Origin of the sequence: Chryseobacterium sp. SC28 (assembly GCF_003932955.1) — a bacterium.
Taxonomy (GTDB): domain Bacteria; phylum Bacteroidota; class Bacteroidia; order Flavobacteriales; family Weeksellaceae; genus Epilithonimonas.
Map to the genome: position 1 here is coordinate 1 of NZ_QOVY01000015.1, position 57,671 is coordinate 57,671.

Below are 57,671 nucleotides of genomic sequence, written 5' to 3' on the forward strand. Positions count from 1 at the left end.
GAATTACCTCCAAAATCACATCTTTTACAATGATTCAATATCTCAATTTCTTTGTTTTCAAAAGAAGTTTGAACAAAATTAAAATGAATTTATCCTAAATGCACAACAGGTTTCTATTAATTCATTTTGCTTCAGAATCTTATAGACGGGATGAAATTCAGAATGTGGCGGCCTCGTAATATTATATTTTTTGATCCAAGCGCTTATGCTGACGTGCGAAACACCGATTATTCTTTCGATTTCCCGATAGCTTAAGCCTTCCAGATAAAGTTGCAAAGCCTTGGTGACGTAATAATCGTCAATTTGTTTCCCCATTTTTTTAACGGTGAAATTATAGTTGCAATTTTTGCAGTAGAACCGTTGTTTGCCCTTTATAATTCCGCTTTTTGTAACATTCTGGTTGTTGCATTTTGGACATTGATTTTCCATATCTATACCTTTTTTGCAAAGATATAATAACTTAGCAATATTTGATTTTTACTCCTAAGATAAAATATTGAAAAAGTTTATTTTTCAGATAAAATTATCTTTATAATTTGTCTATTTAAGATAATTATACTTATTTTTGCAACTTAATTAGATAAAAAAGATGAAAATAGAGGTTTCGTCAGAGAAACATTTGATCTACGTAGAGGACATCCGACAGGAAATGGAAGACTCTGCAAAAAAGCGCGGAACGGGCATCGCAAAACGGTCTGCCGCCTATCTTAGTCAGAAGATTGCGGAAGGCAATTCTGTGATTGCAATGGACGACAATGCAGCCTGGGCGGGCTTCTGCTACATAGAAACCTGGACAAACGGGGAATATGTCGCCAATTCCGGGTTAATCGTTTCACCTCCGTTCAGGAATGTCGGTTTGGCAACTCAGATCAAGAAAAGAATTTTCCAGCTGTCCCAAGAGAAATACCCCGAGGCCAAGATTTTTGGTTTGACCACCGGAATGGCCGTGATGAAAATCAATAGCAGCTTGGGCTACAAACCGGTGATATATTCTGAACTTACTCCAGACGAACAGTTCTGGAACGGTTGCAAAAATTGTGTAAACTATGATATTCTGATGATGAAGAACCGCAAAAATTGCCTCTGCACCGCCATGCTTTTTGTGCCAGAAAATCTGAATAAAGGAAAAAAGGAGAATTTTGAATCCATAAATAACAACAATGAGTAAGAAAGTGCTTTTGGCGTTTAGCGGCGGTCTGGACACGTCTTACTGCGCCAAATATCTGAGCCAAATTTTGGATTACGAAGTTCACGCCGTCACAATCAATACCGGTGGTTTTGACGAGAATGACAAAATTTCTTTAGAAGAAAAAGCAGAAAAATTAGGCGTTGCTTCCTATAGATTTGTAGATGCCTCGGAAAAATATTATAACGATTGCGTGAAATATTTGATTTTCGGTAATGTGCTGAAAAACAATACTTATCCGCTCTCTGTCAGCGCAGAAAGAACCATTCAGGCACAGACGATTGCGCAAGTTGCTCTGGAAATCGGAGCAGATGCCATTGCGCACGGAAGCACGGGCGCAGGAAATGACCAAGTTCGTTTCGATTTGATTTTCAGCGTAATATGCCCCAAAATCGAAATCATAACACCCATTCGGGATTTGAGTTTGTCGCGCGAAGCCGAAATTCAGTTTCTCAAAGATCACCATTACGAAATGGATTTTGACAAGGCAAAATATTCCATCAACAAAGGACTGTGGGGAACTTCCGTCGGCGGAAAAGAAACTTTGACGTCTAGATTTTCTCTTCCAGAAGATGCCTATCCTTCAAAAGTTGAGAAAACCGAACCATCAAATCTTGAAATCGAATTCAAAAATGGAGAACTAATTTCCGTCAACAGCGAGGCGGTTTCTCATCCCGTTTTAGCCATTCAGAAGATTGAACAATTGGCCTCGCCATACGGAATTGGCCGCGATATTCATGTTGGAGACACCATTGTCGGCATCAAAGGCCGTGTCGGTTTCGAGGCTGCTGCCGCTGCAATTATCATCAAAGCGCATCATCTTTTGGAGAAACATACCCTTTCCAAATACCAGCAGACCATCAAATCACAATTGTCCGATTGGTACGGAAACTGGCTGCACGAAGCACTTTTTCTCGATCCTGTGATGCGGAATATCGAATCTTTTTTGCAGGATTCTCAGAAGATGGTCAATGGAAAAGTCTTTGTCACGCTTCATCCCTATCGTTTTGTTCTGAATGGAATTGAATCCGAAAATGACTTAATGTCCTCAAAATTCGGAAGTTACGGCGAAGAAAATCTCGCTTGGACGGGCGACGATGTCAAAGGGTTTACCAAAATCCTTAGCAACGCGCTCAATATTTATCATCAGGTCAATAAATTAAATTAAAATAATTGGACGAAGTCAATCTTTTTTGCTCACGATTTCACTTAAAAAGAACATGAAGACAAGCAAATAAGAATTTCCGCTCCTTTAGATTTGCATCAATAAAAAGGGGATCAAGGTCATAGCAAACTTAAAAAAAATCAACTTAAAATAAAACTTTGCGCTCTTTGCGTCTAAAATAAAAAATGAAAGAATCAGTCGGAATCATCGGAGCCAACGGATATACAGGCAGCGAACTCGTTCGTTTACTCGCATTCCACCCGAAGGTAGAAATCAAATTTCTGTTCAGCCGTTCCAATTTCGGCCGGAAGATTTCTGATTTATATCCGGATTTGGATTCGATATGTGATTTGACTTTGACCAACGAAGTTGATGAGGCAGACATCCTTTTCCTTTGCCTTCCCCACAAAGAAAGTCAAAACTGGTTGAGGGAAAATCCGGTTCCAGATGGAACTTTGATCATTGATTTAGGAAATGATTTCCGCCTCGATGGCAAATTTGGAAATAGAAATTTCGTTTACGGTTTGCCTGAGATTTATTTTGATGAAATCCAGGATTCAAAAAGCATTTCCAATCCCGGCTGTTTTGCGACCGCAATTCAGCTGGCGTTATTGCCTTTGGCCAAGGAAAATGTGCTGAAAGATGTTTACACCACGGGAATTACCGGTTCGACCGGCGCAGGACAATCTTTGCAAGCTACCACGCATTTCACGTGGCGAAATGACAATATTTCCGCTTACAAAACTTTGAATCATCAGCACGTCGATGAGATTATTAAGCAAATAAATAGGCTTAATGAAGAAAAAGTCGAACTCCATTTTGTGCCTTGGCGTGGCGATTTTGCCAGGGGGATTTTTACAAGTTCAATTATTGGATGTGATTTGGAATTAGAAAAAATTTATTCCTTATATAAAAACTTCTACAAAGATTCGCCTTTTGTAAAAATTTCAGCGAAACCGATTGATATGAAACAAGTTGTGAATACTAATTTCTGCGTCATCCAAATCGAAAAACAAGGAAATAAAATAGCCGTTCATTCCGCCATCGATAATCTGCTGAAAGGCGCATCTGGACAAGCAATTCAAAATATGAACATCGCAAATGGCTGGGAGCAACATCTTGGATTAAACTTAAAATCATTGGCGTTTTAGATCAATCAACTATCAACCCAAAACCATCAACCAAAATGAATTTATTCAACGTATATCAACTTTTCAATATCAATCCTGTGAAGGCTGAAGCTTCTTTCCTTTGGGATGAAAACGGACAAAAATACCTCGATTTTTATGGCGGCCACGCCGTGATTTCCATCGGTCACAACCATCCACATTACGTTGAAAAACTGAAAAATCAATTGGATAAAATCAGCTTTTATTCCAATTCGGTTCAGAATAATTTGCAAATCGAGTTGGCCGAAAAATTGGGAAAATTATCAGGTTACGAAGATTATTCCCTTTTTCTTTGCAACTCGGGAGCGGAAGCCAACGAAAATGCATTGAAATTGGCTTCATTTCATAACGGAAAAAAGAAAGTGATTTATTTTTCGGAAGCCTTCCACGGGCGAACTTCGGCTGCAGTTGCCGCGACGGACAACCCAAAAATTGTAGCGCCAATCAACAAATCTGACAATTTTATCAAATGCGAATTCAATAATTCTGAAGAATTGGAAAAGATTTTTGCGGAAAATCGAGAAGAAGTTTCTGCGGTCATTGTAGAAGGAATTCAAGGCGTTGGCGGCATCAATTTGTTGGAAAAAGAATTCATTTTAACAGTTGAAAAATTATGCAGAGAAAATGATGCAGTTTTGATCTTGGACGAGGTGCAGTCGGGCTATGGCCGTTCCGGGAAATTCTTTGCCCATCAGGAATTCGACATTCAGCCGGATTTGATTACCGTTGCAAAAGGAATGGGAAATGGTTTCCCGATGGGCGGCGTTCTGATTCATCCAAAATTCGAAGCGAGTTACGGATTGCTCGGGACCACTTTTGGAGGCAATCATCTCGCTTGCGCTGCTGGAATAGCCGTTTTGGACGTGATTGAAAATGAAAATTTAATTCAAAATTCAGAGAAAATCGGAGCTTATATCGAAGAAAAAATTAAAGATTTTCCTCACATCAAAAGCATCAAAAGACGCGGTCTTATGATTGGAATCGAGCTGGATCAGGCTTGTGCCGATGTCAGGAAAGCATTGCTGTTTGAACATTTTATTTTCACCGGAAATGCCAATGACAGGAATGTTCTGCGGATTTTACCGGCGCTCAATATTTCGGAAGAAGAATCCGATTTGTTCATCACTGCTTTGGAAAGTGTCTTAAAAATAATGAACCACAAAATCGACAAAAATCTTATTGAAAACTAATTTAATCACATCCAAATTAATTTTCTGGATTAAGATTAAAAGTAAAATATAGACTTTTCTGGTTAAAATCTTTGATGAGTTTGTACTTTATACTGAGCTTGTCGAAGTGTCTTTGCGAACAAAAAAAACAGCGAATCACATAAAAAAATCTTTGCGCTTTGCATTCAAAATAATAATCAACATGAAAAATTTCACTTCGGTTTACGATATAGATCATTTGCGGGATCTCATTGCAAAAGCCTTAAAAATAAAAAAAAATCCATTAGGAAATCCGACTAAAGGCAAAGGAAAAACGATTGGTTTGGTGTTCCTCAATTCCAGCTTGCGAACCAGATTGAGTTCTCAAATTGCCGCTCAAAATTTAGGATTAAATGTCCTAACGCTCAACGCTGCACAAGAAGCCTGGAATCTAGAATTTGCAGACGGAACGGTGATGAACGGCGATACCGTAGAACATATCAAAGACGCCATCGAGGTTCTGAATCAGTATTGCGATATCATTGCCGTAAGATGTTTCGCCGGACTGAAAAGTAAAGAAGACGATGTGAAGGAAAGCATCTTGAGCCAGTTTTTGAAACACGCCAAAGTTCCCGTTATTTCTTTGGAATCTGCGACGCGTCATCCGCTGCAAAGTCTGGCAGATTGCCTCACAATCACAGAAAATTGGCCTTTCGACAAGTTCGGAATTAACAGAAAACCTAAAGTCGTTTTGACTTGGGCGCCTCACATCAAACCGATTGCGCAAGCTGTTGGGAACTCGTTTGCAGAATGGATGCAACAAATGGACGTCGATTTTTTGATTGCAAATCCGGAAGCTTACGATTTGGATAAAAATTTCACAAAAGACACAAAAGTAGTTCATAATCAGGACGAAGCGTTGAAAAATGCCGATTTCGTTTATGTGAAGAACTGGTCGTCTTTTGAGGATTATGCCGCGATGCCGCAAGTTGAAGAAAACTGGATGTTGACCACCGAAAAATTAAAATCGACCAACAATGCAAAGGTGATGCATTGCCTTCCTGTACGTAGAAATCTGGAATTGAGCGATGAAGTGATCGATGGCGAAAACTCAATCATATATCAGCAGGCGAAAAACAGAATCTTCTCTGCACAAGTGGTTTTTTCTGAAATCTTAGATGAATTAAAATAAAAGCAAGATTTAATCTTTGCTGAGCGTAAGCGCCTTTGCGAACCTTAAAATATTTTCAATAATAGATAAAAAATCTTAGCGCACTTTGCGTTCAAAACAAAATGCTAAAACTAAAAATCATAAAAATAGGAGGCGCTTTAATCGATGACGAAAAAGCATTGAACGTTTTTCTTGAGCAATTTTCAAACATTCAGGGGGCTAAAATTTTGATTCACGGTGGCGGAAAATTAGCTAGTAAGCTCGCCGAAAAACTGGATGTTCCGCAACAAATGATAGAGGGCAGAAGGATTACCGACAAAGCTACTTTGGACATCGTGACAATGGTTTACGCTGGAAATATTAACAAAAATATGGTGGCAAAACTGCAGAGTTTTGGTTGCAATGCGATGGGATTTTCCGGAGCTGACGGCAATTTAATTCAAGCGGAAAAAAGACAACATCCAAGCATCGATTTTGGATTTGTTGGCGATATTAGCGAAAAAAGTATCAATAAGGAATTGATGATCAATATGATGAATCTGGGTTTGGTTCCGGTGTTTTCTGCAATCACCCACGATAAAAAAGGAGATCTTCTAAATACCAATGCAGACACGATTGCCGGAACGATTGCGATGGCTTTATCAAAGATATTTGAAACCGAATTGCTGTTCTGCTTCGATAAAAATGGGGTTTTGGAAAATATAGATGATGAAGATTCAAATCTTAAAACCATCAATAAAAAAGAATTTTCCAAGCTTAAAAATGAGGAAAAACTTAGCAAAGGAATTCTTCCAAAACTCGAAAATGCTTTCCAAGCCAAAGAAAATGGCGTTCAGAAAGTAGTTCTCATCAATGAAAAAAAACTGTCAGACCAAATCAAGAAAGGAAATGAAGGAACTGAAATCTGTCTTTAGCAGAGAGGAATTGACGGAAAACGCCGTCAAATTGTTGAAAAAAATCATTGCAACCCCATCTATGAGTCGCGATGAATACAACGTTTCGCTCATTATTGAAGGCTTTTTCACTGAAAATCAACTGAAGGTGAACCGATTCAAAAATAACATTTGGGCCGCCAATAAATATTATGATCCTGCCAAACCATCGATTCTTCTCAATACGCATCACGACACGGTAAAACCTAACAAAGCTTACACTTTGGACCCTTTTATTCCGGTTGAAAGAGATGGAAAAATATTTGGTTTGGGAAGCAACGATGCAGGCGCCTCTTTGGTGGCGATGGCGCAGACTTTTCTTTATTTTTATGAAGCGCAAGACTTGTCGCACAATCTCGTCATTGCTTTGACGGCGGAGGAAGAAATCTCAGGTTTGGACGGCATCGAAGCTTTGTTTCCGCAACTTCCAAACGTAGAATTAGCCATCGTCGGCGAGCCTACAAAAATGAATCTGGCACTCGCAGAAAAAGGTTTGCTCGTCATCGATGGCGAAATGCTGGGAACGCCTTCTCACGCCGCACATCCGAACAATGACAATGCGATTGTAAAATGTATGAAGGATCTGCAAAATATCCTCGGTTTCAAATTCCCAAAAGTTTCCGATTATTTGGGCGAAGTGAAAGTCACATTGTCAGTTATCAACGCAGGAACGCAGCACAACGTGGTTCCTGAAAAATGTAATTTTACTTTGGATGTCCGCGTGACAGACGAATACACGAATCGAGAAGTTTTCGAAATCGTCCAATCGCAGATGAAATCCAAACTGACACCGAGGTCTTTCCGCTTAAAATCCTCAAAAATCGACGTCAACCATCCGGTTGTTCAGGCGGGATTGGCGTTGGGCAGGACAACTTATGGTTCGCAGACATCCTCGGATCAAGCGATTATTCCGTGCCCATCGGTCAAGTTGGGACCCGGCGACAGCTTGCGTTCCCACACCGCCGACGAATTTATCTACATCGACGAAATCCGAGAAGGCATCGATGTTTACATCAAAATATTAGAGAAAATATTGTAATAAATTTTAAGGATTTGGGCAGCTTTTCCGCCTTCCGCTCCCAATCTTTTTTGCCGACGATTCCAGTTTAAATAGAACTTGAGTATACGCAAAAAAGGATTTCCGCTCAAGTCGGGCTGCAGATTCAGTATAAAACAAGAGAAGGTTAATAACCACAAAGTTTGTCATTCCGTAGGAATCTCAACCGTTTAGATTCCTCAGAATGAAAAAAGAACTTTAAAATTTAGTCTTAGCTGAGCGTAAGCGCCTTTGCGAACCTTAAAAATGTTTTCAATAAAAATCAAAAAAAACTTTGCGCGCTTTGCGTTCAAAACATCAAAATATTACAAAATGAAAAAAATCTGGCAAAAAGACAATACGACAACCAATGATTTGGTTACAAAATTCACCGTCGGAAAAGACCTGAATTTTGACGAAAAATTAGCAAAATACGATGTCTTGGGTTCTATCGCTCACGCAAAAATGCTGGCAGAAGTTGGATTGATTCGTCTTGATGAAGAGCAGGCAATCGTGGCAGTTTTGGAAGAAGTTCTCTCAGAAATCGAAAAAGAAAGTTTCGAAATCGATAAAACTGCAGAAGACATCCATTCTCAAATCGAAAATATCCTCATCGAAAAATTGGGCGAAACCGGAAAGAAAATCCACACGGCAAGATCCAGAAACGACCAGGTTTTGACCGATATAAAACTTTATCTAATTGATGAAATCCGAGAAATCACGGAACTCACCGATTCCTTTTTTCAGATCTTAAAGGACAAAGCCAACCTTCATAAGGAGGTATTGCTGCCTGGATACACGCATTTTCAGATTGCGATGCCATCGTCTTTCGGCTTGTGGTTTGGAGCGTATGCAGAATCTTTGGTTGACGATTTGGAATTGCTGTTTGCGACTAAGAATATCATTAATAAAAATCCCCTCGGTTCGGCCGCCGGCTATGGATCATCTTTCCCGATTGACAGAGAAAGTACGACGTACAAGCTCGGCTTCAGAACCCTGAATTACAACGCAGTTTATGCGCAAATGACGCGCGGTAAATCGGAAAAACTACTGGCCAGTTCGTTGTCGGTTTTAGCAGGAACTCTCAGCAAATTCTCTTACGATGTTTGTCTTTATTTAAGCCAAAATTTCGATTTCATAAGCTTTCCGAAAGAATTTACGACCGGAAGCAGTATTATGCCACACAAGAAAAATCCGGATATATTCGAATTGGTAAGAGCAAGATGCAACCGGATTCAGGCTTTGCCAAACGAGTTGATTTTGGTAACGAATAATCTGCCTTCAGGTTATCACCGAGATTTACAAATGACGAAAGAAATCCTTTTTCCAGCCATCGATTCTTTGAAAGAATGTCTGGAAATCCTGATTTATACACTTCCGAATATCGAAGTGAAAGAAAATATTCTCGACGACGAAAAGTATAAGTACATTTTCAGCGTCGAGAAAATCAATGAAGAAGTGCAGAACGGGAAATCATTCCGGGAGGCCTATGTGAAAGTCGGTCAGGAAATAGAAAATGGCGTATTTGAGTATGATTACAAAGAACTCACTCACACACATCAAGGCAGTTTGGGAAACCTTTGCCTCGACGAAATCGAATATCAATTTAATAAAATAAGAGATAAATTGTTGGGCTAAATTAAGTCTTTGTTTTCTTTGCTAAGTTTTACGCCTTTGCGAACTTAAAAACGTTGAATTGCTTAAAAAAACTTTGCGTTCTTTGCATTTAAAAATTTTAATCAAGCTTAAATTTCGTAGATTTCTTAATTTCGGCCAAAACGATAGAACTGTGATATTGCCCGATGTGCGGGCTGTTTGAGATCACATTGACGGCAAAATGGTTATAGGAATTAATATCTATTGCCAGGATTTTTAGCTGATAGTCATATTCACCAGAAAGGCTGATGATTTCTTGCACTTCATCATATTTTGAGATATAATTTTCAAAATCTTTTAATGTGGTTTGAGATTGCTCTTTGAGCCGCACGTTGCAATAGACCACGATGTTGATTCCCAGTTTTTCTCGGTTGAGGAGCGCAACATATTTCTCTATAACGCCATTTTTTTCAAGATTTTTGATGCGCTCATAAGTCGGCGTGAAAGTAAGACCGATTTTTTCGGAGATTTCCTTCACAGAGAGCGTAGAATCGTCCTGAAGAAGGGAAAGTATCAATTTGTCTTTTTTGTCCAAACTCATAGTAAGATCATTCTTTCAAATGTAAAGAAAATATTTGATTGACAAAATTATACACGCAGAAGTTGATTGATTTTACATAAAAAAATGATTGATAAGATTTCGTAATCTCGAAAATATTGGTACATTTGCAGCTAATGAATCTGGAACAGAATTTAGCGACAAAAATATTTGGCAGTATTGCCGACAACAACAATATTTTTTATATTTAGCGGAGTCTTTTAGGCTTCGTTTTTTTTATTTATAAATTTGAAATATGATCAAGCTGTCCCGCGTCTCTACAGAGAGCATAGAAAAAATTTTACAAGAATCACAGGAATTTGCCGACGGTAAAGTCAGCACAATTAAAGGCGATGTGTTCGCTGCCAACCTGTTTTTTGAGAATAGCACCAGAACCAAAACAAGCTTCGAAATGGCCGAGAAGAAACTCGGATTGCAAGTCATCGATTTCGAAGCCGAAAACAGCTCGATTGCCAAAGGCGAAACGCTTTCGGATACCGTCAAAACCTTGGAAGCCATCGGCGTAGAACTGGCCGTCATCAGACATCCGGAAAAAAGATATTATGACCAGCTTCAGGATGTTAACCTTTGCATCGTCAATGCCGGCGATGGTGTTGGAAGTCATCCGACACAGGCTATTTTGGATGCGCTGACGATCATTCAGGAATTTGGCAAGATCGAAGGTCTCAACATCGGAATCGTGGGCGATGTCAAGCACAGCCGTGTGGCGAACTCGGCTTCCGGACTGTTCCGGAGATTGGGTGCTAAAGTCTATTTCTCGGGACCCGAATTCTGGTTTGACGAAGGAATGCTGGTCAACGGAACGTATATGCAGTTCGACAGCCTCGTGAAAGGTGTGGATGTTTTGATGTTGTTAAGAATCCAACACGAGCGTCACGAGCGGCATTTCAACTTCAAACCCGAAGATTATCTCAAGAAATTCGGTTTGACAAAAGAAAGAGAAAAGAAAATGAAACCCAATGCCATCATTATGCATCCGGCGCCCATCAATAGAGGCGTGGAAATAGATTCGGATTTGGTGGAATGTGAAAGATCGAGAATTTTCAAGCAAATGCGGAATAGTGTTTTTGCAAGGATGGCGATTCTCAAATATGATCTGGAGGAAAGAGGTTTCGAGTTTATCGATTCCAAAAATTAATATTAATTCACGCTTTTCGGGCGTGTTTTTTTTGAGTAAAAATGAAATAAAGAAAAAAGAAACAAGAAACAAGAAATCTCGATTCTTAAATCTATAAAAAGTAAATGAAAAAGAAATTAATATTAGAATCCGGAGAAGTATTCAATGGGATAGGATTTGGCGCAGAACAGGATACTGCCGGCGAAGTGGTTTTCAACACCGGGATGACGGGTTACCAGGAATTGATTTCTGACCCCAGCTATTGCGGACAAATCGTTTGTATGACCTATCCTTTGATCGGAAATTACGGTATCAACCGCGACGATTACGAAAGCATCGAACCGGCCATCAAAGGTTTAATCGTGAAAGAATTGTGCGATTTGCCTTCCAATTTCCGAACTCAAATGACTTTGGACGAGTTTTTTATCAAGAAAAATCTCTCGGGAATTTCAGGAATCGACACCAGAAGACTGACCAGAATCCTTCGTAATAAAGGTGTTGTAAAGGGAAAAGTCGTGAATGCTGAAACGGACGAAAATTCCGTGATTGAAGAATTGAAAGTGACCAATTTCCCAATCAACCAAGTAGAACAGGTTTCCACAAAAACAGCTTATGCAAGTCCGGGAAGAGGCTTCAAAGTCGTGTTGGTAGATTTCGGTTCCAAGTTGGGAATCATTCGCGAATTGTCTCAAAGAAATTGCGACATCATCGTGGTTTCTCAGGACACAACAGCAGAAGAAATTTTATTGATGGATCCGGACGGAATAATGCTTTCCAACGGTCCCGGCGACCCGGAAGATGTAAAAGGTGCTTCAGAAATGATCAATGGATTGCTTGGAAAAGTGCCGATTTTTGGGATTTGTTTGGGGCATCAATTGATTGGTTTGGCTTGTGGCGCAAAAACTTATAAACTGAAATTCGGTCACAGAGGTGGCAATCATCCGGTTTTGGATTTAGAAAAAAATAAAGTGGCCATCACTTCTCAGAATCACGGTTACGCAATTGACCGGGAATCTTTGAAAGACACAGACTTAATCGAAACACACATCGCACTGAACGACAGAACCAACGAAGGTTTGAAGCACAAAATCCATCCTTGTTTCTCAGTTCAATACCACCCGGAAGCAAGTCCAGGACCTGAAGATGCGAATTATCTATTTGATGATTTTATAGATTTAATGTATCAATTTAAGAATGTAACAGTCTAACAATTCATCAAATAATCCAATGATAAATTTTGAGAATAATCCTTTAATCACAAAAACAGTAAAATTTTCATTAGATATTATTGATTATTGTGAACTTTTGGAAGAGAAAAAGAAATACGTGATTGCCAAACAATTGTTACGTGCAGGAACTAGTATTGGTGCTAATTCATTTGAAGCACAAAATCCGTACAGCAAAAAAGATTTTATTCATAAAATAAAAATTGCTGCGAAAGAACTTGAAGAAACAAAATATTGGCTGTATCTCTGTAAACATTCTCCTAATTATCCTTTTGATGAAAATTTAGAATTACAGCTAATAGAAATAGGAAAAATAATTTATAAAATATTAAGTACAAGTCTATCAAAAGAAAAAGGCTCGTAACATTGTTACACTGTTAAATTTATACATTGTTATATTAATTAAAATGAAAAGAACAGACATAAAAACAATTTTAGTAATCGGCTCAGGTCCCATCATCATTGGCCAGGCTGCGGAATTTGATTATTCGGGAACACAGGCTTGCCTTTCCCTGAGAGAGGAAGGTTACAGCGTGATTCTAATCAATTCCAATCCGGCAACGATTATGACCGACAAGGAGATTGCCGATAAAGTTTATATCGAACCGATTTCTCTGGAATTCGTTTCCAGAATTATCAGAAAAGAACGTCCGGACGCCTTGTTGCCGACTTTAGGTGGACAAACCGGACTTAATATGGCCGTGGAATTACAGAAATCCGGAATCCTGGAGGAATGTAAAGTGGAAGTTTTAGGAACCAAATTAGACGCCATCAACCAAGCCGAAGACAGAGACCTTTTCCGCGAATTGATGCACGAATTGAACGAGCCCGTTCCAGATTCCGACATCGTAACAACCGTGGAAGGCGCGATTAACTTTGCCAATAGAATCGGTTATCCGGTCATCGTTCGTCCCGCTTTTACAATGGGCGGAACAGGTGGTGGAATTGCGTCAACAGAAAGCGAACTTCGCGAAATTGCTGAATTGGGATTGAAATATTCACCCGTGACGCAGTGTTTGATAGAGAAATCCATCGCAGGTTTTAAAGAGATTGAATACGAAGTGATGCGTGACAAAAACGACAACGCCATCGTAGTTTGTAATATGGAAAACATCGACCCGGTTGGCGTTCACACGGGAGATTCCATCGTGGTTGCGCCTTCGCAAACGCTTTCCGATAGAGAATATCAGATGCTGCGAAATGCATCTCTCAAAATCATCCGAGCTTTAGGAATCGAAGGCGGCTGCAACGTTCAGTTGGCTCTCGACCCAAATTCTTTTGATTATTATATCATTGAAGTGAATCCAAGAGTATCGCGTTCATCGGCTTTGGCAAGTAAAGCAACTGGTTATCCGATTGCAAAAATCGCTGCAAAAATTGCTGTTGGATTGACATTGGACGAAATTAAAAATCCTGTAACCGGAACGTCTTACGCTTGTTTCGAGCCAGCTTTGGATTATGTCGTGACCAAGTTTCCAAGATTCCCTTTCGATAAATTTGAAACGGCGGACAGAAGATTGTCAACGCAGATGAAAGCAACCGGAGAAGTAATGGCCATCGGAAGAAACTTCGAGGAATCTTTGCATAAGGCCATCCGTTCTTTGGAAACCGGACTTCGTCATTTGGGACTGAAAACCAAACAAGCTCTGGCGCTTACCGACGAGGAAATCGAACGAAGAATCCGCGTTTGTGATGACGAAAGATTGTTCATCATCGGCGACGCTTTGCGAAGAGGTTACGACTGGGAACAAATCGTTGAATGGAGCAAAATCGATAAATTCTTTATCTGGAAAATCAAAAAATTAATTGATTTCGAGAAAATAATTGCAGCCAACAAATTCGATAAAGAAACGCTCATTGAGGCTAAAAAATTAGGTTTTGCAGACCTTAATATCGCTCATCTTTGGGAAACGACACAGCGTGAAGTTTTCAATTTCAGAAAAGAAAACGGCGTGATGCCGGTTTACAAAATGGTGGATACTTGCGCCGCAGAATTTGAATCGGAAACACCTTATTTCTACGGAACTTACGAGGAGGAAAATGAAAGCGTCGTTTCTGACAAGGAAAAAATCATCGTTCTTGGTTCTGGTCCAATTAGAATCGGTCAGGGTGTAGAGTTCGATTATGCAACGGTTCATTCGGTTTGGGCGATTCAGCAGATGGGTTACGAGGCGATTATCATTAATAATAATCCGGAAACGGTTTCCACAGATTTTTCGATTGCGGACAAATTATATTTCGAGCCTTTGGCTGAGGAAGACGTGATGAACATCATCGAACTCGAAAAACCAAAAGGCGTTGTGGTTCAGTTTGGCGGACAAACTGCCATCAACTTAGCGGATAAATTAGCGGCGCACGGCGTTCAAATCTTGGGAACTTCACTCGAAGATTTGGATAGAGCGGAAAACAGAGATAAATTTGAAAAAGCGCTTCAGGAATTGGGCATTCCTCAACCGCTCGGTAAAACTTCGACTTCAAAAGAAGAAGCGATTGTGATTGCCAACGAAATTGGTTATCCGGTTTTGGTTCGTCCGAGTTATGTTTTGGGCGGACGCGCGATGGAAATTGTTTATAACGAAGAAGAACTGTCTTATTATATGGAAAATGCCGTGGAAGCCAGCCCCGATCAGCCGGTTTTGATCGACCGATATTTGACGGGTCAAGAAGTGGAAGTGGATGCCATCTGTGACGGCGAAACGACCGTGATTCCCGGGATTATGGAACATATCGAAAGAGCCGGAGTGCATTCCGGAGATTCCATCGCTGTTTATCCACCACAACATTTGACGGAAACTCAAATCAAAACTCTTGAAGATTACACATTAAGATTAGCTAAAGGATTGAAAGTCATAGGATTGATGAATATTCAATACGTCATTTCCAACGGAGAAGTTTTCGTAATCGAGGTGAATCCACGGTCGTCCAGAACCGTTCCTTTCTTGTCCAAAATCACGGATGTTCCGATGGCAAATCTTGCTACAAAAGCAATCCTCGGAGCCCAATTGAAAGACCTTGGTTACACATCCGGATTGATTCCGAATAAAGAAGGCATTTTCGTTAAAGTCCCCGTATTCTCTTTCAGCAAACTCACGAAAGTGGATATCCAGTTGGGCCCGGAAATGAAATCAACCGGCGAAGTGATGGGCAAAGATTCCACCTTCGAAAAGGCTTTGTACAAAGGCTTGATCGGAGCCGGACGGAAAGTTCCGACGCACGGATCGATTTTATTTACAGTCGCCGATCAGGACAAGGAAGAAGCGTCTGAAATCGCGCGAAGATTCCACACCATCGGCTTCAGAATCTGGGCAACCGAAGGCACTGCGAAGTATTTTGAAGAAAAAGGAATTCCGACCAAAATAGGTTACAAGATTGGAGAAGAAGATGTCAATTTGATTGATTTGATTCAAAAAGGAAAAGTCCAGTACGTTGTCAATACAACTACGAAAGGGAAACAAGCCGAAAGAGACGGTTTCCAAATCAGAAGAATGAGCGTTGAAAACGGTGTACCCTGTCTGACATCGATGGATACAGTTGAAGCGATTTTGAAGGTGATTGAGAGTATGACTTTTAAGATGGAAGTGATGTGATTTGGAGCTCGCGATTTATAGAGCCGAAAATCTTTGAATATTTCAACAAAAATACAAAAAATTACTTGTCCATTTTTCGGTTGTTGCATCATTTCGAAACTTCTAAATTTGTTTCATTAATCCACCACAACTTATGAATATCAGTTTCGAGCAGATGTTTCAGGCTTCTTTCCGAAAAGATTCGCAGTTCGAAGGCGTCTTTTGGATGGGTGTAAAAACCACGGGAATCTTCTGCCGCCCCACTTGTACCGCCAGAAAACCAAAGTCGGAAAATGTCGAGTTTTTTCTTAATATAAAAGACGCGATTCTCAATGGATACCGGCCTTGCAAAATTTGCAAACCGCTGGAAAATCCCAATGAGACGCCGATGGAAATTCAAAAGTTGATCAATGAATTATCCGAAAATCCGGAACTCAAATTCAAAGATTTGGATTTAATTAATAGAGGTTTGGAGCCCGCAACCGTGCGCCGATGGTTTCTGAAACACCACGGAATGACTTTTCACGCTTTTCAAAGAATGATCAAGATCAACTCGGCTTTCAAAAAAATACATCAAGGTGAAAATATCTTGGACGTCGCTCTGGATAATGGTTACGAAAGCCTCAGCGGTTTCAATGATCATTTCAAATCCATCATCGGGATGTCTCCAAAAAAATCGAAACTGGAAAAAATTATCGATCTCCAAAGGATCGAAACGCCACTCGGAACGATGATTGCCTGCGCCGACGAAAACGGAATTTGTCTGCTGGAATATTCTGACAGAAAATCTTTTTCGAAAGAGTTGCAGGAGATTTCAAAATTTTTAAAAGCCAACATTATTCCGGGCAACAATCCTCATTTTCAGACTCTAAAAACAGAACTTCAGGAATATTTTGCGGGAAAGAGGAAAGAGTTCACGGTTCCGCTCTCAATGGTTGGCACAGATTTTCAGAAGCAAGTCTGGGACATTCTGAGAAGCATTCCGTACGGAACCACCATAAGCTACGAGCAGCAAGCCAATCTTCTTGGAAATCCAAAAGCAGTTCGAGCCGTTGCCAATGCCAATGGACTTAATAAAATTTCGATTATCATTCCTTGCCACAGAGTCATCGGAGCCAACGGAACTTTGACAGGCTACGGCGGCGGAATATGGCGAAAGCAGAAATTGCTGGAGCTGGAAAAGTCGATTTTGAAAAAAGTTGAGCATTGACCAGAGTTGCTCACAAAACCAATTCTTCGAACAATCTCTCGAAAGTTTTTTCTAAATCCAAAGTGGCGCCGGGATGAGGACGAGATGTTTGAATCACAGCACTTTTCACAGCCGTCAGCCATCGGAAACGTTCTGGGATTTCCAATTGGGCAATCGAGCCGGCAGACTTATCTCCATTCGCAATTTTGACGAACGAGTCCAAATGTTTTTTGACTTCGTCCAAATCGATGCTCGGATCGAGTAATCGCAATTTCTCCTCACAAAGATGAATTTTGACTTTGATGAATTTCTCTTTTTTTGAGAACAAGATCAATCCAACGTTGAAGAACTCTTCACGCTCCGGCTTCGGCACAAGACGAATCACGGCATATTCATATAACTTTTGTTCTTGCATTTTGGGCTTCGTTTAGAAAGTTATCAGAATTATTGCGTCTCAATGTCAGGAATTGGAAATAAACATCTTTTATTTCGGCCGGAGAAAGATCGCTATCACTCCATTGCAACCAATCTTCGGGGATCAGTTCCACGATTTCCCGCAGAACTTCATCCGTCAAAATCGCTTTGAATTTTTGATTCGCAACTTCCAATTCCGAAGCCTGAGGCAACAGAACGTGATCCTTAATCATCACAAACGGACTCACTGCATTCTTCTCCCAATTGTCCCAAGAATGGTGGAAATATAAGGACGCGCCATTGTCGATTAGCCACAATTCCTTGTGCCAAATCAGCATATTAGTATTTTTGAAAGTACGGTCGATATTCGTGAGATAAGCATCCAGCCATACGATTTCCGATGATAATTTTGGGTCGATCTTCACGGCATTTGGATCATACGTGATAGCGCCCGAAAGGTAATGCAAAGCGAGGTTGAGACCGCTGCTGGCCTTCAGAAGATCCTGGATTTCTTCGTCGGCTTCGCTCCGCCCGAAGTCTGCAGAAAGGTTGGCGAATACCAACTCCGGAATGCGAAATCCCAAGACTTGCGCTATTTTTCCACCAACTAATTCAGAAATCAAGGCTTTGACGCCGTGGCCTGCGCCGCGGAATTTCAGGACATATTTGAAATCGTCGTCCGCTTCTGCCAAAGCCGGCAAGGAGCCGCCTTCGCGCAATGGCAAGATGTATCGGGTGACTGTGACTGTTCGTAGTGAAAGATCCAAGTTGTATTTTTATGCAAAAATAAACTTTAATTTTTATTAGGTCAGCTTTATCCCTTTTTCTCCTTTATCGATGCAACTAAAATAAAAATGATTGGAGATTAATGGTGTGCTGGCTTCACAAAGGTGAGACGATCTTCAGACAGCATTATATTTCGCTTTCATTTTACTTTTCCTATTTTTGAAAAAAATAAAACAATGTCTAGCTTCATCGACTTTGGAATTGCACAAAAACAGTATCACGGAATGAACAGAATCACACAACTTTTCAACATCAAATATCCAATCATCCAAGGCGGAATGGTTTGGCACTCTGGCTGGCGGCTGGCTTCGGCTGTTTCCAATAATGGTGGATTGGGACTGATTGGTTCGGCAAGTATGTATCCGGATATTCTCAGAGAAAATATCCGGAAATGTAAAGCCGCAACAGATAAGCCGTTCGGTGTCAACATCGCTTTGCTTTATCCGAATCTCGATGAAATCATTAATATCATCTTGGAAGAAGGCGTAAAAATCGTTTTCACTTCAGCCGGAAATCCGAAAACTTACACTGAAACTTTGAAAAAAGAAGGCATCCAAGTGGCTCACGTGGTTGCCAGTTCAAAATTTGCCGTCAAATGTCAAGATGCCGGCGTAGATGCCGTGGTAGCAGAAGGTTTTGAAGCGGGCGGACACAACGGAAGAGAGGAAACGACAACACTGTGTTTAATACCGAATGTGAAAAAACATATCGATATTCCATTAATTGCAGCGGGCGGCATAGCGCTGGGATGTCAGATGAAAGCCGTTATGATTCTGGGTGCAGATGGTGTGCAAATCGGTTCCCGTTTTGCGGCAACTGTTGAAGCGAGTTCGCACGAGAATTTCAAAAATAAAATCGTGGAACTGAAAGAAGGCGATACGCAACTTACTCTCAAAGAATTAGCGCCGGTTCGGTTAATTAAAAATAAATTCTATTACGATCTCGAAAAACTGTACGAATCCGGCAGAAATGTTGAAGCTCTGAAAGAAACCCTCGGCAGAGCGCGTGCAAAACTCGGAATGTTTGAGGGCGATATGGAGGAAGGCGAACTGGAAATCGGACAAGTTTCTGCGCTGATTGACGAGATTCTTCCTGTTGAGAAGGTTTTCGAGAATCTGATCAGAGAATTCAATGAAGCGAAAGTAGAGCTCACGTTGTGAGAAGAAACAAGATAAAAGGCAAAATATTATAAGAAACAGGATAAAAAGCAAAAGAATCAAGCGGAAGGGTTCAGAACCGTAGGTCGAGAAGGTTTAATTTTCGAATTTTTATCATTCATCAATTATCATTCATCAATTATCAATTATCATTAACCATTAACCATTAATAATTAAAAACGTGTTCTCCAAACAAGAAGCGCAACAACTAAAAACAGAATTCTGGACGGCTTTTGGGAGAGCTTTTCCAAGAAAATGGCTGTTATATGATACAAAAATCCAGGATTTTTCTTTTAAGTTCTATGCAGACAACAACAAAGCGGAGGTTTCTGTGGATATCGAAATGAAAGACGAATTGTTCCGAAATGCATATTTTGAGAAGTTTCAGTCGTTGGAAAATTTGCTTAGAGGTGAGATTGGCGAGTTCCAGATGGATGAGTTTTATACCTTGGAAAATGGGAAAGTCATCAGCAGAATTTGGGTTGAGAAATCTGGCGTAAGCATTTTTAACAAGCAAACCTGGCCGCAGACTTTCGAATTCTTTGTCGAGAAAATGAGTGCTTTTGAAATGTTCTTTTACGAGTATGAGGACTTCATCAAATCAGTTTAAATAAAAATAAATTATACTTTTTACGCAATACATTTTACAATTAATGAAAAATATAACAATAAAAGCCAACGACTTCTTCGAATTACTGAAACTAAAAGGAGAATCTATGTGGGATATTTTTGCACAATTAATTGATGATGTAGAGATAGAGATCACGTTTGTGGATGATAATGACGAGTATCTTTTTCATTATATTTTACCTAAAACTTTGGAAAAATTACATTCAGATAAAGAATTGTTTGCAAAAGAGTACGCTGACAAATTATCAGGACTTAGATAAGCTCTTCTTCCATTCCAGATAACCGATAATTGCCATTATGGTAAAAATGATATATTGGATGGCAGTGATTCCGAGGCCTTTGTAGATCATCATCGGGATACAAATAAAATCTGCAACAATCCAGAAAATCCAATTCTCAATGTTTCGTTTGGCCATAAAGTACATTCCTACAAGAAACAGAGAAGTGGTAATGATGTCCGTGAAATTGGCCCAATCCAAGTGATAAAGTCCCAAAGTGACACCACTCATAGAAAACTGATTGTCGATAAATGGTTTGTAGTAATAAACAACTCCGACAAAGAGTAAACTTCCTAAAAATAAAAATGTCCCGATCTGCCAATCTTTGAGGCTCGCTTTTTTCACGTTCACGTGGATTTGATCTACGGAATGTTTTGCCCAAAGAATCCAACCATATATACTCATCACAGTATAATAGACATTGATGAGCATATCGCCCAGCAATCCGAAAACGTACATAATATAGATGAAAAGCACGGTCGAAATAATACCCGTTGGGTAAACCCAAATATTTTGTCTGATAGAAAAATAAACACTTAGCAAACCGAAAAACACGGCAATGGCTTCTAAATAAATAAGATAGGTATCGTAAGATTGGTATTGCGTGGCAAGCGTTTGCAGAAAATCCATTTCCAAAGATAATTATTTAAGCTGCAAAAAGAAGGGAGAACTAAGAAAATAACAGCCGTAAGCAAAATAATTAAGTTAAAAAAAGTTAAGGCTGACATTTTTTTAATATTTTCGTAATTCAAAATTACAAACAAGAGAAAAATTTTTTTAAATCTTAAAGAAAAAAAATTAAAATTATGTCAAAAATTTGGACAAAAAAGCCAATGAGTGCCTTCGACGATGATGTGAAAACCAGCCAGCTGAAGCGTGTACTTGGGAAATGGAGTCTTACTGCCATTGGAATTGGAGCTATTATCGGAGGAGGTATTTTTGTATTAACAGGAACGGGCGCTTACTATCACGCTGGTCCGGCGTTGGCGCTTTCTTTCGTTATCGCCGGGATTGCCTGTGTCTTTGCAGCATTATGTTATTCAGAATTTGCATCGATACTTCCTGTAGAAGGTTCTGCTTATGCCTATGCTTACGGAACGGTGGGGGAGATCTTCGCCTGGATCATCGGCTGGGGACTGATTCTGGAATATGCAATGGGATCGATGACGGTCGCCGTTTCCTGGTCTGGTTATTTTAATAAATTACTGAAGATGTTTGGTCTTCACCTTCCGGATTATCTCACTTCCGATCCTGCAAGTTATACAGGCGAAGGATTTTCTATGAATTTGCCCGCTTTCTGCATCGTTTTAGTCGTCATTTCTATCCTTATACAAGGCACCAAAGAAGCGGCAAAAGCCAACAACCTGATCGTCATCATGAAAGTTTCGGCCGTGCTTTTCGTCATCATTGCCGGGGTTTTCTTTATAAATACTGCCAACTGGGATCCGTTCATCCCTGCGCCGCAACTGGTAAAAGAAGGAGATACACTAAAGGAAGCCTATGGAATCCAGGGGATTATCTCCGGCGCAGCGGCCATTTTCTTTGCCTATGTAGGTTTCGATGCAGTTTCCACACAGGCTGGCGAGGCTATCAATCCTAAGAAAGACGTCCCGTTTGCGATCATTACTTCACTGTTGGTTTGTACGGTTCTTTACATTTTGGTATCCTTGGTTTTGACAGGGATGATGCACTATTCAGATTTCAATCCGCAAGGCAAATATCCGGATGCCATCAAAGCACCGGTGGCTTATGCATTCGATATTGCAGGCCAAGGCTGGGCCGGATATATCATCACGATTGCCGCGACAATAGGTCTGATTTCTGTACTGATGGTGATGATTATGGGGCAATCCAGAATTTTCTTGGGTATGTCTAAAGACGGTTTGATTCCTAAATTATTCAGTGATATTCACCCGGTTAAAAAAACACCTGCAAAAAGCTTGATGATTTTAGGCGTTTTGATCGCAACTGTTGCGGCATTTACACCAATCAGTAAGTTGGCAGATATGACAAGTTTCGGGACTTTGTTCGCTTTCACAATGGTTTGTGTAGCGGTTTGGATCCTTAGGAAAAAAGAACCAAATCTACCTAGAAATTTCAAAGTTCCTGCATTGCCGGTAATTGCGACTTTAGGGATTCTGATCAACGTTTATCTGATCTGGAACCTCAGCCACGATGCCAAACTATTGTCCACAGGATGGCTGGTTCTGGGGGTGATTATTTACTTTGCTTACAGTCTCCATCACAGCAAACTTCACAAGAAAGGGTATGGCGAAACCTTCAAGGCAGAACAGCAACCGCTGGAGGATGTGGAAGTCGATATCGATAATAAAGACTAAATTTTTTTACATTAATGAACAAGATACTTGCTTAGACAATATAATTCCGCTTTTAATGAGCGGAATTTTTATTAATGGAGTTTCTAATTATGAGAATTCCTATAAAAACTGCTGCGAAGCCCAAAGCATTCGAAACATAGCGGGCAAAAAGATTTGCCAAAATTTCAGATAATTCTATGGAGCATTTGTAAAAAAAAAATAAATTAAGTCCAAGGATAAGACTGAATTTTTCTTAAAAAAAAGACTTATCTTTAGAGAAAATTACAAAGTATGATAGTTTTCTGGATCGTAGTCTTTTTTGGACTTATTACATTATTCGCATCGTTCTTCACGGTAAAGCAGGAAACGGCAGCGCTTGTGGAGAGATTAGGCAAGTTTCATTCTACCAGACACGCCGGTCTGCATTTGAAGATACCTTTCATCGACCAAATTTCAAAGAGAATGAATCTAAGAATTCAGCAACTGGATGTCATGATCGATACCAAAACGCTCGATAACGTTTTCGTAAAAATGAAAATTTCAGTGCAGTTCCAAGTGATCAGAAATCAGGTCGCCGATGCTTTCTATCGCTTAGAAAGCCCGCACGATCAGATTACATCCTACGTTTTTGATGTAGTTCGTGCAGAAGTTCCCAAACTGAAACTGGATGATGTTTTCCTCAAAAAAGACGATATCGCCGTTGCGGTAAAAGCCGAGCTGCAGGATGCGATGCAAAGTTACGGCTATGATATTATCAAAGCGCTGGTGACAGACATCGATCCCGATGATCAGGTGAAACACGCTATGAACAGAATCAACGCGGCAGAACGTGAAAAAACAGCAGCAGAATATGAATCAGAAGCGCAAAGAATCCGAATCGTGGCGGTAGCAAAAGCAGAAGCGGAATCTAAAAAACTACAAGGCCAGGGAATTGCAGACCAAAGACGGGAAATTGCGAAAGGCCTCGAAGAATCGGTTAAAATCCTAAATGTCACAGGAATAAGTCCGCACGAAGCCTCTGCATTGATTGTCGTGACACAGCATTACGATACCTTGCAGTCCATCGGCGCCAACAACCGATCGAATCTTGTATTGCTTCCCAATACACCTACCGCTGCCAGCTCCTTGCTAAACGATCTGGTAGCTGCAATGGCGGTTTCCAACAAAATCGAAGAAGTGTAAGCGTATCTATATTAAAATCATCTGAAAATCAAAGTCCGTTGTTCGGACTTTTTTAATTTACTTTGTAACGGAAACTTAATTTGATAGACTTTTTAAAAAAACAAACGGATGGAAAAAATTCTGGAAGTCAAAAATCTTACCAAGAAATTCAGGCAAATCGCCGTCGACAACATTTCCTTCGATGTAGAAAAAGGCAATGTTTATGGTCTTTTGGGTCCCAACGGAAGCGGAAAGTCCACCACTTTCGGGATGTTGCTCTCCACGATCAATCCCACATCCGGAAGCTGGAGATGGTTCGGAAAAGAAGGAACGGATACCGAAACTTTGAAGAAAATCGGTGCCATCATAGAGCAGCCCAATTTTTATCCATATTTGAGTGCAGAGAAAAATCTCCAAATCGTAGCGACAATCAAAGGCGCGCCTTACTCAAGAATCGATCAGGTTTTGGAAACCGTTAATCTTTTGCCAAGGAAAAAAGACGTTTTTTCGACCTATTCTTTGGGGATGAAGCAGCGCTTGGCCATCGCTTCCGCACTTTTGGCCAATCCGGAAGTTCTCATTCTGGATGAGCCTACTAATGGCTTGGATCCCGAAGGAATCATCCAAATTCGCGAAATTATCAGTGCCATTGCCAAGTCCGGAACCACGATTATCATCGCAAGCCATCTGCTGGACGAGGTTGAGAAAATCTGCAGCCACGTGATTGTCTTGAACCGCGGGTCGGCCATCTACTCGGGTTCCGTAGATGCGATGAGCAACACGAAAGGCTTCTTCGAACTAAAGGCCGACGACATGAATGCGCTGCTCTCCGTACTAAATAGTTTGAATGTTTTCTCGAGCGTACAAGAGAAAGACCGCTTCGTCATAGCACAGATTTCCGACGACATTCCGGCATCGGAACTGAATCGAAAGTTGGCTGAAAAAGGGGTATTTCTCTCGCATCTAACGAAGAAGAAAGAAAGCCTCGAAACCCAATTCTTAGAACTCGTAAAACAATCCAACTCATGAGACGGTTATTAAAGTTAGAATATCTCAAGAACCTGAATTACAGACCTTTTAAAATATTTGCAGGTCTATATTTTATAATTTTGATCGCCTTGCTATTTATCGGTCTGGTAGATTTTGACATTTTGGGCATTAAAATCAATCTCAAAGAACAAGGGATGTACAACTTCCCCGGTGTCTGGAATTTCACCACCTATATTGTTGGCTTGCTCAAAATTTTCCTCGGTTGCATTATCGTTTTCTCTATTTGTCAGGAATTTAGCAACCGGATGTTCAAGCAGAATATCATCGATGGGCTGAGCCGCGAGGAGTTCATCTTTTCAAAGCTTTTGACGATTTTGGTTTTCAGCGGCTTTTCTACATTGTTTGTTTTTGCGGTGGCATTTATTTTGGGTAAGAGTTATTCCGAAACACAAGACAGCGAATTGATTTTCAGGGAGATATATTTTGTTTTCAATTACTTTTTGATGTTGTTCAGCTTCTTTTCATTTTTGATGTTTTTGTCCTTTCTTTTCCGGAAATCTATTTTTGTGTTTCTTGGATTTTTTATGGTTTGGTTTGCAGAAGGAATTTTGTCCGGAATAGAAAAAATCACTTTTATGAAAGATTTTGACCCACAGAAGAAGTCGCCGATCAATTTGAATCATACCTATCTTACGGATTTTCTCCCATTAGAAAGTATGTCCAGATTAATTCCAAATCCTTTGGTACGAACGAAGACGGCGGAAATGTTTGGGATGCAGTTCAAGTTCGAATATCCGTGGCAAAGCGTATTTGCATGCTTGTTGTGGTCAGCCCTTTTTGTGGTGGGAAGTTATTGGATTTTGAAGAAAAAAGATTGGTAAACAACTGGCAAATCCTCCGAATCTGTAAATGAAAAATAAACCACCGAAACCATTTTGGTGGTTTTTGAAATTATAAGGGGACAAGTGATGTTCAAAAGGCTTTATTTAAGGCTTTTTTTGATTTTATTTTTAACCGAACTTTAACTTTTAACGTGTTGATTTTAACATTAAAACGGATAATTTTGTAGCAATGAATGTTAGATCTACGCTTGTACTTATTTTTGCAATCCTCTTCTCGCAAATTCTCCTTGCGCAGAAAAGCTATAATGCGTTGGTGTACGAAGGCAACAAGAAATTTGATGCCAAAGCATACGATGCATCTTCCGCCAAATATATAGAAGCCATCGCCGAAGAGAGCAATAATTATACAGCGCATTATAACTTGGGTAACGCACTTTATAAAAGCAAAAAATATGAAGACGCCGCCGCAGAATATGAAAAAGCGGCCAAATATACAAAAAGCAAATACGAAAAAGCCGCCGCCATCTACAACTTAGGCAACGTCGCCATGCAATCCGGCGATCCCGAAAAAGCTGCAGGCTACTACAAGCAAGCTCTGAAACAAGATCCTTACAACGAAGCCATCCGCAAGAACTACGAAATCGCAATGCTGAAGGACAAAGAAAAAAAGAATCCCGACCAGCAGCAGAACCAAGGAAAAAATGGAAATCAGGATCAAAAAAGTAAATCCGACTCTGATAAAGGCAGTCCGAAGAAAAACCAAAAAGGCGGCGAAGGCAATGAACAAAAAGGCAATGACCAAGGAAAACCTAATCTGCCGAAGAAAGACGAAAACAAAATACCGGAAGAAGCAGAAAGACAAATCCTAAACGATATCGAAAATCGGGAGAAAGAAACGGCCAGAAGGATTTTGAACAAAAACTCCAACTCTATGCCTCACAGCAATGAGAAAGATTGGTAAATGATAAGAAAAAGCGCATACATATTATTCCTTTTAGCATCGGGTTTTTCCTGGGCGCAGGTCAATCTCTACTCGGAGGTTAACACGCAGGATTTGCGCGTCGATACACCCCTTACCTTCACCGTCGTCTTGGAAATATTTGGCGAAGATCTGGTGCAGGAAACCCCGCTGAAACTGCCCGATCTTACGAAATTCGATTACGCCATCTCCTCGGAACAGAATACGCTGATAGATCCCGTCAAAAAAATAAGAATCAACCAGATGGTTTACCAATTTTTGCTCAGTCCGAAGCAGACGGGCAATATAAAAATCGGATCCGCACTGGTAAAGATCAACGGCAAAATCTACAAAACAGAGCCGATAGATATCGTCGTGAAAGAAGCAGATAAAAAATCTTTGGCAGCGGGCAAACCTGAAAAAAATATGTATCTGAATATGCAGTTGCAAGATAAGGAAGTCTATAAAGATGAGCCTACCGTGGTAGTTTTGAAAGCTTTTACCAAAAATATTTCGAAATTGAGACACTTGGAACCTGCACGATTCGAATCCACCCGCAATTTCAATATTCGCACTGTGGCAAACTTTGATGAGTCTATCGAGCATTCTGAAGAGGGCTACGCGTCGCAGACTATCGGCATATTTGTAATAGTCCCTAAAGCCGAAGGTGTGATAGAGGTTCCTCCGATGAAAGTTCCTCTTTCCAATCATTCGAGCAGTTTGCTTTCCAACAAAGCCAAACTGAATGTCAAGAAATTGCCTGAAGGAGCTCCTGTCAATTTTTCCAATGCCGTGGGAAAATACGATGTGAAGATAGAAATGACCGATAAAGGCAAAGAAAATTTCGAAATCAATAAGGCTTTTAATATCTCTGTGAAAATCATCGGAAACGGAAATCTTTCGCCGTCTATCGTTCCGAAAATTTTACCTTCTCCCGATTACGACATCTTTAAACCAAAGATTGTCAACAATTCTTTCGCAACGGAACAAGGCATCGAAGGAGAGGTGGAGGCGCAATATGTGGTCATTCCAAAGAAAAGAGGCGACTTGAAAATTGCAACCGCAGATTTTTCGTACTTCGACCCAAGAGAAGAAAAATATATGGAAGTGGGTTCCAAATTCTTACTGCTAACTGCCGTGAATGCAGAAGATATTGCCAATGCCAAAACAACCTTGGAAAAAGTAAACGAATACACCAACACAGTCTTGGAAAAGGTGGATTCGCCGGTGATTAGCACGCAAAAACTGAAAGTAAAAGAGGATAAAAAAATCAGTTGGAAGGTAATCTTCGGCAATCTTCTGATTGTGGGGTTGGGTGCACTGCTCTTCATCTATTTCAACAGAAAGATTAAGGCTGCGAAAAAACAAAATCTCGAAAAGAAAAAAGAAGCTTCCGAACCTATTGTCACAATTGCTGAAACAGAAGCGATGTTGAGAAGCCAGAACTTTTTGGACGCAGATTCACATTTTAGTTATTTGCAAAAATGCATTGACAGTCAACTGTTTACAAACTTTTTCGAAGGATTCGAAAAGCTAAAGTCAGAAGCAGAACACTATTGCAGAAGCAAATACAGCCTAAGTGTTTCCGATTATTTCAAAAATAATTTTGGACTTGCGACGTCCGAAAAGTATGAGCAATTGATGAGCAAGGCGACTATTGAAAAATACTATCCCGTACACGCCAAAGACAATCTGATCGAGATACTGGACGAAACAAAAGAACTCTATTATAAGATTTAAGAAATTGTCAAAAATATTTTATATTTTTGCGAAATCTTTAAAATTAAAATATGGAGTTTATAAAAGAGTTTTCAATCAAAGAAACTATGACCACTTTTATGGTGTTGTTCGCTGTCATCGATATTTTGGGATCGGTGCCGGTGATCGTTTCGCTCCGTCAAAAGTTTGGGAAAATAGAAGCCGAAAAAGCCGCAATAGTAGCCGGCTTGCTTATGATTTCGTTTCTTTTCATTGGAAATAACATCCTGAAACTGATTGGTGTAGATGTCAATTCTTTTGCGATTGCCGGTGCGTTTGTCATTTTCATTATTGCCGTAGAAATGATCTTGGGCATAGAAATTCACAAAACCACCCAGCCGCAGGCGGCCTCCATCGTTCCAATCGCCTTTCCATTAATTGCGGGCGCTGGAACTTTGACAACAACACTTTCCTTGCGGGCAGAATATCATGACATTAATATTATTTGCGGGATTGTTTTAAATACAATTTTGGTCTATATCGTCTTGAGATTGGCACCGTGGATCGAAAGGAAAATGGGCGAGGGGTCTTTGCTGGTTTTGCAAAAAGTGTTCGGAATTGTGCTTTTGGCGATCTCTATTAAATTATTTACCGCTAACTTTGCACAGCTGTTTCAGAACTATATTCATTTTTAAATTTCATTCCGAATGCAAACATTTTATAAAGTATTCTTGGTTATCTTTATCGTATCCATTGCCATTAGCTTTTATGCCATCGATTGGCAAGCCGGATTTTTGGACGATGACAATACGAAATTCGTCTTTTCTATATCTTCCGGAATTTTGGGAATCCTCGTGGTCTATATTCTCCATTTGTGGAGCAAACTAGGAAACAGAAAAAACGAAAAGTCCTGAACTAATCAGAACTTTTTTACTTTATTGTGATGGGCAAGCAGGCTATAAACTCTTGAACTGCTCCAGCATTCTGACGTCATTTTCAAAGAACATTCGGATGTCGCTCATCTGATAGAGTAGCATCACAATCCTTTCGATCCCCATTCCAAAGGCGTATCCCGTGAATTTATCCGGATCAATATTTACATTTTTGAGGACCGCCGGATCTACCATTCCGCAACCCATGATTTCCAGCCAGCCCGTTCCTTTTGTGATTCTATAATCCGTTTCGGAGTTCAGACCCCAATAAACATCCACTTCTGCGCTGGGCTCTGTAAAAGGAAAATAGGAAGGCCGCATCCTGATTTTAGACTTGCCAAAAAGTTCTGTGGTGAAGAATTGGATCGTCTGCCTAAGGTCTGCAAAACTGACATCCTCGTCAATATAAAGTCCTTCGATCTGATGAAAAATACAGTGCGAGCGGGAAGAAACGGCCTCATTCCTGAAGACTCTACCCGGCGCAAGAATTCGGATCGGTGGTTTGTTCTCTTCCATATAGCGGATTTGTACGGATGAAGTGTGCGTTCTCAAGAGCACATCGGGATCTTGCTCGATGAAGAAAGTGTCCTGCATATCTCTTGCCGGATGATATTCCGGAAGATTCAGCGCCGTGAAATTGTGCCAATCATCTTCGATTTCCGGACCGTCGGCAACCGCAAAACCAATCGATTTGAAGATTTCTATAATCCTGTTTTTGACAAGATTAATCGGATGGCGGGAACCTAACTCCAGAGGAAAAGCCGGTCTGGAAAGATCTTCTTTTTCAGGCGTCTTCTCGGTTTGGGATGCTTGTTTTAGCTCTTCCAGTTTATGATCTACGGCGTTTCGTAAGCGGTTGATTTTCTGTCCAAAATCTTTCTTTTCCGAATTTGGGATCCTTTTCAAAGTATCATAGAAATCGTTCATGATTCCTTTTTTCCCAACGAATTTTAGTCGGAATTGTTCTATCTCATCCTTGGTGGTAGATTGAAAATTTTGTACTTCTTTCAGTAAGGCATCAATGTTCTCTAGCATTATTTATATAAAAAATAAGAACTGCAAAAATACGATTTATAAACTAAAAATTCTCTACAAAAAACTGCCTTTTGTGAATTGTTATCTTAGTTTTTGTCCCTTTAGTCTTGTCTCTTGATTCTTGATTCTTGATTCTTGATTCTTTATTCTTGATTCTTGTTTCTTTATTCTTTATTCTTGAAGTTATTTCTTTTCCAGAGCCTTGATTTTGACCTGAAGGTTGATCTCGTTTTTGATCAGGCCTTCGGCCGCAGGCAGTTGGAATTTGATGCCGAACTCATCTCTGTTGATGTCTTTCGGTTCCGTAGCGATTGTTAATTCCCCTTCGCCCACTTTCACATTGGCGTTGCAACTGAATGGTTTCGTGATGCCTTTCAACGTGAGATTGCCGTCGAGAATGGTATTGTAATCACTTCCTGCGGGTGCTTCGGTGACTTTTGTGATTTCGTACGAAGCTGTTGGGAATTTGCCAGTATCGAAGAAATCTTCACTTTTGAGTTGGCTGATAAGTTTTGCCTTGGACTCGTCATCTTTCAGATCTTCATTGGTGAGAGTGGTCATATCGACCACAAATTGGCCGCTTTCCAATTTATTGTCTTTCACGGTCACTTCGCCGCTCTCAAATTTCAAACTTCCGATGTGGCTCATATTTTCAGATTTTACCACTTTGAAGCCTTTCCACTCTGCTCTGCTGTTTAGCGTGTCCACAACGTAGACTTGTCCGTCTGTTTTGGTCAGAACTTCGTTGTTCTCGCTGCCAACGGGTTTGTCTTTTCCACACGAAATAATGCAAACCGAGGCGGAGATTAGCAGAAAAGCGGCTATTAAACTTGCTTTTTTCATACGATATCTTTATTTTTTTCTTTATTAAATGAAAATGCGTGGCAATTTCATTTCAAAATTTTAAATTATTGCTTACTTTTACGTTCTTTGCTAAAATAATAAAATTATCTTATTTTAAACTAATAATTTTACAGAATGTTGCTGGAAGTTAAAAATCTTTATTTCAATTATCAAGCAGAAAAACCCTTGTTCCGAAATCTAAATCTCAATGTAGACAAAGGCCAAATCATCGCAGTTGTGGGTGAGAGCGGCTGTGGAAAATCTACTTTGCTGGGTCTTATTTACGGATTGATGGATTGGCAAAGTGGTGAAATTATATTCGATGGCGAAAAGCTTTTTGGCCCAAAAGCCAACCTCGTTCCCGGCGAAGCCCAAATGAAGTTGGTAGCTCAGAATTACGATCTGATGCCCTTTGCGACAGTCTATGACAACGTTGGCAAATTTATTTCCAACACCCATCCGACATCGAAAAAGGAAAAAGTACAAGACCTTCTGGACGTGGTCGGTTTGACGGATTTTGCAAAAGTCTTACCAAAAAATCTCAGCGGCGGGCAACAACAAAGAGTGGCCATTGCAAGAGCCTTGGCGGTGCTTCCGAAATTGCTTTTGCTGGATGAGCCGTTCAGTAATTTGGATTTTTCCCGCAAGTTTGAGTTGAGAGAAAAACTTTTTGATTACGTGAAAGAAAACAATCTCAGTTTGATCATTTCCACGCACGATTTGGAAGATGTTCTGCCTTGGGCAGATCGGATTGTAGTCCTGCAACAAGGCCGATTGGTTCAAAATGACAATCCGAAGGAAACATACGAAAATCCTTACAATGATTATGTTGCAAAACTTCTGGGCGAAGTCAATATTTTTACCGATGTGGAAAAATCTCAACTGAATTTGACGAAAAAATATTATTTTCCGCACGAAATAAAGATTTCTGAAACCGGCATTGAAGCCACCGTTTCCGACAGCCGATTTGCCGGCTCGCATTACAGAAACAAGTTGCAGATTGAAGACAAGTCGGTCATCGTCTATTCTAATGAATTTTTGGACGGCAAGGTCTATTTAGAATTTTGATTAATTTCAATTTGTGGATAAAATATGGATAACTTAAGTGTTTTGAATTTGTCCAACAAAAAATAAGTTATAATTTTGACCTAAGAAAATATATAGGAAATTTTTGGTTAATTCTCTTTCTGCCCTCGGGACTGAAATTAGCGATAAGCAATCAAAGTCTTGGAAAGTCGACCCTGCCAAATTTTTCCTTTTTTTTGTTTAATATTAAAAAGGCTTTCGACTCTGCTCAGCCTTACATTTAATATTAAACTTGTCACACTGATAATATTAAACTTGTCACACTGATCGGAGTCGAAGTGTTTTTTTCTATTTTTTTTACTAAGCTTTTCTCACAAACTCAGATTTCAAAGCCATTGCTCCAAAACCCTCAATTTTACAATCGATATTGTGGTCGCTTTCCGGTCTCAATCTGATATTTTTCACTTTCGTTCCTGCTTTAATATCTTTCGGAGAACCTTTCACAGGAAGATCTTTGATGACGATGACGGAATCTCCATTTTGCAATTCTTTCCCAAGAGAATCGAAGATTTTGCCTTCAGTAGAAACTTCCGCCGGATCCCATTCGTAGAAACATTGTGAACAAACCTGCAGATTATCTTGTTCGTAAGTAAATTCGGATTGGCATTTGGGGCAAATAATGGTTTCGCTCATAGTTTTTTATTGAAACCGCTAAGTTAACATTTATGTCTTAATCTAAAAATGATATTAATGTGGAAATGTAACTTGCATTCATAACCAAAAACTCACAATTAATTTTTAGATTTGCTTGCATTAAATCAATTAACAAAAAAAGTAGATGAAAAAGACCGCTTTATACGATAAACACGTTTCTTTGGGAGCGAAGATTGTTCCTTTTGCAGGCTTCGAAATGCCTGTTCAATATGTCGGAATCAACGAAGAACATTTTGCCGTTCGCGAAAAAGCGGGAATGTTTGACGTCTCTCATATGGGACAGTTTTTCATCGAAGGCCCTACTGCGAAAGATCTTTTGCAGTTCGTAACTTCCAATAATGTAGATGCCTTAGAAAACGGAAAAGCGCAATATTCTTGCTTGCCAAATGAAACCGGCGGAATTGTAGATGATTTGATCGTTTACAAAATGGAAGATCAGAAATATTTTGTTGTTGTAAATGCCTCAAATATTGAGAAAGACTGGAATCACATTGCAAAATACAATGAGAAATTCGGCGCCAAAATGACCAATGTTTCCGATGAAATGTCTTTGATCGCGATCCAAGGTCCGAAAGCCACCGAGATTCTTCAAAAATTGACCGAAACGGATTTGTCATCGATTCCTTACTATCATTTTTCAGTGGGTTCTGTGGCGGGTTTTTCGGATGTCATTATCTCAAATACAGGTTACACGGGAAGCGGCGGTTTCGAGATTTATTTTGAAAACCAAAATGCCGAACAGATTTGGGACGCATTGACAGAAGCGGGAAAGGAATTTGGACTGATTCCTTGCGGATTGGCTGCCAGAGACACTTTGAGACTGGAAAAAGGATTTTGCCTGTACGGAAATGACATCGATGATACCACTTCTCCTTTGGAAGCTGGTTTGGGCTGGATCACAAAATTTGATAAAGATTTCGTTAATAAAGCCTTCTTGGAAAAGCAGAAAGCTGAAGGAATTAGCCGAAAATTAGTCGGTTTCGAAATGCTGGAAAAAGCGATTCCCAGACACGATTACGAAGTGGTGGATTCGGAAGGAAAAACCATTGGAAAAGTAACTTCAGGAACGATGTCGCCCATGAAAAAAGTCGGAATAGGATTGGCTTATGTCGATAAACCGCACTTCAAATTGGATTCCGAGATTTTCATCAGAATCCGAAATAAGGATGTTCCTGCAAAAGTCGTGAAACTGCCTTTTGTTTAGGCTTCGATTTTGAAATAATAGACTGATAGATCATAGAAAAAGCGCTCAAAAATTTGAACGCTTTTTTTTAACTTTGAACTTGCTCTATTTCAAATATTTCGTAATGCTGTCGCTGGTCGGCTTGGTAGTACTCACGAAGCTATCGATGACATAGCCATTTTCATCCAACAGAATCTTGGTAAAGTTCCAGAGAATCGTGGTGTTTTTCACGCCGTTTTCTTTCTTGTCGGTCAGGAATTTGTAGATCGGTGCGATGTCGTCTCCTTTTACTGAGACTTTAGCGGCCATCGGGAAGGTGACGCCGTAATTTTTTTGACAAAATGTAGAAATCTCTTGGTTGCTTCCCGGTTCTTGTCCGCCAAAATTGTTCGCAGGGAAGCCCACAATGACCAATTTGTCTTTGTATTGTTCGTAGAGCTTTTCCAGATCGGCGTATTGCGGCGTGAAACCACATTCCGAAGCCGTGTTCACGACGAGTATTTTTTTGCCTTTGAATTTGGAAAAATCGATCGTAGAACCGTCCAAGGCTTCAACTTTGAAGCTGTGAATCGATTTGGCCTGGCCTTTATTCTGCGTACATCCGAAAAGTGAAAACATCATAATAAATAAGTGTAAGAATTTCATAATGAGTTAATTATAATTAATTTTTTTGGAAACTGAATTGTTATTTGTACTTCAACTATCAAATTTAAAACAAGTTGAGCAATATCTTGTCCACGAATCAGAAAACTTCCTAAAGGAATTAATTTTAACAAAATTTTATGATTTTTTGAAATAAAAGCATTTTCTTTGTCGTTCAGTTATTAATGGAAACCAATCGATGAGCGTTTACAGCCAGCTGGCGGAGAATCTCCAGTACCTTTCGCCGAGTTTTTACAAAAGCCGATTTTTCAAAAAATTGAAAGGTCTTGATGCTCATAATCTGTTAGAAAGAAGGGTAGAGCCGGAGTTTCTTTGGATAAAAAATGTTCTTTCGAAAGACGCTGTTTTTATGGACGTGGGAGCCAATGTCGGCGCTTATCTTTTCACATTAGAAAATTATTTGAAACCGGAAAATGTTTTCGCATTCGAGCCAAATCCACAGCTTTATAAAAGACTCAAAAGGTTGTTCCCAAAAGTCAATTTGTCTTCTGTGGCTTTGTCCGATATTTCGACAATTGCAGAATTTAAAATTCCCGTTATCAATGGCGAAAAAGTCCATACCCGAGGAACTTTGCAGACTTCGATTAAGGAAAACAATGAGGAAAGAACCATTCTTCAAAAAGTAGAAGTCAAGCCTTTGGATGAATTAAAATTGAACTTTCAAACACTCGATTTCATCAAAATTGATGTCGAAGGAAACGAAATGCAGACTTTGCGCGGCGCGAGAAAAACAATCGAAAAATTCAAACCAATTTTGATGGTAGAAATGGAGCAACGCCATCACAAAGAAAATCTTTGGACTTTGATTTCGGAAGTCGCAAATTGGGGATATTCTGTCAATTATTTGGATCGGGAAAGTTTGCAGCCGAAAATTCTGACAGAAGAATTTCTGAAGCTCCAAAATCCCGACAATGTGAAGAATTACAAAGATTACATCAACAACATCATCTTTCTTCCAAGCACTATTAACCTCCAACCCACAACCAAATTATGAGCGTCGTTGCAAGGCAAGGCATAAAATATTCCATCGTTGGTTATCTCGGTTTTTTGCTGGGAACTGTGGCCTCGATTTTCATTTTTCCGCACGATATGACGTTTTACGGAAAGCTCCGTTATATCCTTCCGACCGCCGAAATATTGGTTCCCATCGTGGTTTTTGGTCTGAGTTTTTCCAACGTCAAATTTTTCTCCAAAGTACAGGAGGATGGCAAGCATCACAGTCTGCTATCGCTCTCGTTATTAGCAGTTTGTATTAATTTTTTGATTTTCGTTGGTGGCTACTTTCTGCTTAATTATCTCTTTCCGGATCTTCAAAATTCCAAGCTTTGGGAAATGAAGCGGCTGATTTTGCCATTGGTTCTCGTTTTGGCGCTGTCGTCGGTTTTTAATAAGTTTTTGACCAATTATAAACGGATCGTTGTCCCCAATATTTTCGAAAACCTCATACCGAAGATAGCCAATATCGGTGCGTTTTGTCTGTTTTTCTTTGCGGGATTTGCCGAGAAGACGGCCTATGGATTTTTCTTTTTGATGTTCCTGATTTCGCTGTTGGGATACGGATATTACACCAACCGGCTGGAGAAGATTCGCCCGGATTTTGACTTGGGATATTTCAAAAAAGATGGTTTTTACCACGAAATTCTAACCTACAGTTTGTTTGGATTTCTCGGAAACATTGGCAATTACATTGCGATTAATATTGACAATCTGATGATTGGCGAGTTCATAAGTTTTCAGGAAAATGGGATTTACAGTCTTATTTATTCCATTATTTCGCTCATCACCATTCCTCAAATGGGTTTGTTCAATCTCTCGGCACCCATTATTAATAAGGTTTTGGCAACGGGCGATTATGAGGAACTGGACAGGTTTCACAAGAAGACGTCTCTCAGTTTGTTCTTTTTGGGATTGGTTTTGTTCTGCTGCATCGTTGTGGGATTCCCGTATCTGGCAGATTTTATGAAAAACGGCGACGATCTGCGCACGGCAGAACCCGTTCTTTGGGTTCTTGGGTTTGCGATGCTGTTCGATTTGGCCACGGGATTCAACGGGCATATCATTTCGCTGTCCAGGTTTTATAAATTCAATATTGTGGTGATGCTTGTTTTGGCGGTGCTCACCATCAGTCTCAATACGATTTTTCTTAGATATACCGACTTGGGAATCTTGGGAATCGCCGTTGCTTATGCTATTTCTTTATCGCTATTCAACGTCATTAAAATCAGTTTCAATTACCTCAAATTCAAGGTTTTTCCACTGGGGATAGAAATGCTTTACGCCTTGATATTGGGCTTTCTATCGATCAATGTAGCGATTCTGTTGCCGGATTTCAAACTCAATATTCTCAATCTTTTCTATAAGCCCGCTGTGGTTTTGATTTTGCTTTTTCTGGGCAATCATTTTCTTAAAATCTACCCTTTGGACAAGTATCTGAACAAATCTTTTATCAAGAGTTTGTTTAAGTTCTGAACGTTGGTTTCATTGGTTCAAGTTTTTTAACAAAACCAATTCTCATTCGAATACTTTTTTACGGTTTGCGTCATTTTAATTTATAAAATTAATACCTTTGCCATTATTTGAATTTTGCAAAAATGAAAACGACGGGTATTGCCGAGTTTTATAGGGAAATATTTGGAGACAATCAGCATCAGCTGGATGCGTTGCTGGAGAATAGCAGTCTCAATGATTTGGGACACTTCAACGTTTTCGATACCGAAAAGTTTTACCGCCATATCACAAATAAGCCGGAAATGACTTATAACAGAAGGCTGTACTACAAAATCAGTTTGATAAAAGGTGAGAACTTGGTGGAGTTTGCCGGCAAATCTGTCCTCATCAATAAGCAGGGCATCCTATTCGCCACGCCTAAAATTCCGTACCGATACACTCCGCAAGCGCCTCAGCAAGCCGGTTTTTTCTGTGTTTTCACCGGCGATTTCTTATCGACAACCAAAACAGGTTTATTGATTGATGAATTGCCGATTTATCAGCCCAATAGCGATTTTGTCTATCAATTGAATGATGAGCAATATGCAGTAATAGAGCTGATATTCAAGAAAATGGACGCCGAACTGTCGTCTAACTACGCTTTCAAATATGATTTGCTCCGAAATTATGTTTTGGAATTGATCCATACCGGGCAGAAACTGAAGCCCATCGAAAGTTTGGCCGTCACGAGCAATGCTTCGAGCCGGATTTCTTCTTTGTTTATCGAATTGCTGGAAAGACAGTTTCCCATCGAAAATAGTTCCCAAACCATCCAACTGAAAACGCCCACAGATTTCGCCAAAACCCTTGGCATACACATCAATCATCTCAACAAAGTTTTGAAAGAAACCACGGGAAAAAGTACCAGAGAAATCATCAACGGCAGAATTTTGGAAGAAGCCAAAATCTTGCTCAAACAAACCCAATGGAACGTGTCTGAAATAGCTTTTGCTTTGGGTTTTGAAGAAGTGGCGCACTTTTCCAATTTTTTCAAGAAGTACACCGCCTTTTCACCATTGAAATTTAGAAATTGATTGTTTTTTGCAAATATTGGATTGCTTTTTGCAAACCGATTTTTTGTTTCATCTCATACCTTTGCAGATATAATTACTAAAAATAAATTGTAATATGAAAAAGTCAACAACTTTAGGAAACAGTACGCTAACCGTGAACCGAATTGGTTTGGGTTGTATGGGAATGTCGGAATTTTATGGCTCTTTCGATGAAGCCGAATCTATTAAAACCTTGCACAAAGCCCTTGATTTAGGCGTTAATTTTTTTGACACCGCCGATATGTACGGTTGGGGAGCCAATGAAAAACTCGTAAGAAGAGCGTTTGAAGGCCAATGGGATAAGCTGGTTTTGGCGACAAAATTTGGCGTTGTGAGAGGAGAAAATGGAGAATGGCTGGGCGTGAACGGAAAAGCGGACTATGTGAAAAAAGCTTGTGAAAGAAGCCTTGCCAATTTAGGAATCGAAGCCATTGATTTGTACTATATGCACCGCCAAGATGAAGAGGTAGAAATAGAAGAAACCGTGGGCGCGATGGCAGATTTGGTAAAAGAAGGAAAAGTAAAATACATCGGTCTTTCGGAAGTAAGTGCCGAAACCATCCGAAGAGCTCACAAAGTTCACCCAATTACAGCGATCCAAACTGAATATTCTCTTTGGAGTCGCGAGCCGGAACAAGAAGTTTTCGATGTTTGCAAAGAGTTGGGAATTACTTTTGTGGCATATAGTCCGCTTGGAAGAGGATTTTTGACAGGCGCTTTCAAAAGCACTGCAGATCTTGAAGCTAATGATTTCAGGAAAAACCATCCACGCTATTCTGATGAGGCGATGAAAGAAAACATCAAATTTGTAGAATTGATAGACCAAGTGGCTAAAGAAAAAGGCGCCACCAAGGCACAGATTGCTTTGGCTTGGATTTTACATCAAAATGATGAAATCACAGCGATCCCTGGTACCAGAAGAATCGAAAGATTGGAAGAAAATTTGGGTGCATACAATGTAGAATTGACACCGGCAGATTTAGAGTTCATCAGAGCATCTTTACCAAAAGAAACCGTGGGTAGCCGTTACTAAGAATTATTTTTCGAGAAACGAAATAATAGAGAAGAGCCGCAGGAATGCGGCTTTTTTTTGTGAATTTATTTTTATTGCAGATCGGCTATTCGCTTTTAACGAAATTGAATTTATTTTTTTTAGAAGTTTGTTTTCTTGCTGGTGGCTCAGGAATATTTTTGATTTGTAATTTTGTCAGTTTTTTTGCGTCTGCATAGTCTGTTTCCAAGCAGCAAAATCCGTTGCTACGATGCGCTCGCCGGTTATTCCATTGCTTTCATCCGAAGCCAGAAAAACAATGGGTTCCGCCATCACATCTGGGCTTAGCAAAAAGCTATTGTCTTTTAATGTTTCCAGCAGGCCTTCCGGTATCATGCCCGTTTCGGTAGCTCCGCCCGGCAAAAGCATGTTGACGTCTATGTTATTTTCTTTTAAATCTTCCGCCATAATGTAAGACAGCGATTCTGCGCCTGCCCTCGATGGTCCGTAAGGAATAAAGCCTTTCCGCTTCATAGTTTCGTGGTTCATGGAAATATTGACAATTTTGCCCTTTCCCTGTGCTACCAATAAAGGAGCGAACGCTTTGGCCACCAAAAAATAGCCGGTCAGGTTGGTATCAATTAAATTGCGAAAACCTTCGGCGCTTACTTCGTAAAAAGGTTTGGGGTCGGTAAGAAAATTGAGATTGACGGTGCGCATACCAATGCCGGCGTTATTGATCAAAATGTCCAGTTTTCCCCACTGCGCTTTTACCCAGCCCAGCACTTTGTTTATGGAATCTTCGTCGCGAACATCCATTGGCGTGCCTTGCACATCGCCATACTGCTGCAATTGCTGCACGGCTTCCTTTAGTTTATCTTCCGAGCGTGCCGTTATCAATACCGAAGCGCCGTTTGCCGCAAGTGCTTTTGCCATTGCAAATCCCAAACCGCTGGAGGCGCCGGTAATAAGAGCCGTTTTTCCTTCTAAAACGGCAGGTGCTGTTGATGTATTCATAATGCGAAGATTCTCAAAATTAATGCCATTTTGTTTCGTGCCATTTTTGTTTCGTCCTGAAATAGGTTGTTTTAAACAGACAAGCAAAAAAATTGCACAAATTATAATAATTAATTGCAAGAAAAGAATTCATGCGGTAGTAGGGAACAAAGGAATAAGCAAAAATGTTATTTAGCTACTCCTGATGTATATTTGGAAAAAATAAAAAATGGACAACTATATTTCGAACACTTGCAATGGCATTTCTTTTAAATATTCAAATGATGGTGTAAAAACTAATCCACCATTTATTATTCCAGAAAATCTTTATAAATTTTATGAACTTAATGAAAGAAATGTAAATGCGCTCATCCAAAAATATTTATTTGCGTCACATCCTTATTTGCTAAATGATTCTTTTGATAGTTCAGATGGAATATTTGATTTTAAGGAAATTGAAGAAGCTGTTTTTAAAGGGTTCTTCAAAAATCATTTGAAAGAAAAATATTGCGACGAAAAAATTAGTGAGTACTATAAAAAAGATCAATGTCAAAATTTTAAAGAATTCAGAGAAACATTTGTTTCTAGCTTGAGTAATAAGTTTGGAACTATTTCTCTTACAACAAATTGCAAAAATGCTTTAATGTGGTCACACTATACATCGGAAGCTGGATTTTGTATTGAGTTTGAAAGTGATGAATTGCTAGGCAATTACAAGATACTTAATTCTGATATTGAAAATCTCTTTTTTCGACCTATGGAATATGTTAAAGAAATTAAATTATTAAAATATACAAGAAAAGAATTTATGGGAATTGCTGTTCCATTTTTATATATGACAACTGTAAAAAGCAGACAGTGGGAATATGAAGATGAATATAGAATAAGTATTTGTAAAAGAGATATGGATGTTCCCTTCCATAGAAAATATTTGCACTTAAAAGATCATAAGGGTGAAAATGACAGATTTTTCCGGTATAAAGATTCTGCAATAAAATCTATAATTTTAGGACAGAACTTTTTAACCAATAATTATATCCACATTAGTAATAACGCAATATTGAGAATAGAAATAAGTCAAGAATCTATTTATATAGAAACCTTCATCAATCTACTCTTTGAAAATTATAATGACAATATTTATATCATTGGCAAAACCCAAGAAAATGGTCTATTGCAAAGGGGTGTTCAAAGAATATTTTTTGAAAGAATAAAACTTAACGAGTTCAGAATTATTTACACAGATGAGAAATATTTACTTTAATTAAACCTAAAATTATCCCTCTTTCTTATTCATATATTTTCTTAGAAACATTCTATATTTCGTATTCCAAAAATCTAGTTTCCAAATTTTCAAGTAAAAGTTTAATTCTTCAGGAAAGTCTCAATCCAATTTTCTTAGGTTTCCCCTCTACAGCACGAATCCTTTTGAGTACATTTTTGTAAGCAATAATTTTTTGTGGCTTTCTCATTTTTCTTTCTGTACAAAAACTCGCGACGGCAAAAAACTACCACGATTTTGGAGATCCACTTTCGTTGAAATTGAGGCGACGAGTATCAGTTTTCCGGCGTTTTCGGATGCTCCATTCTCAAAAAGTTATAAACGCCTTTGCCCTCGGCGATGAGTTCTTCATTTTGGAAAGCTTTCATTTTGGTTACCAAAATCCGGTTTCCCAAGCGCACGATTTTTCCTTCTACGATGATGGCTTCGGCCTCGGCACCTTTCAGGTAATCGATGCGGAGATCGATGGTGACAATCTTGTCCTCAAATGTTTTGAAATGCGTGCCACCCACAATGCCGCCCACAGAATCCATAATAGTGGCGATAATCCCGCCGTGCCAGCGGTTCCGTCTGAAATCGCCCACCACCTCCTCGCGGAAAGGCACACGCACCCGTACAAAGCCTTTTTCGAGAACCAACATTTCTAATCCTAAGAATTTATGAATCGGGATATTTTGTTCAATAATTTGCTTTATAAATTCCTTTTTGTTGCCACTCATTTGTTAAGTTTTATCTTTGTTAGACACTTCGGATATCGAAGGTTTTAATTGCAAGTTGGTCTGCTCAAAACCTCACCGATACCTTCTGCTAAAATACAAAAATTCCAGTGGTGTGCGGAACTCATTTTACCACCGCCGGTTATAATATTTTAATGTAGTGGACTGGTTCGCCGTATTTTTCTCAGTTGATGACCGCGTTGATTTTGTCCCAAAGCATTTCGTCAAAACCGGATATGGCAAAATCAGGATTCGAAGGATCGGAGGCGTTGCCCATCCTGATGATGACCATTTTTCTGCTTGGGATCACGTAGATTCTTTGGTCGTTGGCGCCCATCGCAGCATACATATCAGCCGGTGCATTCGGAATCAGATAACCCTGATATACGGTTTGCTCACCCGGTATCATAAACCTGGCTTTACCGTTGAGCCACCACAAATATCCATAAGAAGGATTGAGGTTTTGCGAAGTCGAAATGCTTTCATTAAAAAAGTTCTCGTTGATGATTTGCTCGGTATTCCATTTTCCCTTGTTCAGAGCCAATAGACCAAACCGTGCCATACTCCGGGTAGTGCTGTGGAAGATGGTGTAGATCGTTCCGTAATTCCAATAGCCGTCCATCCCAATTTTGTTTTTCAACTGATCGTTGAAATAGGTTTCGAAGGGTTTGCTGCTGGCGTTGCCTATCACATCCATTAATTTTTGGAAAATATTACTGTAGGCCCATCGGGTTCCGGCGTCGGCGACATAGGTGATGTTAGCCTGGATCATATATTGTTTTGTTTCATCATTGCCCGCTGTCATCGTTAGCAGATGTCTTACGGCGATGAGGTTTTCTTTTTCCAAAGGCATGCTGGTCCAGGCGGTACCCAAGTAATCGGAGACTTTGTTGTGAATGTTTAGCAATCCTTTTTCCTGAGCGATTCCCGTGGTGGTGGCAACCAATGTTTTTCCCGCGCTGTTCCATTCCCATTCGGCAGAGGCATTATGACCATCAAAATATTCTTCCATCACGATTCTTCCATTCACCAGAATCATAAAGGATTTGGTATGTTTTTCATTAAGAAAATCTTTTAGCGGTTGCACCGCATTTTGATTCCATCCCAAGCTGGTGATAGACTGGGTTTCCCATGTGGAACCGGTAGTGGGAGGGTAGTACATAGAAACGGATGATGGAGAGGGGGTTTCGTCAGAATCCGCATCATCGGAACTACAACTTACAAGAAACACCAACAGAAAAAAAAGAGGCACTTTCATAATATTATTTTATTAGTTGGAATATATGTATGTTTGACGCGAAAAAGACTGTTTATCCGTGGGTTGAGCGGTTGTTATTTTTTTACCAATTCTACTCTTCTATTTTGAGCCTTGCCTTCATCAGTATGGTTATCGGCAATAGGATTATTTTCGCCAAAACCTGCCGATGACAGTCTGTCTGCTTCTATACCGTTTTTTATTAATTCCGATTTTACCGTCTCGGCGCGTTGTTTGGAAAGTTCCAGATTGTGATTTTCATCGCCCGTATCGTCGGTATAGCCGTTGATGGAGATTTTCAGTAATTTGTCGGCATTGAGAGCTTTTAAAATTTCGCCCACCGCTTGTCTGCCTTCGGGTCTCAATGTGGCTTTGTCGGTATCAAAGTTGATGTGCAGTACGGCTTTGCCTTTGTTTTGCAAATCCTTTTGAATTTGATCTGCGTTCAGCATCGTTATGGTTTGTTTAAAGGCTTCTTTTTGAAGAATATTTATTTTGCCGCCGGCCGTAGATCCGGAAAGCTGAATGTTAATATCGCCGCCATCCCGCCGGTGGATAACATAGGTTTTGATGACCTCGTCAGGATATCCAATAGAGCCATCTTCGCCCAAGTAGGCGGCTTGCTCGTGATATTTGTCGTATTCCACAGGCGTTATTTTCCCGTCGAAGATTTTCACCCCGCCCGCCGCTTTGATGGCTTCGTCGTAGCTTTTCTCAAAAAATGGCAGGCTCCAATCATCATAATTTCCGGATTTGGTGGTGATATTAGCTTTCCAAACTTTGCCATCTATCGGAATCATCTTGCCCTTTATGGCAAAAAATATTCTATCATAATGTCGCTCAACCGGTTCATTTTGTTCAGCGAGGCCGGCCGGAAGAGTAAAGAAGGGAAATTCTCCTAACGGATAATCCGAAAAAGGAATAGTATTGATATCAAAGGTTGAAGAATTACCGGTTTGTGCCGTGTGTACTGGTGCGGCTTTGGTGCTGTCTTGGTTTTGAACCTTTTGCTTGTCGCCGTTTTTATTGCAAGACAGTGCGAATAGAAGAAGTCCGTACAGTACGGATTTTGTCACATTTTTCATTATTCAAATTTTTAATTTTGCTTTGTGGTTGTTGTTCAAAAATCTGTCAAACTTAGCTTTTTTATAATTTTCCGAGACCCAATAATTTTGTGCAGCAAAAAACTTAAATTTTTGGTAACATTCAATTCAAAAATAGTTTACCTCCTTTTTTTGTAAGATTTCTGGAATAGTTCGTTTTGCTTATTTTTTACTAAGAAAGTTACCATTAAATTATTGTATTGATTTTCTTCGCAGAAGAAAAGCAGATATTTTTAAATTTTAAAATCTCATAGAAAGTCCACCACCAGCACCAAAACGATTGTCGTAATTTATCATTAATGAAAAATTTCGGGATAAAAAATATTCTATGCCCGCATTCCAAACCACCTCTTTTTCATAATTATCGCCGTTTTCTAACTGGTCTACCCAGCCAAAATCCGCTTGATATTGGTACATTCCAAAAATTGAGGTTCTGGGAAAAATCATGAGTTGGCGGCTCAAACTTATTTGTGGCCGCAGTTTATTGTCTATGCGGACATCAAGATTGAACAGATATGGTGTCAAATATCGAATGCCGGCAACAGCGGTCGTTGTAATATCATCCAATTCATCTTCCTGTTTATTTTCCAATTGAACGCCTGCGAAAATTCTGAAATAATCATATAAATAATATTCATAAGTGGCTTCGGCTTCCATGTTTTTATTCCATCCATATTCCCCCAAAATATTGAATTGATTGCGGATGTTGGACACTACCAGATTATATGCGGCCATATTGGATGCAACATCGAGTAAGGACCAAGCGTAATACATGTTCGCTTCCTTTTTTAAAACGGTACTGGGATATTGCGACATTCGCGGATCTCTGGGTGTGTCATAGCTCACGACTCTTGCCATGCCGCTCATCATATGATAGAGGGTGTGGCAGTGGAAAAACCAGTCGCCATATTCGTCGCCGCCATTTCTGTAAAATTCGATGGTTACTTTGGTCATTGGCGGCACGTTGACTGTATGTTTCAGAGGCGAGTAGTCGTTATTTTTGTTGAGAACCCTAAAAAAATGGCCGTGCAGGTGCATCGGATGGTGCATCATTGTGAGGTTGTTGAAGGTCATCCTCGTGATGGTGTCGGCGCTTATTTTTATCTTGTCCGCTTCGTTCAATGGCACGCCGTTCATACTCCAAACATACCGGTTCATATTCCCGGTCAGGTTTAGTAAAATATTTTTAACCGGGATATCTTTTGGGTAAGACGTTTTTTCGGTCGATTTCAGATAGTCGTAATTATATTCCGAGTACATATTCATTCCGTCCGTCGGCATTTCTTTTTTCCCGACTTTATGTTCCATTTTCATTTCGTTCATCGCAGGAATGGTGTCTTTTTTTACCGCGATGTGATCTGTCTGCGAATGGTTCATCTGCATTTTATGGGTCTTATGCTCGGTGTCGCTGTCCGTCATATTCATCTTGTCCTCGTCGATTTGACCCGAATCTTTTGCCATTTTCGTATGATCCATCTTCATCCCGTACTTTTCTTCCATTTTGTAACGTTCATCTTTTTTGGGTCGGTATTTCAATGCAGGTGCGCCCATCTTCATGTCCATCTTTACCATTTCCTGCATCATTTCAATTTTGTCGGGTCGTGGCAAAACCATCGCCGGCAGCACTTTTCCTTTTCCGAAATAGGCGGTAGTGGTTCCCGAACCGTCCTGCGCCATTGCCCTGAATTCGATCTTGCCGCTCTCCGGAATGGTGATGATGAAGTCATAGGTCTCGGCAATACCGATAAAGGTTTTGTTTTGAGAAATCGGAACCACGTTTTGCCCGTCTGCAGAGACCAACAGCGGTGTTTCGCCCCCAAATGTCATCCAAAATGAAGTGGAGGCCGAGCCGTCGATGATTCGCAAACGAATTTTTTCGCCGGGCTCTAAGTGAGGATATTCAACTGATTTTTCGCCATTGATTAGAAAAGCCGGATAATAGACATCCGCTATATCGGCTTCTTCCATCCGCTGTTTCCAAAAATTGAGTTGCGCAGCAAAGGCACCCCGACCGATCACCTTGTTCAGCGGTACGGACGTTCCTTTTTTTATGTTGTACCATTCATTGCCGCGTTTTAGATTTCGCATGATGTTTTCTGGTTTTTCGTCCGTCCAGTCAGACAGCATCAAAACCAAATCCTTATCATATTGCAGCCTTTTCTCTTTGGGCTGGATTGCGATGGCACCGAAAACGCCGCTCTGCTCCTGAAGCATCGTATGCGAGTGGTACCAATACGTACCCGATTGGCGGATGGGGAACTCGTACTTAAAAGTGGTTCCGGGCTTTATGGGCGGGGTGGTCAAATAAGGAACGCCGTCGTAGTAATTGGGAATGAGGATGCCGTGCCAATGGATAGACGTTTCCTCATCCATTTCGTTTTTAATATAGATGATGGCATACTCGCCTTCCTTAAACTCAAGGGTCGGTCCGGGAATCGTTCCATTGATCGTCATCCCCATCACTTTTTTGCCGGCTTTTGAACCAGTTCTTTTTTTATGGTCAAGGTATATTCGTGAATCGGTAAATTATTCACATTTCCTCCTGCCGATTGGCCAAAAAGTGATGGGCTTCCTATCAATAGAAGTAGTAAAATATTAAGGACATTCTTCATTCTAAAATATCTAAAATAGGTTTAAGCAAAAGATGTGCTAAAAATCAGATACAAGTATTTAAAATAAGACATACCTATGCACCTTCACCTATTTTAGCAAGTAATTAAAACTTTATCTTTTAAGTCGAAGAATTGTAATTACTAATCTTAATTCCGCGAGGTTTAGTCTCTGAAAAACGGATTGATTCCGGCAGAATCAAAAGTGTACGCGGTGGAATTTTCAGATCGATCCAATTTTTTGTTAATAGTCAAAGCCCATAAAATCAATTCTTTGCAGAAATTCTGATCCGCTTTGTCGAGTTCCGAAACATTGTCTTCCACAATTTTCACCAGCGGATTGATGCTGTCCAACTTAGCATAAAATTCTTCGTCGGTATCATTATAATTCAGCTCCAGATGATTTTTGTGAAACCATTGGATGAGATCGGAATAGGCGTTTTTAATCCCTTCTTTTTCCAGCTTGGATATTCGGGGAAATAGGCTTTCAAATTGCGTCATCACCGCTTTGTCAATTAGTATTTTTGCAACATAATCGGCGCCTTCTTGTTCGCCCTCATATACCAGCTCGATTTTTCCCGTGATCGAGGGGATGATAGACATGAAATCTAGCAAGCGAACGCTCGTCTGCGCCGCACCTGTTTCTATCAAACGCAGTTTTGCAGCTGCCATCAGGTTCTCCATCGCACTGATGGTAAGCCGCGCACTCACGCCGCTTTTGGCATCCACATATTCGCTCTCGCGTGCCGCAAAGGCCACTTCCTCCAAGAGATTTTTTGCTAAATCGGGAATTTGGATTTGCGATTTGTCATCATCTGATATTGCAGCTTCTTGTTCGGTAATTTGTCTTGCAAGTTCAATCGTTTTGGGATAATGGGTAAAGATTTGCGAACCTATTCTGTCTTTCAACGGCGTCACGATGCTTCCCCGATTGGTATAATCTTCCGGATTGGCCGTGAAAATAAACTGAATATCCAGCGGCATTCTCAATTGGAAACCCCGAATCTGAATGTCGCCTTCCTGCAAAATATTAAAAAGAGAAACTTGGATTCTAGCTTGTAAATCTGGAAGTTCATTCAAGACAAAAATGCAACGGTTGGCTCTGGGGATCATTCCGTAATGCAAAACGCGCTCGTCTGAGTAAGGCAGCTTGAGAGTTGCCGCTTTTATAGGATCGATGTCGCCAATCAGATCGGCCACATTCACATCGGGCGTTGCCAGCTTTTCAAAAAAACGATCCGACCGATGCACCCAAGAAATAGGCGTTTCGTCGCCCAATTCTGCAAGCAAGTCCCTGGCGTATTTCGATATGGGCTGAAACGGACTATCATTGATTTCAGAACCTTTTACAACGGGCATATACTCGTCCAGAAGGTTAACCATACTTCTCGCAATGCGGGTTTTGGCCTGGCCGCGCAAGCCCAAAAGATTGATGTGATGCCCGGCCAAGATTGCTTTTTTAAGTTGCGGAATCACCGTGTCTTCGTAGCCCCACAGACCTTCAAAAACCGGTTCATTAGCTCTGATTTTTGATATTAAATTGGCTTGAAGTTCCTGACTGATTGTTTTATCGGCATATCCCGACTTTTTTAATTCTTTGAATGTAATATCGTTTTTCATATTTTTTAAATTCTCTTTATTCTATTTTTTTCGTAATCCTCAAAAATCATTTCGCCCAAGCCGGAAAGTCCGGTGAGGAAAGCTTTTCCTTTGTTCTGTGCAGTAAAATCTTCTACAAACCTCCGAAGGTAAGGGTCTTGGGCAATCATAAAAGTGGTGATGGGAATTTTCAGTTTTCGGGCTTGCGCCGCTTTGTTGAGGCATTGGCCAACGATCTTTTCGTCCAGACCGATGCTGTTCATATAAAATTCGCCATTCGGTAGCTTGATGCAACTGGGTTTCCCATCGGTTATCATAAAGATTTGCTTGTTGGTATTTCTTTTTCTGCGAAGAATGTCCATTGCCAATTCCAGTCCTGCAACCGTATTGGTGTGGTATGGACCCACTTGCAAATACGGGAGATCTTTGATTTGAATTGGCCAAGCTTCGTTACCGAAAACGATGATGTCTATGGTATCTTTCGGATATTTTCTCTTGATAAGTTCTACCAAAGCCATCGCCACTTTTTTGGCGGGCGTGATTCTGTCTTCGCCGTACAAAATCATCGAGTGGCTGATGTCGATCATCAGTACGGTGCTCATCTGCGCTTTGTGCTTGGTTTCTTCTACGATGAGGTCGTCTTCCGTGATTTTCAGTTCAGAAATTCCGTTGTTGATTTGCGCGTTTTTCATGCTTTCGGTCATATTGACGGCCGAGAGGTCGTCCCCATATTGGAAATTTCGGTTTTCGCCTTCGCGCTCGTCACCAAGGCCGGTTTTGTGGGTTCGGTGGTTTCCGATGCCGCTTTTCTTCAGTTTTCCGAATATTTGATCCAGCGCATATTCTCGCAAAGCGGCTTCCAGCTTGGCCGTGAGGATGTTTTTTCCCTTGCCGGTTCCTTGGTCTCCATCTTCGGAATCCTCTTCTTTCTTGATGTAGCCCCGCTTTCTCAGGTCTTCTTCGAAGTCTGCCAATGTATAATCGTCGGTGAAGATGTCGTATTCTTTATCCAGAATATCGAGCCATTCAAAGGCCTCTTCGATATCGCCGGAAGTATGCGTAAGCAAGTCTTTAAAGACGTCGAAAACCCGATCGAAATTCGATATTTCTTCGGGTGTATGCTTGCTGAAGATAAACCCTTGTTTGTAATTGGTTAGAATATTTTTCATTTGAATGTTTTACATTTTTTTAAAAACACAATTTACGGATTTTAAGCGATTGACGAAATAGAAAATACAGATAGCAATAATATAAAGTCGTAAATGAAAAGGACAGATTTCTATCTTGGAACTAAAAAATAATATCTTTGGCTCAGCAAAACTCTCACCAACTTAGTAAAATCGAAAAATTTTTGGGATAGAGTTTCCCCATAATTTTATCTTCAACTAAGATACATTCAATTTTAGTATAGTATTTGCTTTTGGTTTCCAACAAAAAAATCCGCCATTGAAAATTAAACTAAACAGAGGAAAGATTATTAGACGATTGATCAGAACCATCGTTGCCGTTTTTGTTTTGCTGCTCTTACTGATTTTGAGTTTACAGTTGCCGTTCGTCCAAAATTTTGTCAAAGACCGATTGATTGTCTATCTGGAGGGGAAAATCAAAACCAAAGTGAGCCTCGATCGGGTTTACATCGGCTTTCCAAACAGTTTAGTAATGGAAAATCTTTATTTGCAGGGTCAAAAAGTTGATACACTTTTAGCGGTCAAGAAATTCGATGTTGGGCTGCACATTTTGCAACTTCTCAATTCAAAAGCAGAACTGACTTCGATCGATTTGGAAGGCGTGCGTGCCAACGTGGTGCGAGATCCGAAAGGTCAATTCAATTTCGATTATATTATCAATGCTTTCGCAACGTCGGAAAAGGAGGAAAGTCCGTCTAAGCCTTTTATCATTTCGCTCGACAAGATTAAGTTGAAAGATATCGGCGTGACTTTTAACGACCAACAAGCCAAAAATGATCTCCAGATTTATTTCAAATTTTTTGATACAAGAGTGAAAACTTTTGACCTTCAGAATAATAAATATGCGGTGAAAGACATCACGCTGGATGGTTTGAAATTGAAACTGAAGCAGGATTTGGTGCAAGAAGTTTCCAAAAATGTGGAGCAAAAAGTAGATTCTCTCAATCAGAAAAAGCCGATGCAGCTGAGCCTGAGCGGCATCAAATTGACTAATTTTAACATCGATTATGGCGACGATAATACCAAAACCTTTGCAAAAATTCTCTTCAAAGAATTGAGCACCAAAGTCAACACGCTGGATCTTCAAAATAATTTTTATGATGTGGAAAACGTCCTATTGACAGGGGCAAACATCAATGCTAATCTCTATCTACCTGCAGCCAACGCGAATCCAAAAAACGAAAATAAACCGGAAGTTGAGAAAAATTCGATTCAGGAAAAAGCGATGAAAGTGCTGCTTGGAAAACTGAAATTGGATGATGTGAAAATCGCTTTCAACAACACCGCCGTTGCACCAACGAAGACGGGTATGGATTTTAACCATCTCAATTTTGCAAAATTAAATGTGGATGTTCGCGATTTCAAGATGGAAAACAATGGGTTTGCCGGTAGCGTAAAATCTGCAGAAATCCGGGAAAAAAGTGGATTGGATGTTCAGAAATTCAATACAGATTTTGTTTATTCCGATCGAGAAGCTTACCTCAAAGATTTGTATCTTCAAACTTCGAAGTCGATTTTGCGGGACGAAGTGATACTCAATTATAATTCGGTGGAGCAATTGTCTTCCAATCTTGGAGCGGTGCACATTTCTGCTAATATCAAGGAGTCAAAAATCGGTTTTGCCGATATTTTGAACTTGGTGCCAACGCTCAGAAATACAGCACCTTTCGATAAATATCCAAACGCTACGCTTGACATCAATGCCAATCTTAAAGGTTTGGTGAATGATCTTTTGATCAACGAACTGAAAATTTCCGGGCTCGATCAATTGCGCGTGAATGCTTCCGGAAGAATCAAAAATGCGATGAATCCTGACCAGTTGTACTACGATTTGAAAATCGGAGAATTGGCTTCATCCGGAAAAACGGCTTTTAATTTGATACCGAAAGGCACCATTCCGCCAAATATTTCCTTACCATCGCATTTCAGCATCAAGGGTTTTGCTAAAGGAACTACGAAAGTCGTCAATACCAATTTGACGCTCTATTCTACGCTCGGAAATGCAGCAATCAACGCAAAATTAGATATGCGGCGCAAGAATCGCGAGTTGTACGATGTGAAAGCCAACTTGCAGAATCTTCAGGTTGGGAAATTTATTCAGAATAAAGACATCGGCGGCGTTACGGCTCAAATTTCTGCAAAAGGCGAAAGTTTTGATTTCAAAAGGGCTAATGCCAATCTTGTAGGCACCGTTCGGTCCGCGACTTACAACGGTTATCGTTATCAAAATATGAATCTCGTGGGCAAGATCAACCGCGGTGCATACCATATTATCCTGACCTCCAAAGATCCGAATGCGAACTTAAAATTGACAGCCTCCGGCATCTATAGCGATAAGAATCCAACAATAAAAATGAACGGAGATATCACCAAATTGGATCTATATAAACTGCGATTTTACAGCTCGCCGATGATATTGGCTGGTTTGATTGACGGCGATTTCAAAAACCTGAACCCGGATGATCTCAACGGATATCTGACGCTGAAAAACTTCGCCATTTCTGATACCAAAGAAGTGTATCCGGTTCAAGAAATGAATCTGGTGGCGGTTTCAACAGCAGATTCTACGCAGATCAAGTTTAATTCGCAAATTGCCGATCTGGAGCTGAAAGGGAAATATAAGTTAACTCAAATTTTTGGTTCATTGTCGCAGACTGTGAATCAGTATTACCAATTCCAAAAGCCAGGGAAAGCGGCTAAGATAGACGCGGGACAATACTTCACACTGAATGCAAAAATTATAAATGATGATTTGATAAGGAAATTCGTTCCCGATTTGAAGAGCTTTGAAACCATCGACATTACAGGAAATTACAACGCCGATTCTCAAAAAATAGAACTCGAAGCCCAGATTCCTCAAATTGTGTATGGCACCAATTCTTTGGAAAGGACGGCTCTTAAAATCACCAATGGAAATCGAGCTTTGCAGTACAATCTGGATGTCGCCGCTTTGAAAAGCGAGAGTTTCTCTCTCACTAAAGTGAATATCAATGGCGATGTCGCGGAGAATATCATTACTTATAATATATCAACAAAAGACGAAAAAGATAACACGCAATTCTTGATTTCTGGCAATGCAAAATCCTTGAACGGCATTACGGAAATTTCTCTAAATCCAAACGGCCTGAAATTAAATTATGCGGACTGGGCAGTTGCCGAGGGAAATAAAATTCAACTTGGCAGCCGGGGAATTTTCGCGGATAATTTTCGGCTGACGAACGGTGGGAGCGAGATTTTGGTACAGTCGGAAAACAGTTCACCGAACAGTCCGCTGAATATTTCTTTGAAGGATTTTAAAATCGAGACCATTACGGAGATCATCAAAAAAGACTCCTTACTTGCAAAAGGAACGATCAACGGAACTGCTCAACTGCGGGATCTAAGCAAAAAAATGACCTTCACATCGGATATAAATATTGCCGATTTATTTGTGTACGGAAGTCCGGTCGGCAATTTGTCTGTGAAGGCCAAGAATACTTCTGCAGATTTGATTAATGCCGATATTGCGCTTTCCGGGAATGAAAATGATGTGAAAATTACCGGCAACTACAATACGGCTGCAAGCAGTTTTGATTTGGATCTTGCTATGAACCGGCTTCAGATGAAAACCCTGCAAGGCTTAACAATGAATGCCATAACCAAGGCGGAAGGCTATCTTTCGAGTAACTTGCAGATTGCCGGAACGGCATCTGAACCCAAAATTCTTGGCGATGTGATGATGAATAATGTGGGAATGATGATTGTCCAGACCGGAAGCGATTTTCGGAAAATCAATGATAAAATTTCATTTACCAATCGCGGAATTGAGTTCGATAATTTCAAAATCAATGACAAAGACGGAAATTCTCTTAAAATAGACGGGCAGGTTTTGACGCAGAATTACCGCGATTTTGATTTCAATCTCGATGTCAATGCCAAAGATTTCAAAGTTGTGAACTCTGAAAAATCAGACGATGCTTTGATGTATGGTATGCTGTCCATCGATGCAGCTTTGCAAGTCCGAGGAAACTTAGATTTACCGAAGGTGGACGGCAGTTTAGCAGTCGCCGACGATACAGATTTTACATTTGTCTTGCCACAGTCCAGCCCGTCTTTGCAGGAAAGAGATGGCATTGTAGAGTTTATAGATCAAGATCAGTTGGCATTAAACAAAACCATTGTCGCAGATTCTCTGAGCGCCCAAAATAAAATCAAAGGAATGGACGTGAGCGTGAATATCGAAGTGAGCAAAGAAGCCAAAATGTCGATCCTTATTGATAAAGCCAACGGCGATTTGGTAAAATTACAAGGGGAAGCCGAGCTTACGGGCGGCGTAGATCCATCGGGTAAAACCACTCTGGTGGGCGTTTATGAAGTGGAGCAAGGAAGTTATGAAATGAGCGTCAGTCTGCTGAAACGCCGGTTCGAGATCCAAAAAGGCAGTACCATCACTTGGACTGGCGAGCCTACTGCCGCTATTTTGGATCTCACCGCTGTTTACAAAACGCAGGCGGCACCCTTGGATCTGGTGGAACAGCAGATCAGCGGAGAAAGTGTAGCCGCGCTTAATCAATACAAACAGAGAATGGACTTCAATACCTTGCTTCAGATGAAAGGCGAATTGCTGAAACCGGTTATTACGTTTGACATCACGACAGAAGAAAAAGATAATTCTGTTTCCTCCGACGTGAAAGATATTGTGGATCAAAAACTTACACAATTGCGAACCGATGAAAACGAAATGAATAAGCAGGTCTTTGCTTTGCTGCTGCTCAATCGTTTTATTGGAGATAATCCTTTTGAAAATAGTGCCGGACTCTCCACCGAGACGATGGCGAGACAAAGCGTGAGCAGAATTTTGTCTCAGCAATTAAACAATATGGCATCGGATCTCATCAAAGGGGTTGACCTTAATTTTGATTTGGAGTCCACCGAAGATTATTCCACAGGAACACAAAACACGAGAACGGATCTAAACGTGGGTCTGAGCAAAAGATTGCTCAACGACCGGCTAAAAGTTTCTGTGGGAAGCAATTTTGGCTTAGAAGGAGATGCGAGACCCAATGAAAATACGACCAACATCGCCGGCGATGTTTCGGTAGATTACAGCCTTTCAAAAGATGGCAGATATATGCTGAGAGCGTATCGTAAAAATGAATACCAGGTGGCTTTGCAAGGCCAGATCGTAGAAACCGGCGTGGGCTTCATTATCACTTTGGACTATAATAAATTTCGAGAAATCTTCCAAAGTGCAAAAAGAGAGAAAAGAAAACAGCAAAGAGAAAAAAATAATAACCAAGTCGTAGATTTTAAATAATGAAGAGCCGAATTCCAATCCATTTCATACTTCTTATCGCTTTATCATCTTTTGCGATGATCTCATCTTGCAGCAATACCAAATTCCTAAAAGAAGGACAAATGCTGTACACAGGCGCGGAAGTGAAAATCGAAAACGACAGCCTTCCAAAAAAACAGAAAAAAGCATTGCAGGCGGAACTGGAGGAAAATCTGACGCCGAAACCAAACTCGACATTTTTCGGTCTAAGACCCAAATTGTACGCCTACAACAGCACCAAAGAACCCAAGAAAGACAAGGGATTGAGGTATTGGTTGAAGTATAAATTTGGAGAAAAACCAGTTCTTTTGGGAGATGTTGATAGAGAATTCAATAAAGATATTCTAATCAATTATTCCGAAAACAAGGGCTATTTCAATGCACAGGCCACTTACGATACGGTATCGAAGAACAAAAAGGCACAAGTGATTTATAATGTCAAGCCAGGAAACCAGTATCTTATTAGCCAAGTCAAATTCCAGGAAGATTCGACTTTGGTCAATAAAGAAATTCAGAATTTGAAAGACAAGTCATTGCTGAAAGTGGGAAATCCGTTTGATTTGGCCGTCATCAAAGCAGAAAGAGAAAGAATTGATAACGGATTGAAGGAGAAAGGCTTTTATTATTTCCATCCCGACAATATCATTGTGCAGGCAGACAGTACGGTGGCGAAGACTCATAAAGTGGAACTCAATGTCAAACTAAAAGAGCAGACGCCCGAGTTGGCCACGCAACAATTTTCCATCGACAAAGTGGTGGTCTTCCCGAATTACAACATTCGCGATGTGAAAAGAGGGAAGTATAAAATCCCGATGGATAAGGATTCTCTGTCTAAATATGCTTATCAGGATATTTATGTAATCGATCCCCAACAAAAATTCAAACCCAAAATTTTTGACCGCGCTTTGTACTTTAAAAAAGGCGATATCTACAACCGCAAAGATCATAATCTCACCTTGAACAGACTGATCAGTTTGGGGGTTTTCAAATTTGTAAAAAACGAGTTCGTAGTGACCGATTCTCTGAATCATCAATTTGATGCCTACTACCTCTTGACACCCAGACAATTCCAATCCCTTCGGTTGGAAACTTTGGGAAGAACGAATTCTGCAAATTATGGTGGCGGCGAAGTGAATCTGAACTATACGCATCGCAACTTTTTCCGAGGTGCAGAGCAGTTCAAAGCCTCAATCTATGGCGCTTTCGACGTGCAAATGGGCGGGCCGAAAGATGCCAACAACATCGTGCGCGTAGGTGCCAATACAGAACTTTCTATCCCCAGAATCGTGGCGCCTTTCCGTTTTAATTCTTCCAGCGCGTTTGTTCCCAGAACCAATATGAAATTGGGCTACGAGTACCAAAGCCGTACGCAGTTGTACACGCTTAGCAACTTCAATGCTTCTTTTGGATACGTTTGGAAGGAGAATGTGCGGAAGGAACACGATCTGAAATTATTGGATCTCACAATGGTGGCACCGCAAACCGTGACCGAAAAATATCAGGAACAGATTGACGGCAATCCCGAGTTGGGAATTCCGGCCAATCCTACCCTTGGGAGGGTTGTGGAAAAGCAGTTGATTTTCGGACCTACTTATGCCTATACTTTTACCAACACGATTTCGCCAAAGACCAATACCATCTACTACCGCGGAATGATAGATCTCGCCGGGAATATTACGGGACTTCTAAGTGGTGGCAATGCGAAAAAAGGCGATCAAAAAGAACTTTTCGGCGTTCCGTTTAGCCAATACGCAAAGATGGAACACGATTTCAGATTCTATCACAAATTCAATGAAAAAACAAGTCTTGCAACGCGAATCATCGCCGGGGTGGCCTATCCCTATGGAAATTCGGAGTATGTACCATATTCCAAGCAATTTTTTGTGGGTGGCAGCAACAGCATCCGGGCTTTCAGAGCAAGAACATTGGGACCGGGAAGTTATGATCCCACTTCGCAAAATGCAACATTCTATTTTGATCAATCGGGAGATATCAAGTTGGAAATGAATGCGGAATACAGAGCCAACCTTTATAAATTCCTGAATGTGGCAGCCTTCGTAGATGCCGGGAATATTTGGTTAATAAATGACGATATCGACGAAAATGGCGTTGTCACAAGACCCGGCGGAAAATTCTCAAAAGATTTCTTGAGCGAACTGGCGGTGGGCGCCGGCGTTGGTTTGAGACTCGACTTTTCAATCCTGATTCTCAGGCTGGATCTTGCTATGCCACTGCGGATTCCTTATTACGAAAAAGGCGACAGATGGGTCTTCGACAGGATTAATTTTGGCGATAGCGCTTGGAGAAAAGATAATCTGATTCTCAACATCGC

General features: G+C 40.3%; 48 protein-coding genes and 1 pseudogene (1 of these 49 running past the window's edge). 33 read left to right on the forward strand and 16 right to left on the reverse strand.

Annotation, left to right across the window (positions count from 1 at the left end; genetic code table 11):
- Positions 1-78: 78 nt before the first annotated feature.
- On the reverse strand, positions 79-315 hold the full coding sequence (locus DTW91_RS09235) for a helix-turn-helix domain-containing protein (RefSeq protein ID WP_185144767.1): 237 nt from the start codon (positions 313-315) through the stop codon (positions 79-81).
- A 274-nt stretch (positions 316-589) separates the two neighbouring features.
- Between DTW91_RS09235 and DTW91_RS09240 the strand changes: the two genes are divergently transcribed.
- The 8 genes from DTW91_RS09240 to argH all read left to right on the forward strand — a co-directional run bounded on the left by DTW91_RS09240 (position 590) and on the right by argH (position 9,445).
- Positions 590-1,168, forward strand: a complete 579-nt coding sequence (locus DTW91_RS09240) for an N-acetyltransferase (protein WP_228412697.1) — start codon at positions 590-592, stop codon at positions 1,166-1,168.
- Positions 1,161-2,354 (forward strand): argininosuccinate synthase, encoded by a 1,194-nt coding sequence (locus tag DTW91_RS09245; protein ID WP_125203100.1) that lies wholly within the window; start codon positions 1,161-1,163, stop codon positions 2,352-2,354. Before DTW91_RS09240 ends, DTW91_RS09245 begins: the two co-directional genes overlap by 8 nt.
- A 182-nt stretch (positions 2,355-2,536) precedes the next feature.
- Positions 2,537-3,502, forward strand: a complete 966-nt coding sequence (gene argC / locus DTW91_RS09250) for an N-acetyl-gamma-glutamyl-phosphate reductase (protein WP_125203101.1) — start codon at positions 2,537-2,539, stop codon at positions 3,500-3,502.
- Between the two features lie 35 nt (positions 3,503-3,537).
- Positions 3,538-4,710 carry an aspartate aminotransferase family protein gene (locus DTW91_RS09255; protein ID WP_125203102.1) on the forward strand — a complete coding sequence of 391 codons (1,173 nt, stop codon included), beginning with the start codon at positions 3,538-3,540 and terminating at the stop codon, positions 4,708-4,710.
- 181 nt (positions 4,711-4,891) lie between these two features.
- Positions 4,892-5,860: an acetylornithine carbamoyltransferase gene (locus DTW91_RS09260; protein ID WP_125203103.1), complete on the forward strand. Its 969-nt coding sequence runs from the start codon at positions 4,892-4,894 to the stop codon at positions 5,858-5,860.
- A 101-nt stretch (positions 5,861-5,961) separates the two neighbouring features.
- Positions 5,962-6,753 carry an acetylglutamate kinase gene (gene argB / locus DTW91_RS09265; RefSeq protein ID WP_125203104.1) on the forward strand — a complete coding sequence of 264 codons (792 nt, stop codon included), beginning with the start codon at positions 5,962-5,964 and terminating at the stop codon, positions 6,751-6,753.
- Positions 6,728-7,810, forward strand: a complete 1,083-nt coding sequence (locus DTW91_RS09270) for a M20 family metallo-hydrolase (RefSeq protein WP_125203145.1) — start codon at positions 6,728-6,730, stop codon at positions 7,808-7,810. The genes argB and DTW91_RS09270 overlap by 26 nt, the downstream gene beginning before the upstream one ends.
- A 330-nt stretch (positions 7,811-8,140) precedes the next feature.
- The gene (gene argH / locus DTW91_RS09275) at positions 8,141-9,445 is read left to right on the forward strand and encodes an argininosuccinate lyase (protein WP_125203105.1); all 1,305 of its coding nucleotides are present in this window, start codon (positions 8,141-8,143) and stop codon (positions 9,443-9,445) included.
- 97 nt (positions 9,446-9,542) lie between these two features.
- Here the strand turns inward: argH and DTW91_RS09280 are convergent, their stop codons facing one another.
- Positions 9,543-10,004 carry an Lrp/AsnC family transcriptional regulator gene (locus DTW91_RS09280; protein ID WP_228412698.1) on the reverse strand — a complete coding sequence of 154 codons (462 nt, stop codon included), beginning with the start codon at positions 10,002-10,004 and terminating at the stop codon, positions 9,543-9,545.
- Positions 10,005-10,257: 253 nt separating this feature from the next.
- On the opposite strand from DTW91_RS09280, the gene DTW91_RS09285 reads away from it, so the two are divergent.
- From DTW91_RS09285 to DTW91_RS13000, 5 genes are all read left to right on the forward strand, one after another.
- Entirely contained in the window at positions 10,258-11,160 is a 903-nt protein-coding gene (locus tag DTW91_RS09285; RefSeq protein WP_125203106.1) for an aspartate carbamoyltransferase catalytic subunit, read from the forward strand.
- A 104-nt stretch (positions 11,161-11,264) separates the two neighbouring features.
- A complete protein-coding gene (carA, locus tag DTW91_RS09290; protein ID WP_125203107.1) occupies positions 11,265-12,347 on the forward strand; it encodes a glutamine-hydrolyzing carbamoyl-phosphate synthase small subunit in 1,083 nt (360 codons plus the stop codon).
- 19 nt (positions 12,348-12,366) lie between these two features.
- The gene (locus DTW91_RS09295) at positions 12,367-12,729 is read left to right on the forward strand and encodes a four helix bundle protein (RefSeq protein ID WP_125203108.1); all 363 of its coding nucleotides are present in this window, start codon (positions 12,367-12,369) and stop codon (positions 12,727-12,729) included.
- Positions 12,730-12,772: 43 nt separating this feature from the next.
- Positions 12,773-15,952, forward strand: a complete 3,180-nt coding sequence (carB, locus tag DTW91_RS09300) for a carbamoyl-phosphate synthase large subunit (RefSeq protein WP_125203109.1) — start codon at positions 12,773-12,775, stop codon at positions 15,950-15,952.
- Positions 15,953-16,085: 133 nt separating this feature from the next.
- A complete protein-coding gene (locus DTW91_RS13000) occupies positions 16,086-17,141 on the forward strand; it encodes a bifunctional transcriptional activator/DNA repair enzyme AdaA (protein ID WP_185144768.1) in 1,056 nt (351 codons plus the stop codon).
- A 10-nt stretch (positions 17,142-17,151) separates the two neighbouring features.
- Here DTW91_RS13000 and DTW91_RS09310 read toward each other — a convergent pair whose 3' ends face one another.
- Together DTW91_RS09310 and DTW91_RS09315 are read right to left on the reverse strand one after the other, a co-directional pair.
- A complete protein-coding gene (locus tag DTW91_RS09310; protein ID WP_125203110.1) occupies positions 17,152-17,535 on the reverse strand; it encodes a DUF3037 domain-containing protein in 384 nt (127 codons plus the stop codon).
- Complete coding sequence (locus DTW91_RS09315) at positions 17,513-18,301, reverse strand: HipA family kinase (protein ID WP_125203111.1); 789 nt, start codon at positions 18,299-18,301, stop codon at positions 17,513-17,515. The genes DTW91_RS09310 and DTW91_RS09315 overlap by 23 nt, the downstream gene beginning before the upstream one ends.
- Before the next feature lie 243 nt (positions 18,302-18,544).
- On the opposite strand from DTW91_RS09315, the gene DTW91_RS09320 reads away from it, so the two are divergent.
- The 3 genes from DTW91_RS09320 to DTW91_RS09330 all read left to right on the forward strand — a co-directional run bounded on the left by DTW91_RS09320 (position 18,545) and on the right by DTW91_RS09330 (position 20,367).
- Positions 18,545-19,480, forward strand: a complete 936-nt coding sequence (locus tag DTW91_RS09320) for an NAD(P)H-dependent flavin oxidoreductase (RefSeq protein WP_125203148.1) — start codon at positions 18,545-18,547, stop codon at positions 19,478-19,480.
- Between the two features lie 178 nt (positions 19,481-19,658).
- Positions 19,659-20,087, forward strand: a complete 429-nt coding sequence (locus tag DTW91_RS09325; protein WP_125203112.1) for a DUF4268 domain-containing protein — start codon at positions 19,659-19,661, stop codon at positions 20,085-20,087.
- A 43-nt stretch (positions 20,088-20,130) separates the two neighbouring features.
- Positions 20,131-20,367 (forward strand): hypothetical protein, encoded by a 237-nt coding sequence (locus DTW91_RS09330; RefSeq protein ID WP_125203113.1) that lies wholly within the window; start codon positions 20,131-20,133, stop codon positions 20,365-20,367.
- Here DTW91_RS09330 and pnuC read toward each other — a convergent pair.
- Complete coding sequence (gene pnuC, locus DTW91_RS09335) at positions 20,353-21,015, reverse strand: nicotinamide riboside transporter PnuC (RefSeq protein ID WP_125203114.1); 663 nt, start codon at positions 21,013-21,015, stop codon at positions 20,353-20,355. The genes DTW91_RS09330 and pnuC overlap by 15 nt on opposite strands.
- 176 nt (positions 21,016-21,191) lie before the next feature.
- Between pnuC and DTW91_RS09340 the strand changes: the two genes are divergently transcribed.
- From DTW91_RS09340 to DTW91_RS09375, 8 genes are all read left to right on the forward strand, one after another.
- Positions 21,192-22,724 (forward strand): APC family permease, encoded by a 1,533-nt coding sequence (locus DTW91_RS09340; RefSeq protein ID WP_125203115.1) that lies wholly within the window; start codon positions 21,192-21,194, stop codon positions 22,722-22,724.
- A gap of 270 nt (positions 22,725-22,994) precedes the next feature.
- On the forward strand, positions 22,995-23,885 hold the full coding sequence (locus DTW91_RS09345; protein ID WP_125203116.1) for an SPFH domain-containing protein: 891 nt from the start codon (positions 22,995-22,997) through the stop codon (positions 23,883-23,885).
- Positions 23,886-23,993: 108 nt separating this feature from the next.
- The gene (locus tag DTW91_RS09350; protein WP_125203117.1) at positions 23,994-24,893 is read left to right on the forward strand and encodes an ABC transporter ATP-binding protein; all 900 of its coding nucleotides are present in this window, start codon (positions 23,994-23,996) and stop codon (positions 24,891-24,893) included.
- Positions 24,890-25,735: an ABC transporter permease gene (locus tag DTW91_RS09355; RefSeq protein ID WP_125203118.1), complete on the forward strand. Its 846-nt coding sequence runs from the start codon at positions 24,890-24,892 to the stop codon at positions 25,733-25,735. The genes DTW91_RS09350 and DTW91_RS09355 overlap by 4 nt, the downstream gene beginning before the upstream one ends.
- Before the next feature lie 190 nt (positions 25,736-25,925).
- Positions 25,926-26,657 carry a tetratricopeptide repeat protein gene (locus DTW91_RS09360; RefSeq protein ID WP_125203119.1) on the forward strand — a complete coding sequence of 244 codons (732 nt, stop codon included), beginning with the start codon at positions 25,926-25,928 and terminating at the stop codon, positions 26,655-26,657.
- On the forward strand, positions 26,658-28,394 hold the full coding sequence (locus tag DTW91_RS09365) for a BatD family protein (protein WP_125203120.1): 1,737 nt from the start codon (positions 26,658-26,660) through the stop codon (positions 28,392-28,394).
- Positions 28,395-28,444: 50 nt separating this feature from the next.
- Positions 28,445-29,047 (forward strand): MarC family protein, encoded by a 603-nt coding sequence (locus DTW91_RS09370; RefSeq protein WP_125203121.1) that lies wholly within the window; start codon positions 28,445-28,447, stop codon positions 29,045-29,047.
- A 12-nt stretch (positions 29,048-29,059) separates the two neighbouring features.
- A complete protein-coding gene (locus DTW91_RS09375) occupies positions 29,060-29,266 on the forward strand; it encodes a hypothetical protein (RefSeq protein WP_125203122.1) in 207 nt (68 codons plus the stop codon).
- 42 nt (positions 29,267-29,308) lie between these two features.
- Here the strand turns inward: DTW91_RS09375 and pheS are convergent, their stop codons facing one another.
- A complete protein-coding gene (gene pheS, locus DTW91_RS09380; RefSeq protein WP_125203123.1) occupies positions 29,309-30,319 on the reverse strand; it encodes a phenylalanine--tRNA ligase subunit alpha in 1,011 nt (336 codons plus the stop codon).
- 183 nt (positions 30,320-30,502) lie between these two features.
- Positions 30,503-31,162, reverse strand: a complete 660-nt coding sequence (locus tag DTW91_RS09385) for a YceI family protein (protein ID WP_125203124.1) — start codon at positions 31,160-31,162, stop codon at positions 30,503-30,505.
- 135 nt (positions 31,163-31,297) lie between these two features.
- Here DTW91_RS09385 and DTW91_RS09390 point away from each other — a divergent pair, with 135 nt between their 5' ends.
- Positions 31,298-32,230, forward strand: coding sequence for a sulfate/molybdate ABC transporter ATP-binding protein (locus tag DTW91_RS09390; protein ID WP_125203125.1), 933 nt, complete (start codon positions 31,298-31,300; stop codon positions 32,228-32,230).
- A gap of 318 nt (positions 32,231-32,548) precedes the next feature.
- Here DTW91_RS09390 and DTW91_RS09395 read toward each other — a convergent pair whose 3' ends face one another.
- The gene (locus tag DTW91_RS09395; protein WP_125203126.1) at positions 32,549-32,881 is read right to left on the reverse strand and encodes a zinc ribbon domain-containing protein YjdM; all 333 of its coding nucleotides are present in this window, start codon (positions 32,879-32,881) and stop codon (positions 32,549-32,551) included.
- A 145-nt stretch (positions 32,882-33,026) separates the two neighbouring features.
- On the opposite strand from DTW91_RS09395, the gene gcvT reads away from it, so the two are divergent.
- Positions 33,027-34,106, forward strand: coding sequence for a glycine cleavage system aminomethyltransferase GcvT (gene gcvT, locus DTW91_RS09400; RefSeq protein WP_125203127.1), 1,080 nt, complete (start codon positions 33,027-33,029; stop codon positions 34,104-34,106).
- Positions 34,107-34,190: 84 nt separating this feature from the next.
- Here gcvT and DTW91_RS09405 read toward each other — a convergent pair whose 3' ends face one another.
- Entirely contained in the window at positions 34,191-34,730 is a 540-nt protein-coding gene (locus DTW91_RS09405; protein ID WP_125203128.1) for a glutathione peroxidase, read from the reverse strand.
- Positions 34,731-34,926: 196 nt separating this feature from the next.
- On the opposite strand from DTW91_RS09405, the gene DTW91_RS09410 reads away from it, so the two are divergent.
- From DTW91_RS09410 to DTW91_RS09425, 4 genes are all read left to right on the forward strand, one after another.
- The gene (locus DTW91_RS09410; RefSeq protein WP_125203129.1) at positions 34,927-35,742 is read left to right on the forward strand and encodes an FkbM family methyltransferase; all 816 of its coding nucleotides are present in this window, start codon (positions 34,927-34,929) and stop codon (positions 35,740-35,742) included.
- Positions 35,739-37,217, forward strand: coding sequence for a lipopolysaccharide biosynthesis protein (locus tag DTW91_RS09415; protein WP_125203130.1), 1,479 nt, complete (start codon positions 35,739-35,741; stop codon positions 37,215-37,217). Before DTW91_RS09410 ends, DTW91_RS09415 begins: the two co-directional genes overlap by 4 nt.
- Before the next feature lie 122 nt (positions 37,218-37,339).
- Positions 37,340-38,269 (forward strand): helix-turn-helix domain-containing protein, encoded by a 930-nt coding sequence (locus DTW91_RS09420; protein WP_125203131.1) that lies wholly within the window; start codon positions 37,340-37,342, stop codon positions 38,267-38,269.
- A 94-nt stretch (positions 38,270-38,363) separates the two neighbouring features.
- Positions 38,364-39,320 (forward strand): aldo/keto reductase, encoded by a 957-nt coding sequence (locus DTW91_RS09425; RefSeq protein ID WP_125203132.1) that lies wholly within the window; start codon positions 38,364-38,366, stop codon positions 39,318-39,320.
- A 174-nt stretch (positions 39,321-39,494) separates the two neighbouring features.
- Here the strand turns inward: DTW91_RS09425 and DTW91_RS09430 are convergent, their stop codons facing one another.
- A complete protein-coding gene (locus DTW91_RS09430) occupies positions 39,495-40,295 on the reverse strand; it encodes an SDR family NAD(P)-dependent oxidoreductase (protein WP_125203133.1) in 801 nt (266 codons plus the stop codon).
- 208 nt (positions 40,296-40,503) lie between these two features.
- Here DTW91_RS09430 and DTW91_RS09435 point away from each other — a divergent pair, with 208 nt between their 5' ends.
- Positions 40,504-41,538, forward strand: a complete 1,035-nt coding sequence (locus DTW91_RS09435) for a DUF2971 domain-containing protein (RefSeq protein ID WP_125203134.1) — start codon at positions 40,504-40,506, stop codon at positions 41,536-41,538.
- Between the two features lie 293 nt (positions 41,539-41,831).
- Here DTW91_RS09435 and DTW91_RS09440 read toward each other — a convergent pair whose 3' ends face one another.
- The 6 genes and pseudogenes from DTW91_RS09440 to DTW91_RS09465 form a co-directional block, all read right to left on the reverse strand.
- Positions 41,832-42,275, reverse strand: a complete 444-nt coding sequence (locus tag DTW91_RS09440; RefSeq protein WP_125203135.1) for a hotdog fold thioesterase — start codon at positions 42,273-42,275, stop codon at positions 41,832-41,834.
- 181 nt (positions 42,276-42,456) lie between these two features.
- Positions 42,457-43,530, reverse strand: a complete 1,074-nt coding sequence (locus tag DTW91_RS09445; protein ID WP_125203136.1) for a serine hydrolase domain-containing protein — start codon at positions 43,528-43,530, stop codon at positions 42,457-42,459.
- Between the two features lie 74 nt (positions 43,531-43,604).
- The gene (locus DTW91_RS09450) at positions 43,605-44,612 is read right to left on the reverse strand and encodes an OmpA family protein (protein WP_125203137.1); all 1,008 of its coding nucleotides are present in this window, start codon (positions 44,610-44,612) and stop codon (positions 43,605-43,607) included.
- Positions 44,613-44,870: 258 nt separating this feature from the next.
- A pseudogene (locus DTW91_RS09455) lies at positions 44,871-47,242 on the reverse strand (multicopper oxidase domain-containing protein).
- Between the two features lie 162 nt (positions 47,243-47,404).
- On the reverse strand, positions 47,405-48,859 hold the full coding sequence (locus DTW91_RS09460) for a sigma 54-interacting transcriptional regulator (RefSeq protein ID WP_125203138.1): 1,455 nt from the start codon (positions 48,857-48,859) through the stop codon (positions 47,405-47,407).
- A gap of 5 nt (positions 48,860-48,864) precedes the next feature.
- On the reverse strand, positions 48,865-50,007 hold the full coding sequence (locus DTW91_RS09465) for a vWA domain-containing protein (protein WP_125203139.1): 1,143 nt from the start codon (positions 50,005-50,007) through the stop codon (positions 48,865-48,867).
- 277 nt (positions 50,008-50,284) lie between these two features.
- Here DTW91_RS09465 and DTW91_RS09470 point away from each other — a divergent pair, with 277 nt between their 5' ends.
- Complete coding sequence (locus tag DTW91_RS09470) at positions 50,285-55,321, forward strand: translocation/assembly module TamB domain-containing protein (RefSeq protein WP_125203140.1); 5,037 nt, start codon at positions 50,285-50,287, stop codon at positions 55,319-55,321.
- A protein-coding gene (locus tag DTW91_RS09475) for a BamA/TamA family outer membrane protein (RefSeq protein WP_125203141.1) crosses the window boundary here: on the forward strand, positions 55,321-57,671 show its 5' portion. The gene runs 19 nt beyond the window's last position; the window shows 2,351 of its 2,370 coding nt (coding positions 1-2,351); it begins with the start codon at positions 55,321-55,323; its stop codon lies beyond the right edge, outside the window. Before DTW91_RS09470 ends, DTW91_RS09475 begins: the two co-directional genes overlap by 1 nt.

Bases quoted from the DNA above. Each gene is read 5' to 3' on its own strand.
- DTW91_RS09295 (WP_125203108.1), top strand. From the start codon at position 12,367: ATGATAAATTTTGAGAATAATCCTTTAATCACAAAAACAGTAAAATTT.
- DTW91_RS09240 (WP_228412697.1), top strand. From the start codon at position 590: ATGAAAATAGAGGTTTCGTCAGAGAAACATTTGATCTACGTAGAGGAC.
- argC (WP_125203101.1), top strand. From the start codon at position 2,537: ATGAAAGAATCAGTCGGAATCATCGGAGCCAACGGATATACAGGCAGC.
- DTW91_RS09320 (WP_125203148.1), top strand. From the start codon at position 18,545: ATGAACAGAATCACACAACTTTTCAACATCAAATATCCAATCATCCAA.
- DTW91_RS09235 (WP_185144767.1), bottom strand. From the start codon at position 315: ATGGGGAAACAAATTGACGATTATTACGTCACCAAGGCTTTGCAACTT.
- DTW91_RS09310 (WP_125203110.1), bottom strand. From the start codon at position 17,535: ATGCAAGAACAAAAGTTATATGAATATGCCGTGATTCGTCTTGTGCCG.
- argH (WP_125203105.1), top strand. From the start codon at position 8,141: ATGAAAAAAATCTGGCAAAAAGACAATACGACAACCAATGATTTGGTT.
- DTW91_RS09425 (WP_125203132.1), top strand. From the start codon at position 38,364: ATGAAAAAGTCAACAACTTTAGGAAACAGTACGCTAACCGTGAACCGA.
- DTW91_RS09375 (WP_125203122.1), top strand. From the start codon at position 29,060: ATGCAAACATTTTATAAAGTATTCTTGGTTATCTTTATCGTATCCATT.
- DTW91_RS09270 (WP_125203145.1), top strand. From the start codon at position 6,728: ATGAAGGAACTGAAATCTGTCTTTAGCAGAGAGGAATTGACGGAAAAC.
- DTW91_RS09405 (WP_125203128.1), bottom strand. From the start codon at position 34,730: ATGAAATTCTTACACTTATTTATTATGATGTTTTCACTTTTCGGATGT.
- argB (WP_125203104.1), top strand. From the start codon at position 5,962: ATGCTAAAACTAAAAATCATAAAAATAGGAGGCGCTTTAATCGATGAC.
- DTW91_RS09340 (WP_125203115.1), top strand. From the start codon at position 21,192: ATGTCAAAAATTTGGACAAAAAAGCCAATGAGTGCCTTCGACGATGAT.
- DTW91_RS09280 (WP_228412698.1), bottom strand. From the start codon at position 10,004: ATGAGTTTGGACAAAAAAGACAAATTGATACTTTCCCTTCTTCAGGAC.
- DTW91_RS09445 (WP_125203136.1), bottom strand. From the start codon at position 43,530: ATGAAAGTGCCTCTTTTTTTTCTGTTGGTGTTTCTTGTAAGTTGTAGT.
- DTW91_RS09365 (WP_125203120.1), top strand. From the start codon at position 26,658: ATGATAAGAAAAAGCGCATACATATTATTCCTTTTAGCATCGGGTTTT.
- DTW91_RS09435 (WP_125203134.1), top strand. From the start codon at position 40,504: ATGGACAACTATATTTCGAACACTTGCAATGGCATTTCTTTTAAATAT.
- DTW91_RS09450 (WP_125203137.1), bottom strand. From the start codon at position 44,612: ATGAAAAATGTGACAAAATCCGTACTGTACGGACTTCTTCTATTCGCA.
- DTW91_RS13000 (WP_185144768.1), top strand. From the start codon at position 16,086: ATGAATATCAGTTTCGAGCAGATGTTTCAGGCTTCTTTCCGAAAAGAT.
- DTW91_RS09385 (WP_125203124.1), bottom strand. From the start codon at position 31,162: ATGAAAAAAGCAAGTTTAATAGCCGCTTTTCTGCTAATCTCCGCCTCG.
- DTW91_RS09345 (WP_125203116.1), top strand. From the start codon at position 22,995: ATGATAGTTTTCTGGATCGTAGTCTTTTTTGGACTTATTACATTATTC.
- DTW91_RS09430 (WP_125203133.1), bottom strand. From the start codon at position 40,295: ATGAATACATCAACAGCACCTGCCGTTTTAGAAGGAAAAACGGCTCTT.
- DTW91_RS09420 (WP_125203131.1), top strand. From the start codon at position 37,340: ATGAAAACGACGGGTATTGCCGAGTTTTATAGGGAAATATTTGGAGAC.
- pnuC (WP_125203114.1), bottom strand. From the start codon at position 21,015: ATGGATTTTCTGCAAACGCTTGCCACGCAATACCAATCTTACGATACC.
- pheS (WP_125203123.1), bottom strand. From the start codon at position 30,319: ATGCTAGAGAACATTGATGCCTTACTGAAAGAAGTACAAAATTTTCAA.
- DTW91_RS09390 (WP_125203125.1), top strand. From the start codon at position 31,298: ATGTTGCTGGAAGTTAAAAATCTTTATTTCAATTATCAAGCAGAAAAA.
- DTW91_RS09415 (WP_125203130.1), top strand. From the start codon at position 35,739: ATGAGCGTCGTTGCAAGGCAAGGCATAAAATATTCCATCGTTGGTTAT.
- DTW91_RS09465 (WP_125203139.1), bottom strand. From the start codon at position 50,007: ATGAAAAATATTCTAACCAATTACAAACAAGGGTTTATCTTCAGCAAG.
- DTW91_RS09285 (WP_125203106.1), top strand. From the start codon at position 10,258: ATGATCAAGCTGTCCCGCGTCTCTACAGAGAGCATAGAAAAAATTTTA.
- DTW91_RS09370 (WP_125203121.1), top strand. From the start codon at position 28,445: ATGGAGTTTATAAAAGAGTTTTCAATCAAAGAAACTATGACCACTTTT.
- DTW91_RS09410 (WP_125203129.1), top strand. From the start codon at position 34,927: ATGAGCGTTTACAGCCAGCTGGCGGAGAATCTCCAGTACCTTTCGCCG.
- gcvT (WP_125203127.1), top strand. From the start codon at position 33,027: ATGAAAAAGACCGCTTTATACGATAAACACGTTTCTTTGGGAGCGAAG.
- DTW91_RS09350 (WP_125203117.1), top strand. From the start codon at position 23,994: ATGGAAAAAATTCTGGAAGTCAAAAATCTTACCAAGAAATTCAGGCAA.
- DTW91_RS09260 (WP_125203103.1), top strand. From the start codon at position 4,892: ATGAAAAATTTCACTTCGGTTTACGATATAGATCATTTGCGGGATCTC.
- DTW91_RS09255 (WP_125203102.1), top strand. From the start codon at position 3,538: ATGAATTTATTCAACGTATATCAACTTTTCAATATCAATCCTGTGAAG.
- carB (WP_125203109.1), top strand. From the start codon at position 12,773: ATGAAAAGAACAGACATAAAAACAATTTTAGTAATCGGCTCAGGTCCC.
- DTW91_RS09360 (WP_125203119.1), top strand. From the start codon at position 25,926: ATGAATGTTAGATCTACGCTTGTACTTATTTTTGCAATCCTCTTCTCG.
- DTW91_RS09330 (WP_125203113.1), top strand. From the start codon at position 20,131: ATGAAAAATATAACAATAAAAGCCAACGACTTCTTCGAATTACTGAAA.
- DTW91_RS09440 (WP_125203135.1), bottom strand. From the start codon at position 42,275: ATGAGTGGCAACAAAAAGGAATTTATAAAGCAAATTATTGAACAAAAT.
- DTW91_RS09395 (WP_125203126.1), bottom strand. From the start codon at position 32,881: ATGAGCGAAACCATTATTTGCCCCAAATGCCAATCCGAATTTACTTAC.
- DTW91_RS09355 (WP_125203118.1), top strand. From the start codon at position 24,890: ATGAGACGGTTATTAAAGTTAGAATATCTCAAGAACCTGAATTACAGA.
- DTW91_RS09245 (WP_125203100.1), top strand. From the start codon at position 1,161: ATGAGTAAGAAAGTGCTTTTGGCGTTTAGCGGCGGTCTGGACACGTCT.
- DTW91_RS09460 (WP_125203138.1), bottom strand. From the start codon at position 48,859: ATGAAAAACGATATTACATTCAAAGAATTAAAAAAGTCGGGATATGCC.
- carA (WP_125203107.1), top strand. From the start codon at position 11,265: ATGAAAAAGAAATTAATATTAGAATCCGGAGAAGTATTCAATGGGATA.